This window comes from Mesobacillus sp. S13 (assembly GCF_020422885.1).
GTDB classification, from domain to species: Bacteria; Bacillota; Bacilli; order Bacillales; family Cytobacillaceae; genus Mesobacillus; species Mesobacillus selenatarsenatis_A.
Genome location: NZ_CP084622.1, coordinates 520,341 through 577,619, shown reverse-complemented (window position 1 = coordinate 577,619; position 57,279 = coordinate 520,341). Strand labels below are relative to the sequence as shown.

At 39.9% G+C, this 57,279-nt stretch carries 65 protein-coding genes (1 of these 65 cut by a window edge); 28 read left to right on the top strand and 37 right to left on the bottom strand.

All coding sequences use genetic code 11. From position 1 onward, the window contains the following. The 4 genes from LGO15_RS02985 to LGO15_RS02970 form a co-directional block, all read right to left on the bottom strand. Positions 1-368, bottom strand: the start of a protein-coding gene (locus LGO15_RS02985; protein WP_226086681.1) for an acyl-ACP desaturase. It extends 523 nt beyond the left edge of the window; 368 of the gene's 891 nt are visible here — the first part of the coding sequence; its start codon is at positions 366-368; its stop codon lies beyond the left edge, outside the window. A gap of 400 nt (positions 369-768) precedes the next feature. Then, positions 769-2,169 carry a nucleoside recognition domain-containing protein gene (locus tag LGO15_RS02980; protein WP_413231368.1) on the bottom strand — a complete coding sequence of 467 codons (1,401 nt, stop codon included), beginning with the start codon at positions 2,167-2,169 and terminating at the stop codon, positions 769-771. Next, complete coding sequence (locus LGO15_RS02975; RefSeq protein WP_167834033.1) at positions 2,169-2,864, bottom strand: FeoB small GTPase domain-containing protein; 696 nt, start codon at positions 2,862-2,864, stop codon at positions 2,169-2,171. The genes LGO15_RS02980 and LGO15_RS02975 overlap by 1 nt, the downstream gene beginning before the upstream one ends. Then, positions 2,857-3,108 carry a FeoA family protein gene (locus tag LGO15_RS02970; RefSeq protein WP_226086680.1) on the bottom strand — a complete coding sequence of 84 codons (252 nt, stop codon included), beginning with the start codon at positions 3,106-3,108 and terminating at the stop codon, positions 2,857-2,859. Before LGO15_RS02970 ends, LGO15_RS02975 begins: the two co-directional genes overlap by 8 nt. A 229-nt stretch (positions 3,109-3,337) precedes the next feature. On the opposite strand from LGO15_RS02970, the gene LGO15_RS02965 reads away from it, so the two are divergent. Continuing rightward, positions 3,338-3,850, top strand: coding sequence for a GNAT family N-acetyltransferase (locus LGO15_RS02965; protein ID WP_226086679.1), 513 nt, complete (start codon positions 3,338-3,340; stop codon positions 3,848-3,850). Between the two features lie 132 nt (positions 3,851-3,982). On the opposite strand, the gene LGO15_RS02960 is transcribed toward LGO15_RS02965, so the two are convergent. The 7 genes from LGO15_RS02960 to LGO15_RS02930 form a co-directional block, all read right to left on the bottom strand. Next, positions 3,983-4,768: a CPBP family intramembrane glutamic endopeptidase gene (locus LGO15_RS02960; protein ID WP_167834036.1), complete on the bottom strand. Its 786-nt coding sequence runs from the start codon at positions 4,766-4,768 to the stop codon at positions 3,983-3,985. 502 nt (positions 4,769-5,270) lie between these two features. Next, on the bottom strand, positions 5,271-6,248 hold the full coding sequence (locus LGO15_RS02955) for a carbohydrate kinase family protein (protein WP_226086677.1): 978 nt from the start codon (positions 6,246-6,248) through the stop codon (positions 5,271-5,273). Continuing rightward, the gene (locus LGO15_RS02950; RefSeq protein WP_226086675.1) at positions 6,223-7,743 is read right to left on the bottom strand and encodes a glycoside hydrolase family 32 protein; all 1,521 of its coding nucleotides are present in this window, start codon (positions 7,741-7,743) and stop codon (positions 6,223-6,225) included. Before LGO15_RS02950 ends, LGO15_RS02955 begins: the two co-directional genes overlap by 26 nt. 140 nt (positions 7,744-7,883) lie before the next feature. Beyond that, on the bottom strand, positions 7,884-9,335 hold the full coding sequence (locus LGO15_RS02945; RefSeq protein WP_226086673.1) for a sucrose-specific PTS transporter subunit IIBC: 1,452 nt from the start codon (positions 9,333-9,335) through the stop codon (positions 7,884-7,886). A gap of 118 nt (positions 9,336-9,453) precedes the next feature. After that, positions 9,454-10,437 carry a LacI family DNA-binding transcriptional regulator gene (locus LGO15_RS02940; RefSeq protein ID WP_226087802.1) on the bottom strand — a complete coding sequence of 328 codons (984 nt, stop codon included), beginning with the start codon at positions 10,435-10,437 and terminating at the stop codon, positions 9,454-9,456. Positions 10,438-10,677: 240 nt separating this feature from the next. Beyond that, positions 10,678-11,865: a molybdopterin-dependent oxidoreductase gene (locus LGO15_RS02935; protein ID WP_226086671.1), complete on the bottom strand. Its 1,188-nt coding sequence runs from the start codon at positions 11,863-11,865 to the stop codon at positions 10,678-10,680. A gap of 301 nt (positions 11,866-12,166) precedes the next feature. Further along, positions 12,167-12,997 carry an MBL fold metallo-hydrolase gene (locus LGO15_RS02930; protein ID WP_226086669.1) on the bottom strand — a complete coding sequence of 277 codons (831 nt, stop codon included), beginning with the start codon at positions 12,995-12,997 and terminating at the stop codon, positions 12,167-12,169. A gap of 208 nt (positions 12,998-13,205) precedes the next feature. Here LGO15_RS02930 and LGO15_RS02925 point away from each other — a divergent pair, with 208 nt between their 5' ends. The 3 genes from LGO15_RS02925 to LGO15_RS02915 all read left to right on the top strand — a co-directional run bounded on the left by LGO15_RS02925 (position 13,206) and on the right by LGO15_RS02915 (position 15,380). Further along, positions 13,206-13,847: a pyridoxamine 5'-phosphate oxidase family protein gene (locus LGO15_RS02925; RefSeq protein ID WP_226086667.1), complete on the top strand. Its 642-nt coding sequence runs from the start codon at positions 13,206-13,208 to the stop codon at positions 13,845-13,847. 239 nt (positions 13,848-14,086) lie between these two features. Beyond that, on the top strand, positions 14,087-14,230 hold the full coding sequence (locus LGO15_RS02920) for a hypothetical protein (protein ID WP_167834043.1): 144 nt from the start codon (positions 14,087-14,089) through the stop codon (positions 14,228-14,230). 268 nt (positions 14,231-14,498) lie between these two features. After that, a complete protein-coding gene (locus tag LGO15_RS02915; protein WP_226086665.1) occupies positions 14,499-15,380 on the top strand; it encodes a GAF domain-containing protein in 882 nt (293 codons plus the stop codon). Between the two features lie 92 nt (positions 15,381-15,472). Here LGO15_RS02915 and LGO15_RS02910 read toward each other — a convergent pair whose 3' ends face one another. Together LGO15_RS02910 and LGO15_RS02905 are read right to left on the bottom strand one after the other, a co-directional pair. Then, complete coding sequence (locus LGO15_RS02910; RefSeq protein WP_226086663.1) at positions 15,473-15,637, bottom strand: hypothetical protein; 165 nt, start codon at positions 15,635-15,637, stop codon at positions 15,473-15,475. Between the two features lie 164 nt (positions 15,638-15,801). Further along, complete coding sequence (locus LGO15_RS02905) at positions 15,802-16,500, bottom strand: Na-translocating system protein MpsC family protein (RefSeq protein WP_226086662.1); 699 nt, start codon at positions 16,498-16,500, stop codon at positions 15,802-15,804. Between the two features lie 304 nt (positions 16,501-16,804). Between LGO15_RS02905 and LGO15_RS02900 the strand changes: the two genes are divergently transcribed. From LGO15_RS02900 to LGO15_RS02890, 3 genes are all read left to right on the top strand, one after another. Continuing rightward, positions 16,805-17,494 (top strand): Na-translocating system protein MpsC family protein, encoded by a 690-nt coding sequence (locus LGO15_RS02900; RefSeq protein ID WP_226086661.1) that lies wholly within the window; start codon positions 16,805-16,807, stop codon positions 17,492-17,494. Between the two features lie 165 nt (positions 17,495-17,659). Further along, positions 17,660-18,070, top strand: a complete 411-nt coding sequence (locus tag LGO15_RS02895) for an anti-sigma regulatory factor (protein WP_318999821.1) — start codon at positions 17,660-17,662, stop codon at positions 18,068-18,070. Positions 18,071-18,152: 82 nt separating this feature from the next. Then, positions 18,153-19,433, top strand: a complete 1,281-nt coding sequence (locus tag LGO15_RS02890; protein WP_226086660.1) for an MFS transporter — start codon at positions 18,153-18,155, stop codon at positions 19,431-19,433. 42 nt (positions 19,434-19,475) lie between these two features. Here LGO15_RS02890 and LGO15_RS02885 read toward each other — a convergent pair whose 3' ends face one another. Further along, positions 19,476-20,423 carry a hypothetical protein gene (locus LGO15_RS02885; protein WP_226086659.1) on the bottom strand — a complete coding sequence of 316 codons (948 nt, stop codon included), beginning with the start codon at positions 20,421-20,423 and terminating at the stop codon, positions 19,476-19,478. Positions 20,424-20,781: 358 nt separating this feature from the next. Between LGO15_RS02885 and LGO15_RS02880 the strand changes: the two genes are divergently transcribed. Continuing rightward, positions 20,782-21,603 (top strand): STAS domain-containing protein, encoded by an 822-nt coding sequence (locus tag LGO15_RS02880; RefSeq protein ID WP_226086657.1) that lies wholly within the window; start codon positions 20,782-20,784, stop codon positions 21,601-21,603. Between the two features lie 236 nt (positions 21,604-21,839). Here the strand turns inward: LGO15_RS02880 and LGO15_RS02875 are convergent, their stop codons facing one another. From LGO15_RS02875 to LGO15_RS02840, 8 genes are all read right to left on the bottom strand, one after another. Further along, positions 21,840-22,397, bottom strand: coding sequence for a thioredoxin family protein (locus tag LGO15_RS02875; RefSeq protein ID WP_226086656.1), 558 nt, complete (start codon positions 22,395-22,397; stop codon positions 21,840-21,842). Positions 22,398-22,516: 119 nt separating this feature from the next. Beyond that, positions 22,517-22,954 carry a GNAT family N-acetyltransferase gene (locus LGO15_RS02870; protein WP_226086655.1) on the bottom strand — a complete coding sequence of 146 codons (438 nt, stop codon included), beginning with the start codon at positions 22,952-22,954 and terminating at the stop codon, positions 22,517-22,519. A gap of 45 nt (positions 22,955-22,999) precedes the next feature. Next, positions 23,000-23,371 carry a hypothetical protein gene (locus LGO15_RS02865; RefSeq protein ID WP_167834052.1) on the bottom strand — a complete coding sequence of 124 codons (372 nt, stop codon included), beginning with the start codon at positions 23,369-23,371 and terminating at the stop codon, positions 23,000-23,002. A gap of 178 nt (positions 23,372-23,549) precedes the next feature. Further along, positions 23,550-24,032, bottom strand: a complete 483-nt coding sequence (locus LGO15_RS02860) for an NUDIX hydrolase (protein ID WP_226086653.1) — start codon at positions 24,030-24,032, stop codon at positions 23,550-23,552. Positions 24,033-24,121: 89 nt separating this feature from the next. Continuing rightward, positions 24,122-24,604: an AraC family transcriptional regulator gene (locus LGO15_RS02855; RefSeq protein ID WP_226086651.1), complete on the bottom strand. Its 483-nt coding sequence runs from the start codon at positions 24,602-24,604 to the stop codon at positions 24,122-24,124. Positions 24,605-24,670: 66 nt separating this feature from the next. Next, positions 24,671-25,459, bottom strand: coding sequence for a nitroreductase family protein (locus LGO15_RS02850; RefSeq protein WP_226086650.1), 789 nt, complete (start codon positions 25,457-25,459; stop codon positions 24,671-24,673). A gap of 64 nt (positions 25,460-25,523) precedes the next feature. Beyond that, a complete protein-coding gene (locus LGO15_RS02845; protein ID WP_226086648.1) occupies positions 25,524-26,177 on the bottom strand; it encodes an NAD(P)H-dependent oxidoreductase in 654 nt (217 codons plus the stop codon). A gap of 101 nt (positions 26,178-26,278) precedes the next feature. Further along, complete coding sequence (locus LGO15_RS02840; protein ID WP_226086646.1) at positions 26,279-26,704, bottom strand: acyl-CoA thioesterase; 426 nt, start codon at positions 26,702-26,704, stop codon at positions 26,279-26,281. Between the two features lie 254 nt (positions 26,705-26,958). Here LGO15_RS02840 and LGO15_RS02835 point away from each other — a divergent pair, with 254 nt between their 5' ends. From LGO15_RS02835 to LGO15_RS02825, 3 genes are all read left to right on the top strand, one after another. Further along, positions 26,959-27,276: a PadR family transcriptional regulator gene (locus LGO15_RS02835; RefSeq protein ID WP_226086645.1), complete on the top strand. Its 318-nt coding sequence runs from the start codon at positions 26,959-26,961 to the stop codon at positions 27,274-27,276. Further along, on the top strand, positions 27,263-27,832 hold the full coding sequence (locus LGO15_RS02830) for a DUF2812 domain-containing protein (protein ID WP_226086643.1): 570 nt from the start codon (positions 27,263-27,265) through the stop codon (positions 27,830-27,832). The genes LGO15_RS02835 and LGO15_RS02830 overlap by 14 nt, the downstream gene beginning before the upstream one ends. An 858-nt stretch (positions 27,833-28,690) precedes the next feature. Continuing rightward, positions 28,691-29,035, top strand: coding sequence for a short-chain dehydrogenase (locus LGO15_RS02825; RefSeq protein WP_413231367.1), 345 nt, complete (start codon positions 28,691-28,693; stop codon positions 29,033-29,035). A 332-nt stretch (positions 29,036-29,367) separates the two neighbouring features. Here LGO15_RS02825 and LGO15_RS02820 read toward each other — a convergent pair whose 3' ends face one another. Beyond that, on the bottom strand, positions 29,368-30,084 hold the full coding sequence (locus LGO15_RS02820) for a lactonase family protein (RefSeq protein WP_226086641.1): 717 nt from the start codon (positions 30,082-30,084) through the stop codon (positions 29,368-29,370). A 1,374-nt stretch (positions 30,085-31,458) separates the two neighbouring features. Here LGO15_RS02820 and LGO15_RS02815 point away from each other — a divergent pair. From LGO15_RS02815 to LGO15_RS02785, 7 genes are all read left to right on the top strand, one after another. Beyond that, positions 31,459-32,139, top strand: coding sequence for an NAD(P)-dependent alcohol dehydrogenase (locus LGO15_RS02815; protein ID WP_226086639.1), 681 nt, complete (start codon positions 31,459-31,461; stop codon positions 32,137-32,139). Further along, entirely contained in the window at positions 32,088-32,411 is a 324-nt protein-coding gene (locus LGO15_RS24320) for a zinc-binding dehydrogenase (protein ID WP_226087799.1), read from the top strand. Before LGO15_RS02815 ends, LGO15_RS24320 begins: the two co-directional genes overlap by 52 nt. Positions 32,412-32,654: 243 nt before the next feature. After that, positions 32,655-33,017: a ribonuclease E inhibitor RraB gene (locus LGO15_RS02805; protein WP_226086637.1), complete on the top strand. Its 363-nt coding sequence runs from the start codon at positions 32,655-32,657 to the stop codon at positions 33,015-33,017. A gap of 141 nt (positions 33,018-33,158) precedes the next feature. Beyond that, the gene (locus tag LGO15_RS02800) at positions 33,159-33,842 is read left to right on the top strand and encodes a hypothetical protein (protein ID WP_226086635.1); all 684 of its coding nucleotides are present in this window, start codon (positions 33,159-33,161) and stop codon (positions 33,840-33,842) included. 118 nt (positions 33,843-33,960) lie between these two features. Then, a complete protein-coding gene (locus LGO15_RS02795) occupies positions 33,961-34,470 on the top strand; it encodes a hypothetical protein (protein WP_226086633.1) in 510 nt (169 codons plus the stop codon). Positions 34,471-35,037: 567 nt separating this feature from the next. Then, complete coding sequence (locus tag LGO15_RS02790) at positions 35,038-35,526, top strand: RNA polymerase sigma factor (RefSeq protein ID WP_226086632.1); 489 nt, start codon at positions 35,038-35,040, stop codon at positions 35,524-35,526. After that, the gene (locus LGO15_RS02785; RefSeq protein ID WP_226086630.1) at positions 35,523-36,428 is read left to right on the top strand and encodes a zf-HC2 domain-containing protein; all 906 of its coding nucleotides are present in this window, start codon (positions 35,523-35,525) and stop codon (positions 36,426-36,428) included. The genes LGO15_RS02790 and LGO15_RS02785 overlap by 4 nt, the downstream gene beginning before the upstream one ends. 540 nt (positions 36,429-36,968) lie before the next feature. Here LGO15_RS02785 and LGO15_RS02780 read toward each other — a convergent pair. Continuing rightward, the gene (locus LGO15_RS02780; RefSeq protein ID WP_226087798.1) at positions 36,969-37,943 is read right to left on the bottom strand and encodes an aromatic ring-hydroxylating dioxygenase subunit alpha; all 975 of its coding nucleotides are present in this window, start codon (positions 37,941-37,943) and stop codon (positions 36,969-36,971) included. A gap of 192 nt (positions 37,944-38,135) precedes the next feature. Here LGO15_RS02780 and LGO15_RS02775 point away from each other — a divergent pair, with 192 nt between their 5' ends. After that, positions 38,136-39,488 carry a uracil-xanthine permease family protein gene (locus LGO15_RS02775; protein WP_226086628.1) on the top strand — a complete coding sequence of 451 codons (1,353 nt, stop codon included), beginning with the start codon at positions 38,136-38,138 and terminating at the stop codon, positions 39,486-39,488. A 179-nt stretch (positions 39,489-39,667) separates the two neighbouring features. Here LGO15_RS02775 and LGO15_RS02770 read toward each other — a convergent pair whose 3' ends face one another. Next, positions 39,668-40,390 (bottom strand): MOSC domain-containing protein, encoded by a 723-nt coding sequence (locus LGO15_RS02770; RefSeq protein WP_226086621.1) that lies wholly within the window; start codon positions 40,388-40,390, stop codon positions 39,668-39,670. A gap of 245 nt (positions 40,391-40,635) precedes the next feature. Here LGO15_RS02770 and LGO15_RS02765 point away from each other — a divergent pair, with 245 nt between their 5' ends. Beyond that, positions 40,636-41,433 (top strand): hypothetical protein, encoded by a 798-nt coding sequence (locus LGO15_RS02765; RefSeq protein ID WP_226086619.1) that lies wholly within the window; start codon positions 40,636-40,638, stop codon positions 41,431-41,433. Between the two features lie 114 nt (positions 41,434-41,547). Beyond that, on the top strand, positions 41,548-42,444 hold the full coding sequence (locus LGO15_RS02760; RefSeq protein ID WP_226086617.1) for a carbohydrate kinase family protein: 897 nt from the start codon (positions 41,548-41,550) through the stop codon (positions 42,442-42,444). Between the two features lie 345 nt (positions 42,445-42,789). On the opposite strand, the gene LGO15_RS02755 is transcribed toward LGO15_RS02760, so the two are convergent. The 8 genes from LGO15_RS02755 to LGO15_RS02720 all read right to left on the bottom strand — a co-directional run bounded on the left by LGO15_RS02755 (position 42,790) and on the right by LGO15_RS02720 (position 47,840). After that, the gene (locus LGO15_RS02755; RefSeq protein WP_226086615.1) at positions 42,790-43,395 is read right to left on the bottom strand and encodes an alpha/beta hydrolase; all 606 of its coding nucleotides are present in this window, start codon (positions 43,393-43,395) and stop codon (positions 42,790-42,792) included. 3 nt (positions 43,396-43,398) lie between these two features. Then, a complete protein-coding gene (locus LGO15_RS02750) occupies positions 43,399-44,340 on the bottom strand; it encodes a ring-cleaving dioxygenase (RefSeq protein ID WP_226086614.1) in 942 nt (313 codons plus the stop codon). Between the two features lie 27 nt (positions 44,341-44,367). After that, positions 44,368-44,976, bottom strand: a complete 609-nt coding sequence (locus LGO15_RS02745) for a flavin reductase family protein (protein WP_167832233.1) — start codon at positions 44,974-44,976, stop codon at positions 44,368-44,370. A gap of 24 nt (positions 44,977-45,000) precedes the next feature. Then, a complete protein-coding gene (locus LGO15_RS02740) occupies positions 45,001-45,939 on the bottom strand; it encodes a ring-cleaving dioxygenase (RefSeq protein ID WP_226086613.1) in 939 nt (312 codons plus the stop codon). Positions 45,940-45,981: 42 nt separating this feature from the next. Further along, positions 45,982-46,377 carry a DoxX family protein gene (locus LGO15_RS02735; RefSeq protein ID WP_167832235.1) on the bottom strand — a complete coding sequence of 132 codons (396 nt, stop codon included), beginning with the start codon at positions 46,375-46,377 and terminating at the stop codon, positions 45,982-45,984. 59 nt (positions 46,378-46,436) lie between these two features. After that, a complete protein-coding gene (locus LGO15_RS02730; RefSeq protein ID WP_167832236.1) occupies positions 46,437-46,871 on the bottom strand; it encodes a MarR family winged helix-turn-helix transcriptional regulator in 435 nt (144 codons plus the stop codon). 71 nt (positions 46,872-46,942) lie between these two features. Further along, positions 46,943-47,470 (bottom strand): YceI family protein, encoded by a 528-nt coding sequence (locus LGO15_RS02725; protein ID WP_167832237.1) that lies wholly within the window; start codon positions 47,468-47,470, stop codon positions 46,943-46,945. A 127-nt stretch (positions 47,471-47,597) separates the two neighbouring features. Continuing rightward, positions 47,598-47,840 carry a DUF896 domain-containing protein gene (locus tag LGO15_RS02720; protein ID WP_167832238.1) on the bottom strand — a complete coding sequence of 81 codons (243 nt, stop codon included), beginning with the start codon at positions 47,838-47,840 and terminating at the stop codon, positions 47,598-47,600. A 330-nt stretch (positions 47,841-48,170) separates the two neighbouring features. On the opposite strand from LGO15_RS02720, the gene LGO15_RS02715 reads away from it, so the two are divergent. From LGO15_RS02715 to LGO15_RS02700, 4 genes are all read left to right on the top strand, one after another. Then, positions 48,171-49,397: an IS4 family transposase gene (locus tag LGO15_RS02715; RefSeq protein WP_226086611.1), complete on the top strand. Its 1,227-nt coding sequence runs from the start codon at positions 48,171-48,173 to the stop codon at positions 49,395-49,397. An 820-nt stretch (positions 49,398-50,217) separates the two neighbouring features. Next, positions 50,218-50,517, top strand: coding sequence for a DUF2089 family protein (locus tag LGO15_RS02710; RefSeq protein WP_226086609.1), 300 nt, complete (start codon positions 50,218-50,220; stop codon positions 50,515-50,517). Further along, positions 50,517-50,801 carry a hypothetical protein gene (locus LGO15_RS02705; RefSeq protein WP_167832240.1) on the top strand — a complete coding sequence of 95 codons (285 nt, stop codon included), beginning with the start codon at positions 50,517-50,519 and terminating at the stop codon, positions 50,799-50,801. The genes LGO15_RS02710 and LGO15_RS02705 overlap by 1 nt, the downstream gene beginning before the upstream one ends. A 15-nt stretch (positions 50,802-50,816) precedes the next feature. Further along, a complete protein-coding gene (locus tag LGO15_RS02700) occupies positions 50,817-51,464 on the top strand; it encodes a stage II sporulation protein M (protein WP_226086607.1) in 648 nt (215 codons plus the stop codon). A 78-nt stretch (positions 51,465-51,542) separates the two neighbouring features. Here the strand turns inward: LGO15_RS02700 and LGO15_RS02695 are convergent, their stop codons facing one another. Beyond that, on the bottom strand, positions 51,543-52,559 hold the full coding sequence (locus LGO15_RS02695; RefSeq protein ID WP_226086605.1) for a DUF3231 family protein: 1,017 nt from the start codon (positions 52,557-52,559) through the stop codon (positions 51,543-51,545). A 203-nt stretch (positions 52,560-52,762) separates the two neighbouring features. On the opposite strand from LGO15_RS02695, the gene LGO15_RS02690 reads away from it, so the two are divergent. Further along, the gene (locus LGO15_RS02690) at positions 52,763-53,272 is read left to right on the top strand and encodes a ferritin (RefSeq protein WP_226086603.1); all 510 of its coding nucleotides are present in this window, start codon (positions 52,763-52,765) and stop codon (positions 53,270-53,272) included. A 257-nt stretch (positions 53,273-53,529) separates the two neighbouring features. Further along, positions 53,530-54,162, top strand: coding sequence for a flavodoxin family protein (locus LGO15_RS02685; protein WP_318999820.1), 633 nt, complete (start codon positions 53,530-53,532; stop codon positions 54,160-54,162). A 248-nt stretch (positions 54,163-54,410) separates the two neighbouring features. Here the strand turns inward: LGO15_RS02685 and LGO15_RS02680 are convergent, their stop codons facing one another. Next, entirely contained in the window at positions 54,411-54,737 is a 327-nt protein-coding gene (locus LGO15_RS02680; RefSeq protein ID WP_226086602.1) for a hypothetical protein, read from the bottom strand. A 66-nt stretch (positions 54,738-54,803) separates the two neighbouring features. Further along, positions 54,804-55,262 (bottom strand): hypothetical protein, encoded by a 459-nt coding sequence (locus LGO15_RS02675; RefSeq protein WP_226086601.1) that lies wholly within the window; start codon positions 55,260-55,262, stop codon positions 54,804-54,806. 176 nt (positions 55,263-55,438) lie between these two features. On the opposite strand from LGO15_RS02675, the gene LGO15_RS02670 reads away from it, so the two are divergent. After that, positions 55,439-55,987: a CBO0543 family protein gene (locus LGO15_RS02670; RefSeq protein ID WP_167832247.1), complete on the top strand. Its 549-nt coding sequence runs from the start codon at positions 55,439-55,441 to the stop codon at positions 55,985-55,987. Between the two features lie 514 nt (positions 55,988-56,501). Here the strand turns inward: LGO15_RS02670 and LGO15_RS02665 are convergent. Then, the gene (locus tag LGO15_RS02665) at positions 56,502-57,161 is read right to left on the bottom strand and encodes an SDR family oxidoreductase (RefSeq protein WP_226086600.1); all 660 of its coding nucleotides are present in this window, start codon (positions 57,159-57,161) and stop codon (positions 56,502-56,504) included. Between the last annotated feature and the right edge of the window lie 118 nt (positions 57,162-57,279).

Sequence of the window (57,279 nt, the reverse complement as noted above, 5' to 3'; positions counted from 1 at the left end):
TTCGGATTGACATTCCGTGTGATTAATAAATACGTTTCAAGCAGGTTTGAATGCTGATCCTCTTCTGCTGTCCAGGTATGGACAAAATCCTTGATGACCGTTAAAGATCCTTTGAAGGTCTGATCCAGATAAGAGGTAAACCACGGCAGATTCACTTCGGTTAAGAGCGCTGTTTCAACAGCAGTGATAACGGATTGAGGCAGGGTCACCTGGCTTTCGTCCCATGGAACACGCCTGAAATCCTGCGCCTTGTCCCATGGCAGGAATTCATGATAGCCCCAGTCAATTTTCTCAGCCCTCTTTTTATGTTCTTCGTACAATTCCCTGACCTTTGGTTCGAGTCTGAAATCTAAATGGTTAGTTAGCAAAGCATACCCTCCATGACGAATAAAGTTTGTTTAATAAAACGAAATCCAATCCTGAAAACCTTTTTTACAACTAACTTATAGTACCTGTTACTAATTTCACTATATCATATTAACACTATAGAAAACTAAGATATAAATCCCTCTATGTAATTTTGAGTCTTTTAACCTCTTTTTTATAGGGGGTTTCAGGGACAGTGGTCACGTTCCATTGGGGGAAGCGAAACAATGGAACACGGGTATAAAAAAGAAACACAGCTGCCATTAGCTGTGTTTCCTTCCTATTAGAATTTAATCTTTTCTGCCTTATTGTTTTCTGCGCCACCCTGGTTTAAGGGAAGCATAGCGACGGTAAAACATGCAATCTACTGAAACAAAAGAACCGTCCCCTCGTTTCCTCACTTTACACCCATCCAAAATAAAGGGCAGTCTGGGCAATGACGAAAGTGACTCCAAGTCCAATCACCGTCGGTATGATGAAAGCCATAAATGTCCATTTCTTGCTTTTCGTTTCTTTGTAAATATTAATCAGCGTTGTTCCGCATGGGTAGTGTAATAAGGAAAATAACATCATGTTCAATGCGGTAAGCCACGTCCAATTATGCTCAAGAAAAATCTGTTTAATATTTTCGATTCCGCCAGCGTCCACCAACTCGCCTGTTGAAAGATACCCCATTAACAAAACTGGCAGCACGATTTCGTTTGCTGGCAAACCGATGATAAAGGCCATCAGGATATACCCATCCAACCCAAGCATTTGTCCTAATGGATCGAGGAATTGGACGACATGTAATAATACGCTGATTCCATTTATATCGATGTTCGCCAATACCCAGGTCAAGATCCCTGCAGGTGCCGCGACCTTCACAGCTCGATTAAGTACGGCAAGAGAATTGTTTAATGAGGATCGAATCACCGTATCAAAGATTTTCGGCTTTCTATATGGCGGCAATTCTAACGTATAGTGAGTTGGAACACCTTTCAGGAGGGTTTTTGATAGAATCCAAGATACAGAGAACGTGACAATGATCCCGAATAAGACAATCCCCACAATGACGGATGTGGTAACAAGCAATTTGAATCCACCAGTAAAACTGGCGGCCATAAATAGTGATGCTAGAAGGATGAGTGTGCCCCATCGTCCATTACAAGGGACAAAATTATTGGTCAGGATGGCTAGCATTCTTTCACGTGGCGATTCAATGATTCTAGTTGACATCATAGCTGCCGCATTACATCCAAACCCCATCGCCATCGTCAATGATTGTTTCCCGTGAGCTCCAACGGTTTTAAACAAGCGGTCCATATTAAAAGCCACTCTTGGCAAATAGCCGTAATTCTCTAAAAGAGCAAAGGTGGGGAAAAATATGGCCATTGGAGGGAGCATCACGCTGACAACCCAGGTAGTCCCTCGGTAAAACCCGAGTACCAAAACCCCATGAAGCCACTCTGGAGCATTTAGAAAATGGAAGGCCATTGTAATATACCCTTCCACCCAGCCAAAAAATTCAGCTAGCATGGCGGATGGTATATTTGCCCCGGCAATCGTTAAATAAAACACCGCGCCTAACATCAGCAGCATGATCGGGAATCCCCAAATCGGAGATGTTAATACAGCATCCATTTTTTCTGTTCGCTGATCATGCCTTGTTTTTGAATAGATCACACTTGCATTGATTGTTTCTCTGCTAGTCTCGTATAGCGCCTCAACAATTTTGTCCCTTGTTTGTGATGAGGTGTATTTTTCTGCTTGGCTAAAAAGGTCACTTAACATTTGTTGTTTTTCTAATGCTGAATACTCCATTAGCTTAAGGCCTCCTTCGTTCCATTCCTAATCTTCAATTCTTCCAAAAGGGTTTTATCACCGTCCAGCAATCTTAATGAAAGCCACCTGGCTGGAACGGTATCTCCAAATACCTTTTGAACCATTGGCACAAGTGAATCTATTTTTTGTTCTGTTTCCTCATCATAGGTGATTTTGATTGGGGAACAAGGAATCACACCGCTTATGACTCTTTCAATGGTGTCCAAAAGCATTGGAAGGCCCGTTTTATTTCTGGCCGAGATCTTGATGACAGGAACTCCTAGCCGTCTCATCATCATTTTTTCATTGATCTTAATCCCCATTTTTTCAGCCTCATCCATTAGATTGATGCAAACAATTACTTTTTCCGTCAGTTCCAAGACTTGAAGAGCCAAATTCATATTCCGCTCTAGAGCTGTTCCATCTAATACAACGATCGTTAGATCCGGTTTCTCAAAAACAATATAGTTTCGCGCTGTTTCTTCATCAAGGGAGTTGGAAAAGAGGGAGTACGTACCGGGTAAGTCAATCATTGAGTAGGACTTATCTTTATATAAAAACATGCCTTCCTTCATTTCGACCGTCTTACCTGCCCAATTTCCAGTATGCTGCTTCAATCCTGTCAGAGTGTTGAACAATGTACTTTTTCCTGTGTTAGGGTTTCCTGCTAATGCAATCCTGTACCGATTATCCATGGTTGATCAGCTCCCCTTCAATACGAATACTTTCTTCTTTCCTTAAAGCAATCGAAGTACTAGAGACACGAAAAGCAATGGGGTCACCTAATGGACTTTTTCTAAGAACCTCCACGATTGCTCCGGGTACAAACCCTAAATCGAGCAATCTTCTCCGCATGATTCCTTCCAGTCTCAGAGTAGAAATTTTAATTAAATCGCCTTTCGCCCCATCAAAGAGCGTCAGTTTATTAGTCCTAGCCATCTTTTTTTCCTCCGTCTCATTAATTTTCCCTAATGCAACTTTTTATTTGTTCTAAGTATATGCACATATATTCATATTGTCAAAATTTTTCTGAAAAAGTATGTGGGGACGTGGGAATGTCCCTGGTTCGCATTTGTGAACCAAAAAAATGAAAAAAACCCTCGAAAACTTTCCTATAATGATAAGATGATGCTACACTGAACTTTTTTTTAGAAATGAGGTAGGACTTGTGCTTGTATTTGAAACGGAGCGTTTGAAAATCCGCTGGCTAGAGGTCAGTGACCAGGAGTTCATTTTTACATTGCTGAATGAACCAGGATGGCTGAATTATATTGGAGATAAAGGCATTCGCTCGCTTGAGGATGCTAAAAATTATATTTTGACCGGGCCAAGAAAGATGTACGAAAAATTTGGGTTCGGCCTTTTTGTGGTTGAACTGAAAGAGAGCAAGCTGCCGGTTGGTTTATGCGGTTTGATTAAACGGGATGGGCTGGAGGATGTCGATATTGGATATGCCTTTCTTGCAGAACATCAATCAAAAGGATATGCCTTTGAATCTGCCAAAGGGACATTGGAATATGCCCGAAAACTAGGTTTGGATCGGATCGTTGCCATTACAACCAAAGATAATGCTTCCTCTTCCAAACTCCTTGAAAAGCTTGGTATGACTTTCGAAGGATACGTGACTCTTCCTCAAGACGATGAGGAGCTTAAGCTCTATGCTATTAACATAGCAAAATAATTTTAGATGCATACGGACGTTTTGCTTTCGGGGAAACACAGGGACGGTTCTGGCGTTTCGTAAATTGCTAAAATATGCATTTTACTGAAACAAACGAACCGTCCCCATGTCCAAATTTATCAAATCTATTCTTTAGGCTTTGCCTCTTATTTCATTATTGTTTCTGGAGTAAAACTTTATTGTTATTAATACGACAATGAACATTAAGAATGCGATCAGTGTTGAAATCCATCCAATCCAGCTTGCTATGGATTGATTTTGTGTAACCACGAATATTCCATCACCGGCTTTACCTGTTACTCCATAAAACAATCCATATACGGTGTTTAAACCAAAGTGAATCCCTGTATTAGCCCATATTGAGTTAGTCTTATAAAAAGCATATGTAAGGCTAAGACCTAAAACAAGTGAAAAAATAGTATTTTGTATAGTAAATCCAGCGTACCAAATGTCATCAAAAGCATAAAACACAAGTGTTAGTGAAAATAAAACTAAAATAGGAACACGGTTCTTAAAATGGTAAAATACTAGACCTCTTACAATCATATCATTGATTATTGAGCCTGTACCAAACGCAAAGAGAATGACAACCAAAGATAACATACTGTCATTAATGCCTTTAATACCTTGAAACTCAAGTTTTCCAAAATAAAGGTACATGCTAAATAAAACTGCCCATGCAACAAATCCCGTTAAATATCCTAGTAATAAGTTTTTTCGCCATCCCTTAAATCTAACCAGTCCGTACATATCTAATCCACGTAAATGAAATTGTTTGGCAAGTAAGTAAGCTAGCGGAAAAAACAAGAGTATATGAACCATGCGAATGACATCACTCATACTAAAAATAATGGGGAGAAGATTAAAATATATACTTAGCAAAAAAAATAAAGATAGGAATGCAAGTAGGTTTTTCATGTTTTCTCCTCTAAAGCAATTTAATTACCACAATATTAGTTTATCAAATTTTACCACTAGTGTTGCACTAATTTAGAGACATAGGAGACACAGGGACGGTTCTCACGTCTCATTCGGGAACCGAAATAATTAAGAGAGACCCGAAGCAAGGGACGCACCTTTTGCTCCCAAAAACAATTCACAAAAAAAGGAGCAAAAGGTCCGTCACCCTTTGCTCCCATTGAACGCCTGGTTTTATCAACCTGACTTTATTTCCGATTAATTGTTCATATTAACAAACTTTCCTTCCAAAGCCTCAATAATACCTCTTAGCGGATTTTTGAACAAACTGATTGGCATCTTAACAACCCATGTCAGATTTATTAAAAACAAAACGATTATAGAAGTAAACAATGTCATCTGGAAAGCCGGCAAAAACCTCAGTCAGTTTTATAGAATAAGCCCCTGAGAAACTAGTTGCTATCTTTACAGTATGGCAATTAAAATGAACTTTTTCACACCGCTAAAGCCGGCCGTCGCTTAGTCCCTTCTCAATCTCATCCCTGGTTGGCAATGCGGAAATAGCCCCTCTCCTGGTGGTCGTCAGTGCTCCGCTTGCATTGGCAAACCGCAGAATGTCTGCGTGTTGGTCATGCAATAACTCGAGCAGGCTTTCTGATGTCGCTCCGAGTTCAAGCAGTTTATACAGGAATCCCCCTATGAAGGCGTCTCCTGCGCCTGTGGTGTCTTCTACTTTAACCGTAAATCCGTTTGATCCATATTTTTCTTTTCCGACATACAGGTCTGCTCCGTTGGCTCCTTTGGTGAAAACGACCGCCTGGACATCGCCCTGGAATAAGGATTGGATTGCTTCTTGCTCATCATGGATGCCTGTTATGAACTCGAGCTCTTCATCGGAAATCTTCACGATATTGGCACTTGGAAGGAACTCAAGAATCGCACTGCGGCAATCTTCTGCGCTGTCCCAAAGCGGCAGCCTTACATTTGGATCAAAGCTGATGATTCCGCCCTGCTCTTTCATACGGTTAATGGCTTTCCGGTGCGTTTGCTTCATCGGGCTCTCGACGAGATCGACTGAGCAAAAATGGAGGATATCGCCTCTTCCAAATGAAGAGGCATCGAGTTCTGTTTCTTCTAGCATCAAGTCTGCAGATGGCTTGCGGTAAAAGGAGAAATCGCGTTCGCCATCTTCTCTAAGGGAAACGAAGGCCAGACCGGTATTGGCTTGCTTCGTCCTGACGATCATGTCCGTCCTGACGCCAGCCTCTTCCAATTGTTCGATCAAGTAGTCGCCAAAACCATCTTCACCTAGCTTCGTGATCATCGAAGCGGCCTGGCCATACCTGGCTACCGCTGCCGACACATTCGCCGGTGCACCTCCAGGCATCCGCTCAAAGGTCACGACATCCTTCAGTGCCTTTCCTTTTTGCTGCGGTATGAAATCTATCAAAACCTCACCGATTGAATACAGCATGCCCACTGGCTTCACTTCCTTTTCCCATCTTAGCTTGATAATTCCATTTTACCGCTTCGAAACGGGCACTTCCGTCTTTTGCGAAAAAGCGGATCCCGTCGCTGCCCTCTCCCGGAAAAATGCGGCAGGTGAAAACTTCTTCGCCATCATTCACAAACAGCTCGACAGAGGAGACATCCACAAAAAGATGGAACTTGATCTTCCCTGGCTCCACCTTGCATTGGCGAGTCGTACCATACTTCTCGGCAAAAGCTTCACCAGACTCACTTCGATCCACCACCACTTTTTGCGCTGCGGCATCATAGGAAATCACTGTTCTCTCCGTCTCACTCATCCTGATTTCCACCCCAAACTCAGAAGCATCGACATTATCAAACTCACTAATCATTTCGTACGCAACTCCACTAAATCCTTCAAACGTCCTTGCCTCATCCCTCAGGATACCCGCTGCCTTTTCTTCCTTCTCACGCAAAATCGCAAGCTCTTTAGCCGGCAGCTGAATCAGTTTATTTCCTTTGACTGTCAGCTCGCGCGGAATCGTCAAGCAATGAGCCCAGCCATGTGCATCCGTAGGATACTCAATCTCCGGCAAACCCATCCAGCCGACGAGAATCCTTCTGCCTGATGGATCTTGCATCGTTTGAGGGGCATAAAAATCAAAGCCGCAATCAAGTTCATTAAATTCTTTATGCTCGAAAAGTCGATCTTCCAGATTCAATGGCTTACCCAGGAGATAGCCTGATTGATAAATATTTTGATAGGAATCACCCTGCGGTTCAATTCCTTGCGGGGAAAAAATAAGCACTCCGCTTCCATCCTGCTCAAAATAATCCGGGCATTCCCACATATACCCGAACGATTCCAGATTCGTTTTTAACTCTCCTTCAAACTGCCAATTGATGAAATCGGCTGAACTGTATAAAACAACACAGCCTGTTTCCTCTGTCCTTTGCGCCCCGATGACTGACCAGAAGCGGCCGTCTTCCTTCCAGACCTTCGGATCACGGAAATGATCGGTATATCCTTCGGGAACTTCGTTAATGGCTGGGTTGATCTTACTAATAGCCCCATCCTTGCCCATCACGGCCAGGCACTGATATGGATGGCGAATCCAGTTTTCATCGCGAGTGTTCCCTGTATACATTAAATACAGCTTTTCGTCATGTTCGATTGCACTGCCGGAGTAAGCTCCATGGCTGTCAAAATAGTCTCCAGGCGTGATGCCTACTCCGACATTCTCCCAATGGACAAGGTCCTCAGACTTTGTATGATACCAATACTTCAAGCCATGTACAGGACCGAGCGGAAACCATTGATAAAACAAATGATATTCCCCATTAAAATAAGAAAATCCATTAGGATCATTTAATAGCCCTGTTTCCGGCTGGATATGGAAGCTTTGACGCCACGGACTTGCATCCACTTTGTTTTTCAATATTTCAAGAGCTTCCTGGCTTACATCTTCCACCTTGGTATATCTGCTTTCTCTCGTCCATTCCATGCTGTCTTCCTCCTGAATGAAAACGATAAAGGAGAATCTTTTGATTCCCCCTCAACCGTTTTTTATACTGTAGCGTTTCAAATCGCCGTTGGTCACCTTTTAAGTTCCAATGTTATTCGAAATGCCATTGTTTATATTTCTTATGCTGCAGCGACTTTCGCATCGCTGTTAGTCATCTTCTTTGCGTCCCTTTTGGCAAGCACGATCGTAACCAGGAATGCCACTGCAAACGCAATTCCCATGCCAATGATATAAGGAACGATTGAGCCTGGGCTGATGGAAATGATCCCTGGCAAACCAGCTGCACCTAGAGCGACCGCTTTTACCTTGAACAAGGTGACAAATGCTGACCCGACAGCAGCTCCTGTGATCGCCCCGATAAATGGATATCTTAGCTTCAGGTTAATACCGAACATCGCAGGTTCCGTAATTCCGAGTAAAGCAGAAATTCCTGCTGCAGAAGCTGTTCCTTTAAGCTTTTTATCGCGTGTAACAGTTAGAACGCCCAAAGTCGCAGCTCCCTGTGCCACATTGGACATGGCAGCGATGACAAATATGAACGAACCGCCTGTTTTAGCCATATCGGCCAATAATTGTGTCTCCACCGCAATGAAACTGTGGTGCATACCCGTAATAACGATTGGCGCATAAGCGAGGCCAAATAGTGCACCGCCGATGAAGCCCGTCGTATCATACAGCCAGATCATGCCGTCAGAAAGCAGATTCCCCGCTGCACGGGTAATCGGTCCAACCGTCGTGAATGTTAAAATGCCCGTGATAAAAATGGTCAATAATGGTGTTAACAGATTATCCAGAGCAGATGGTACCACTCTTCGCAAGAAATTCTCTGTTTTTGCCAGGATAAAAGAGGCAACTAATACAGGAAGAACGGTCCCTTGATAGCCTATTTTTTCAATCTCAAATCCAAAAATCTTCCACACCGGTATCTCGCCATTGACTAGTGCGCCACCATAGCCCCAGCCATTCAATAGATCAGGATGGACCATCAGCATTCCCAGTGCCGCTCCAAGATAAGCATTTCCCCCGAAGCGCTGTGCTGCCGAGAAACCAATCAAAACGGGCAGGAACACGAATGCCGCATTTGCAAATGTATTGATCAGGGCCGCCAGATCGGCCATTTCCGGGTAAGCCTCAATAAGCGACATTCCTGAGATGAATAGGTCTTTCGCTGTCAGTAGATTATTTATTCCCATCAGCAAACCGCCGGCCACGATCGCCGGAATGATTGGCACGAAAATATCGGATAACATCTTCACAAAACGCTGAATTGGATTGAGTTTCTTCGCGCTCGCATCCTTCACATCCTTAGTGGACATTTCCGATAATCCAGTCAGCTCCGTTAGTTCTTTATATACCTTATTCACAATCCCTGAACCGAGGATGATCTGAAATTGGCCCCCAGTCGAAAAAGTTCCTTTAACCGCTTCCATTTCATCGAGTTTTTTCTGGTCCACGATCGACTCATCATTCAATACCAGGCGCAAGCGGGTTGCACAATGTGCTGCCGCTGACACATTTTCTTTTCCACCTAGGGCAGTCAGTATTTCTTTGGCTACTTCATGGTAGTTCATTGTAATTCCTCCTTTGTTTGGTATTACCGGTTTGTTTGGAACCGGTTCCAAACTGCGGTAAAGTAAAACCGGTTCGATTTCGGAACCGGTTCCATTAATTTAATTTTATTATAGCAAGCTAACTCAAAATGTCAACGCTTTCTCGCTCAATAATTTTAAAATCGGAAACACTCAACATCTGAATTTCTTCCTCATTCACGAGTTGGACGATTTTATCTGCAGCCATTCCCCCGGCTTCCTTGTAAAAGAATTGTACCGTGGTAAGTCCAGGATTCAGCATCTCCGTGATCTCATACCCGCCAAATCCAGTTATCGAGAGATCCTCTGGAACCTTCAGTCCCTTCGAATAGGCAGCTTTCAAGGCGCCAATCGCTATATTATCAGTTGCACAAACAATTGCCGTTGGACGAAATTCCTCTAAAATAGAAGGCACTTTTTCTAACGCGTCACCGATTTTAAAGCTCGTCTCATAATAACGAACCTTCATCTCTTCAGCCTCTTTTATCGCACCGGCAAAGCCTTGCTTCCTTTTGACCCCTACCGCAATATCTTCTTCCGAGACACCCAGATAAGCGATCCGCTTATGCCCTTTTTGTGCCATGAACCTGCCAATTGCCTTCCCCGCCTCAAAATCATCGTGGATCAGGCTGTAGATCTGTTCATGCTGCTGCCCGACAAGCAGAACAGGAATGCCGATTTCCTGAATCGTTTCCAGGTGCCGCTCGGTCACCTTTGTCGCGAGCAAAATGATTCCCGCAACTTTCTGCTTCGCCAAACTGTACAGACTCTCAATTTCCCGGTCCAAATCCTGGCTTGTATTGGATACAAGCATTTGATAATTCAGTTCCCGCAACTTCTCATCAATCCCAATCAGGGTCTTTGAAGTAGCATAAGAATCAAGACGAGGAACGACCGTACCAATGATATTCGTCTTCTTCGCCTTTAGACTCTGAGCAAAAGTATTCGGAGAATAACCCGTCTCCCCAATCACTCGCTCAATTCTCCTCATCGTCTGCTCACCGACAGAACCCCCATTCAAATATCGGGAAACCGTACTCTTGGCAACACCTGCCAAACGAGCAATATCCGCAATCGTCGTCATCCTTACATCCACTCCAAAAAGCCCGGCCCCACTTGTCCAGACAATGTTTTTTTCATTATAACATGGAGATGCTACTTTAAGAGACACAGGGACGGTTCTCGCGTCTCATTCGGGAACCGAAATAGTTAGGAAGCAAAGGGACGTACCTTTTGCTTCCAAAAACAATGACGAAAAAAGGAGCAAAAGGTCCGTCACCCTTTGCTCCCTGTTTGCTCTCTTATTTATTCACACTCTATTTTTCTAAGTTGTCCCTGATGTTCCTACCCATGCATCGGTATCATATCCCCTCACTTGCCAGTAGCCTTCGTGCACATGATCGATGGCTTCGATTCTGACGAGCCACTTCACTGATTTATAGGCATACATTTTGGGGACAATCAGCCGGACGGGACCTCCATAGTCTGACGGGATCAGCTCTCCATCCATGAGCACAGCGACCATGACATCATCCAAGGATGCCTGTTCAAGGGATAATGAGTCAGTATAGACTCCGTCGCCCGAGTAAAATTTCAGATGGGAGGCGTTCTCTTTCAGCTTAACCTTCTTCATGAGATCTTTCAGCAGGATGCCTTCATACGTGACATGAAGCACGGACCATCCCGTAACGCAGTGAAAGTCACTGACCTGGACTGTCCTCTTCAATTTGACGAATTCTTCCCATGACAACGACACTGGCTCATCAACCAGGCCATCAATCGTAAAATTCCAATTTTCATTCGTGAAGGCCGGTATCTCCGTTACTGTATAAACACGAAATTTGCCATCATACCCTCCACCAATGGGAGGGGACGATTGCGTGGCGGGAATCGGCAGCGGCGAGAGCTCATTTGTGCTGTTCAGCGCCACCTCCTGCAGTGTCGATCCGCCATCATCCATCACTTGTTTCAGCCATTTATAAATAGATGGCCCCAAAAAGATCGCAAGCAAAGTGACAATGCCGTATTTGAAAAATCCTCTGCGACTGAAGGCATATAGTTCTTTCTTTTTTTCTTGCAGTTGATCTGATCTTTTCCGAAACCATCCTGACCTAGTCACGGAGTGGAAAAGGAGGACCGGCAGACCAATCCAGGTGAATACATCATGTACGATCAATGAAGCTTGAACGAGTTCTTCAGGAAGACTCCTTTGAAACGTCAGAACCGTACCGCTAATGATCCAGCCAATGATCAATCCAATGACCATCGCAAGATTCCGCTTCTTCCCAGGTTGTTTTTTTATCACTTTGTAATGGAAAGCAAAATAGCGGACATACAGCAGCAGGAAGGCAACAGTGGCAAAACCGATCCAAATATGGACATCCTTCAACATGACACGGTATGAAGCCAATGGCCCCCTTAATGAAGGAATGAAAAGCAAGATCCCACTTATGAATAAAAATAAGGTAGCATATCCATTCAAATGGTGAAGTCTTTTTAATCTTTTCCACATTTCACAGCATCCACCTCTCGCTTATTCATTAGCCTGAACCTGAAGCGTCTTCCTGGTCCGACAATACTTTTTTGCAAACAAGACGGGCATGATAAATAAATCGCACCAACATCATCATGATTCATGTTCCAATAATCTATAATTATAGACTACTAGCAATAGTATATTCTAATTTCAATGGGCTAGAATGGTACGATGGAAGACATATGGACAATTCGAGATTGGTGTAAAACAAAATAAAGGCCTTCCTTGCCAAAGGACAAGGTAAGCCTTCTTTTTTCTATATGATAAGTGAATGGATTTAGTGGTTTATATGAACGAACTTCCCCTCCAATGCCTCAATATACCTCTTAGCGGATTTTTGAACAGATTGATGGGCATTTTCCTTAATGACACGATGGAATGCATTATATAGTCTGTTAAAATCCAGAACGCTGACTTTGACTGCCATCTCCTGAACCTTGGTAGCTGGCAACGGGATAAGGTTTGGATAACTGTACATGAAACTCACCCATTGTCGGTCGGCGACCACTTGAATAATATCACCAGTAAGAAGTACTCCTTGCTTGTTCACATCATTTTCCCAGTGTAAAACACTTCCCCCATGAAAATGGCCACCCAAACGATGCAATGTTACGCCACCATCAAGCTCCAAAGAATCCCCAGACCAGAAGATGATCCTGTCACTGTGCCTAGTGACCCACTGGCGATCGTTTTCGTGGATATAAATGCTTGCTCCGAATACTTCAGCCCATTCCACCTGTGTCGAATAGTAATGCGGATGGGACAATGCGATGGCATCGATTCCTCCTAGAGAATGGATTTCCTTTTCTGTCTCTTCGTCCAGATAGGTGATGCAGTCCCATAGCAAGTTGAACCCATCATTCTGAACTAAATAGGCTGTCTGCCCAATTGCAAACGAAGGAGTAGTGGTAACGCTGTACAGTCCTTCCTCTTCTTGGACAATGGTATTTTTATAGTTCCCTGAATCTACAAGCTGTTGAAGCGTTGTCCATGACTGTCCATCCGGGTGAATGTACTGTCTTTCGTCAGCACAAATCGGGCAGGATTCAGGAGCATGAGCAGAATGGGGATATTGGACACCGCATGTATTACAGATAAAATGGTTCATTTTGAACACCTTCCTATGACTTTTTCTTACCTTTATTATAAAAAAAACATTAAGCGTTCTCGTCGGAAGGATGGTGTAATCTATCTACAACTTTTGGATGAGATTTCCTGTTAGGTCTTCATTGATCTTCAAATGACCCTGCAAGTAATGAATTATAACTTAATAAATGGTAACATTGTTACAAATACCCAATTTGAAAGGTGACCTCATGATATCAAACTATAAAGATATAATCTCAACACAGGAAGAATTTGAAGAATTTCGTTCATCGATCGGAAATCCAAGCGCGAGGGCAGCGAATAAAGTCATTTCTTTTATTGACGACCATTGTAAAAACTTTATATCAAAGTCTCCCTTTTTAACTATGTCCACTTCTAACGCTGACGGCCAGTGTGATGTTTCACCACGCGGCGATTCTCCGGGGTTTGTGGCCGTTCTTGATGATCAGCATCTTTTTATCCCAGAACGGCCTGGAAATCGAAGAATGGATTCTGTTCACAACATCATTGCGAATCCTCATATCGGCCTGCTCTTTCTCATACCTGGACTGGGTGAGACTTTAAGAATCAATGGGAAAGCCTATATCTGCCGTGATTCTGACCTTCTTGAAAAAACAGCCGTCAATGGCAAGACTCCATTGTTTGGTATTTTAGTAGAAGTCGAGGAATGTTACGCTCATTGTGCCAAAGCTTTTATCCGATCAAACTTATGGCAGCCGGACTCATGGCTGCAGAAAGAAGCCCTTCCTTCTGTCCCCAGCATGCTGGTTGCACACGCAAAGCTGCCAAACACGACCCCTGAACAAGTGGCAAAAGAATTAAAGGAAGGATATACAAACAGGCTTTATTGATCAGACGAAGCATAGGGACATTGCCTTTTGCCTCCAAAATAATTCCTTCCCCTTGCTCCAATTGAGCGCCTGGTTGATCAACCAGGCGTTCTTTGCTGTCTGCCCATCGCAAACGAAGGAGCAGTGGGTCCTTCCTCTTCTCAAGCAATGGCGATATGTCTCACAATATTGATTTAAGTTTACAGCACGCAATTTTTAGGTATAAGTAACTAAAACTTTTTTCACCGGAGGCGACTTGTTTGGCGAATGAGGAAAAAGTCATTTATCAAGGGAAAGAACATATTATTGTGCATCAATATGAATCTGGCTATGTTGAAATCAGAAATCCAGCAAACAGGAATATTGAACTCGTACACCAGTCAGAAATAGAATCGCGCAAATGATTCACATCCCTGTAGAAATGTATTGTTCGTCTAATAAGCTATGGATCATCTGCTGTTAAGTTTGGAATGGAATCCCCTACCTTATTTGTTCCTTTAACCGAGATCAATGAATAAGCACCGGGAACAAAGGACCATCAAGTATCCTTAAACACGCATTCATGTTTGTTTAAGTAAAGTTATGTGTATATACTATTGAGAAACTTTGTATGGGAGTTAAAGATATTGTTTATCTTAATAGAAGAAATCAATTTGCAGGGGTAGGGTAAAAATGTCAGCTAACAGCATGATCAAGGAACTAAAATCATTTAAGAATTTTGAAGAAGCCGCAAATGATATTCTTCAAATCATGAGTAAATTCATCGATATCAATACACTGTTCATAGCTAGAAATGATCAGCGAATAAATGAAATTGTCAATGTATTCAATAAGGACGAGGTTTTATTAGAACAAGGTGATACTTTGCCTTTCGGAGAAACCTTTTGTAAATTGAGTGTGGATCACGGAAGAGAAAGCCTCTTTATCCCGGACCTTCATAAAAACGAGCTTACGGCGGCTCTTAATGTGACCAAAAACTTAGGGGGCGGCTGCTTTATCGGCATCCCCATCTATTATGGCAATGGTGAGAATTATGGCACCATTTGTGGTCTGGATAAAAAGCCAATTGAATTAAGCCAGGAACATATAGAGATGTTTGAAACGATGGCATCTTTACTTACCTATGTGCTCGATTTGGATTATGCGAACAAACAGATCCAAAATTTATCGGCACCGTTCGTCCCCATAACAAATGGAGTGGCCATTTTGCCTGTTATAGGCTTGATGAACGAAGAACGTGTAGAGCATATCATTTATGCTGCTCTTACTAAGAGTAAGGAGCTGTCCCTTCAATACTTGATCATTGATCTATCAGGAATTATCCAGATTGATGCCGTCGTTACTTCCTCCTTGCTGAGAATCGCAAGCATCTTGAAATTGGTCGGGGTAACACCGATTTTAACAGGAATAAGGCCCGATTTAGCATTAAAAGCAATAGAATATAATAATAACCTTAAAGGAATTACGATTGAAGCAAGCCTTGAAAGAGCATTAAACAGAATTGGATTTTCTGTAGAAAAAAGTGAACTAAATAAAAATCACACAGCTATATAGTTCCTTTTTAATGTACAAAAACACCCTCCCCCTTCCGTTTTACAAACAAATACGGAAGGGAGAATGAGGGATGTCCCACACCCCTAATTCCATTACACCTTGGATTTTGCCTCGCTTACTCTCATATTGATCGCGTGCTCGATCAGCACGATGTCCTCCATGATATACTCCTTAAGCCGTTCATCCTCACATTTTTGATAATCCGCTTGCAGCCGCTGTAGTTCATTTTTCAGTAATGCCATTTCGATGTCGTTCATCTGTAAAATCCCTTTCGTAGTAAGGTTGATTTCTGACGTATGTGCTGCAACAAAAGGAGCCTAGGTATGCTTAACTGTTAAAAAAAGAAAAAGCCGAAAAGAACAGGGGTTTAACCTGCTCTTCTCGGCTTAGGTCTGGCACAATGTGTCCAGATCACCACTGCCTATGCTTTATTTGGTTTTAGGATTATAGTGATGACACTCTTATCAAGATGAAAATCCCAGTCAACAAAGATATCCTGGATTTTCGAATCAAGTATTTCAGAAAACTGGGTGCTTCCAGTCAGCATACCGCCTTCAAGCTGTCTTTTTGCTACGCGTAATGTCTCATGAAATCCAAGGGAAACCAACTGCTTTTCGATTGGCACTAATATTCCCTCCCGGATGACAATCAATGACCGGGAGCTGAGCATGTAAGAGTAAACACTGTCAGGTGCTTTTTCTGCTTGCTCGCTTATATGGATGATTTCCTTGTGGACCTCATCTCTGCCTTCATAATCAGCCCTGGAGTCTGCTCCCTCTTCCGGGCTATCCGGACTGATGGCAACAAAAACTCCGGAAAGGTTCTGCAAATTCCAATCATAATACATATGCTGTATTTCCATATCAGTTAAAGCTTTAATTTGCCCGCAAATTTCAGGGTCCAATGATTTCATCAAATACTCCCGTGTCGTCAGGACGGTAAGTTCCTGTCCCTGTTCCAGAAGCGCCTGCTCCATTGGTGAAATAAACCCGCTTATATACACCAATACATACGGCCGGGATATTGTAACATGAATCACTTCTGGCCCTTTGCCAAATTTATCACGCAGCAGCTTGCCAAAATTATTTGCCAATTTTGTTTGCTGTGCTTTAATATCCATTTTAGGGTCCACCCTTTTTAAAGAAAGAAGCATCATATCCTCTTTCCTTTTTTTATTTTATCATCAATTTCAAACAACATAAAACTGTGAATATGCTTTTTACCAATTTTCCCCCATTTTTTCAGATAAAAACACAAAATTCAAAGGGATTCGCTTGATCAATGTAGAAAGGAATGTAGAAAGAAAATATGTAAGTAAAAATGGATGATAAAATCGCTGGTTTTTTCAATAGCATTTTTTACATTTCGTCAAAAAAATAAATGGACTAGGGATATCATGCCTGAATCTGAGAAGGATGACGAGAATGGATTTAAGGAATAAGGAAAAAGATCTGGGGAGTTACATAGGAAGAATTCTACGGGAACATTTCGGCAAAGGTCCTGGTTCTGTATTCGCTACTATTGCCCATCCCTATATCACCGTGTATATCAAAGACTTTCTGTCTCCGATGGAAGATAAATTAATGACAAACGAACAAAGCAAATATGTGGAGAAAATCAGGGATATGCTGATGCAGACCCTGACTGAGGAAATCAAAGCTTTCCTAAAAATGAATCTTGATATTAACCTGAATGAATTTCATTATGACTGGAATCTTGACAGCCATACCGGCATGTTCATTGGCGTTATGGAAAGTCAGATGGATGAACAGGAATACTTCTACAATAACCAGGATGAGGTCCATGACGAAATCATTAAGGTGAGCATAAAAGCGGAAAAACCACCCGGCAGCATTACTTCCTGTATGCTGAACCCAAGAACATTGGTCATCATTAGGAATGAGATCTTGATCAGTGTAGAAAAAGAAATGATCAATTTGGGCTTTACCGAGGCCCTCACCATTGCCAAGCGTAACCTTGAAAAGAGGCTGTTGAACGAGCATACACCACAGCTGGAGACGTATCTCGAAGCCAAAGTGGAAAACGCTTTTGTGTCATGGAATTTCGATATCGATAAGAGCTTGGTCGTATTAATATTAAAACCGAATAGCTGACGGCAGCAATGAGCTGGGCGATAGAACCAGACATAAGCCAAAAGAAGGGATTAACCACCCTTCTTTTGGCTTTTTTCTTTTTTAGGAAATCTTTCGGCAAATTCACAAGGGAACCTCCAATAGATAGCTTTATTGATAGACACAGCAAAAGGTGGTGGCAAAGGAATGGTAGAGATTATTCATAATAAGGCCCTAGTTCCCATCCAATTTGAACAGGACATTTTCACAGCCCGCGCAATGGGCAGGACTTTTTCTAAAGACCTCTGTTTTGATTCTATTAACCAGGCGAGGATCGTCACCGCAATATCAGAGCTTGCAAGAAATATATACAAATATGCCGGAACAGGACAGATCTGCTTTGAGCAGATTGAAAAAGGAAATAGACATGGTTTGAAAATTACAGCCAGTGACCAGGGACCTGGAATCAGGGAAATCAGCAAAGCCATGGAACCAGGATATTCAACATCAGGCAGCCTCGGAGTCGGTATTCCTGGGATAAAAAACATGATGGATGAATTTTATATTACTTCCTCGCCAGGCAGTGGAACGAAGGTGACTGTCTTTAAGTGGCAATAGAAAAGGCGGGACATAGTAAGTTATCATGACCGCTGCTGGATTCCCATATATATAGTGTAAAAGCTAACGGGAGTAGAAATCATTGGACAAACAAAATAGCAGGTTTAGGTGGGTTGTGTTTGTTTCCGTATTGTTCACTTACTTATTAATGTCAAGCCAGCGAACAGCTCCGGGATTGATTACAGAGCAAGTGATGAGGGATTTTCAAGTAACAGCAACAACGATTGGGTTACTGACGAGTATGCAATTCTTTGTTTATACGAGTTTGCAAATTCCAATGGGGATTCTGGCTGATCGGTTCGGGCCCAATTTTTTTCTGATTATCGGTGCCATCATTACTGGGTTAGGCACGATCCTTTATAGTCTTGGGACACATGAGTTTGTCCTGTTTTTTGCCAGAATCCTTACGGGAATTGGAGATGCGACTATTTGGGTCAACTTGGTATTGATATTAAGCCAGTGGTTTAAAGTGAAGGAATTCGTCCGATTGATCGGTTTCGCGGGAATGACAGGAAGTCTTGGTTTCCTTCTGGCAACCGTTCCTTTCTCCGCTTGGATTGACTTACTTGGCTGGAGAGCAGCCTTTTTTTCTGCGGGCATAGCCTTATGTTTATCCGGAATTCTTCTATATATTGTACTGGTAAAGAAACCAAGACAACTCTTTCATCATGAATCAGTAGCTGTAAAAGAGGAACTTCAGCGTCAAAACATTTTGTTGTTACTGAAAAGAATCGTTATGAATCGGCAGGCATGGGCATTATTCTTCTGTCACTTTGGGGTGGTTGGCGGCTATGTAGGCTTTATTAGCTCATGGGCAGTGCCCTATGGGATGAATATGTATGATCTGACTCGTTCAGATGCTAGTCAACTGATTATGGTTGGTCTTGTTGGAGCACTTATAGGAGCTCCACTGACCAGTTGGATTTCAAGTCGGCTTGAAACAATCAAGCGTCCTTATGTCATGGTTCATTTTATTGTTTTCACAAGCTGGTCAGCTTTCCTTTTCTTCAAAGGGAATCCTCCATTTTTCATGCTCGTTACGCTTTTCTTTATCATCGGCTTTGGATTCGGGGCAAGTGCCTTAACCTTTGCTGTCGTTCGTCAATCCTTTCCTATGAGGGAATCCGGCCTTGTATCTGGATTTGCGAATACAGGGGGCTTTCTAAGTGCTGTTCTGCTGCCAGTCATTTTCGGAAAAGTATTGGATCATTTTCAGGCTGTTTCAGGAAATATGACGGAAGGCTATTTTTATGGCTTCATCATTCCCGTCATCTTTTCTCTCATTGGCTTGTTTGGAGTGAGTTCGATTAAGGAGATGCGTCAGACTGAATCGGCAAAACCAGAATCCTCCCGTCTAAACTAGGTCACCTTCACCTTAAATGAAAAAAAGAGGGTGATCCCCTCTTCACTCACTACTGATCAATTCTGCTATCTTGATAGTCTGTAACTCTTTTTGAACAAGGCTTATGGACGTTATACTACTCTTGGAGCGTTGAGTTAATTCACTAGGCAGCTTTTCAATTCTATCTATAGAAGCCACTAATTCTTTTTCCATACTTTCTGCCTCCATTTCAGAACCGCCTTCATCTTCTTTCCAAAACTGGATTGCATCTATCGCAGATTTACCCATTTCCTGTATTGAACTAAAAAGGGATCTAGTTTTATTGACTGTAGTCAAAACACTTGAAGATAGTTCAAGAACTTTGTGAGCTTCTACTGTAGAACTTCTTAAGTCCTCAATTTGATAAATCAAGTTTGAGTCTAACTCTTTTTCAATTTGAAATAACAGTTCAATATCCTTTTCCTTTTGATACTCTTCGAATAAAGAATTTAACTTTCGATGAGAATCACTGATTTCTTGTTGAATAAGTGTTAAGTTCTCCAAACGAAATAGTAAGCTATCGATTTCATCAAGCTGAATCTGCAGAAAAGCTAAATCAGTACTGATCTTACTAACAGATGGAAGGCCCACAAGAGTGTTGACCCCTCTAACGACTGTAATGGCTGTGCCAAATTTGCCTATCGCATCCCTTATAGGGGCTAAATTCCCTTTTAGCCACTCCACATTATTAACTAATAAATTTATATCCTGATTGTATTGATCCAGATCGCTAATTATTTTTGGCAGTTCGGTTTCAATTACTTTTAACGATTGATCTCTAGCTTCATTTACTTGTTTTTTCATAGAAATGATCTCTGTTGAGTCACCAACACTATTGTTGACAGCTATTTGACTAGTTAAATATCCGGTGGATCCTGAAATTAAAATTGAGGAAATAATGGTAATCGGAAACAAATACTTTTGAAGCATCGGTTTTTGGTTGGCTTCAACCCTGCTCTTCTCCACTTCCATATGGGCCCCTCCCCTCCACTACGGGAGTTTTTTAATGACGTCCAATGTTGTCCTGCACCCAAATTTTTCAATAAAACATACTCTAAATGTCGAATGATCTACCTTATAAATGTATTATACGACGTTTTCCTCAACTATTTAGGCTATATAGGAATATAAAATGTTCTTTCATGTTTCTTCATTATCTATCAGACTGGCAATTCACGAGACGCCGGAACCGTCCCCTTGTAGCACATTTTTCCTGGCTTTTGATAATTCTCCAAAAACTTATTCGGAAATTTTGGGTAAATAGGTTTATAAATCGTCTGCCAGGGTATACGTAATTTGTTTTAAAGTTATTTTTTCGGGGGTAAGACAATTGAATAACATAAATGAATTAAGAGAAGAAATCAAAATCTACTTTAACGATCATGGTAAGAGATTCGAAGAGAATTTACTCTCTCAAGCCGTTAATGTTTCGGGGAAAATCACTGAGATTTTAGAAAAAGGAAACATCGACCTATTAAAAAATGCCAGGAAATTAATTTTCTACATAATCGATCAAAATGATAAAGATTTAATCACTTTTGCAGAGGAGGAAGGTATTGCCTGGGCAGGTCATTCATTGACTCTGTCATTAAAATTAGAATGGGTTCAAGCGATCAGAAGAACTTTGTGGAAGATTATTGGTCAAATTGATGAAGACAAGAACCTGACTGATGGAAAAAATGATTTTTATGATATGGAGGAAGTCATAAACGAACAAATAGACCAATTCCTTAATAGTTTCTTTCTCAGCTACTCAAAATATAAAGATCAAATGCTCCATAAGCAAAGGGAAATGGTCGAACATTTATCTGTCCCAATCATTCCAGTAAGTGAGACTGTTTCTGTTCTACCTTTAATTGGGACAATCGACTCCTTTAGAATTAGGATCATTGAAGAGAAAGTTTTAAACGAAATAGCCATCACAAGATTCCAAAACTTAGTGATCGACCTATCAGGTGTAGCCATGATGGATAAGGACGTGATCGACTACTTTCAAAAGATCCTGACTGGTGTCGCCATGATGGGCTGCAAAGCCATCCTGACCGGACTCCGACCAGACCTTGTAAGAAAAATGATACATGGCGGAATACTTTTTGAAAAAGATACAGAAACAAGAGGGACACTTAAAGAGACATTGAAGAATTATCTTTAATGGCTGGAAAAGACCACCCGGTTTCATTCAAATCTTTCCAAAGTTCCATTGGGATCCCCCTTGTATAAAAGGTGGTGTCTTGTAACTTCCGCTTAACTTATTAGAAAATCGCAAAAAATATTTTTTCCACAAAACTGCACATTCAATAGAAAATGTCACCACTGATTGGTGACATTTTCTACATTCATGATATTCTCTTTTTAATTGGCATCAATAAATCATCACTGCAGCAAACCCTACTTCAAAATGGTTAATACTGTTTCCTTAAAATGATTATAAACCTCTTCCCAAAGAGCTTGGTCCTCTGTATATCTTTTTCTTAAAGAACCAAAGGCTTCTTTTTGTTTCTCTGCAAAGGTAGGATCATCTTTTGGTGGCAATGCAGCACGAACTTCATCTACTATTTGCTGAGCTTTTGGAGCACGCGGTCCCCACTTTCCAAGTAAATGCCCTTGATTATTGAAGACTAAAATCATGGGAATAGCACGTCCACCATTTGTTAAGTGACGATCAATCAAATCTGTATCTGCATCTCGTAATGCGACGCGCATTTCAGTATCTGCAGCTTCAGCTAATTTGCGAATGACGGGATTAATCATCATAGCATCGCCACACCAATCTTCGGTAATCGTTAGGAAATGCAGTTCATTTTGTTTTAACTGTTCAGCAAATCCATCTGCTGGGAGTTGAAATTGTTCATAAACAGCAAAACTTTCCTCTTTTAACATGCCCATTTCATCCATATACGTTTGAATCGATTTTCCCTCTTCAAAATACTGTTGTTCTGTTTTCATTAACTTTTCTCCTCTTTCTATGTAAAATCCGTTTGCTAATGTATCGAAGGCATCCAGACCGCCATCTGTGCTTTCAACTTATACCATATTATCTTCCTAGTCGAACCATTAGCCCTATTTTATAACGTTTTCCTAAATGAATAGCACCATTTATCATAATCTAATTTCTCTTCATAAAAACGGTGAGCTTTGTCTCGCTGAATACCTGATTCTAATGCCACGTATTCAGCTCCATTTTCTTTTGCCCAGTTATGTATATAACTTAATAATTTCTCTCCGTAGCCGGATGAACGGTAAGCAGGATCTGTTACCAGATCATAGATAAAAACGTGACGCTTATTATAGAAGTTGACTCTCCAGCTTAAACCGGCTAAGGATACAATCCGATTATCTATAGATAAAGCATACAAAGAATACCCATCTTTCCTCATTTCTTCTAGTAACTCCAAGTATGTCTTTGGAGTCAAATCCGTACGTAACTGATTCATAATGGGAAAGGCTTCTAACCATTGTTCTTTATCCGTTAATTCTTGTATTGTTTCTGTCGCTGAATTCACATTTGCACCCCTGAAAATTTTTATATAATCAAATTCTTCCTAGCATTAATTCGGGCTGTTCTCTCTTAAAAACTCTATCAATTCTTTTTCACTATAAGTTTTATAAACAATATCTTTAGTATCGAATACAACGAATGCTGGGGATTTTTTTAATTCCAGAAATTTATATTCTTCATTTGTGTCTTCTAGAGAGGTTCTTCCATTGATCACTTTGACATTCAATATCTTATGCTTATCTAGTAATTTACGATAATAGTCAGCACTTTTTTCATCAACCACTAATAAAGCATACTTATCTTTCTCTGCGGAAAACAAGGTGCGGCCGGATGCTGGCTCTACATTTGATACATTAGAGCAGCCAATTAAAAATGTCCCCATCACGATAAACAATATAGATATATTTTTGATCCTTGCCAATTTTTATCTCCCCTCCGCAATCCAAAATGCCTTCTTTAGTTTAATGTATGTGAATAATATTGATTCATTAAAGAAATAACGATCTTTCTTTAATAAGTATTGATCTCACTGTGTTTGAGAAATAAATAAACACGGCTATCCCTTCATGAATCGTCCCATCAGTATGATTATAATGAAACTACCTTACTACCGATAAAACTGTATGTTCAATCTGGCTGCTGTCCTTTAACTTTCGTAACTGAGGAACAACGAATTCGGGTACTATTTTGTACTGATCAAGTTCATCGATCTCAATCCATCTGTGAACATATCCATCTTCCAATCCTGTGAACTCACCTTGATGGTGAACTAATGGATGGTCCTCAGGAATGTCCACAAGGTAATGCATCCCTAATTCCTGGATTTTTTTATTCTCTGTCTCTAAAAAATACTCCACTACCCAACAGAGCTTCAGGTGGTTTACTTCCAAATTGAACTCTTCCATTAACTCTCTTTTTAATGTCTCTTCTGTCGATTCAAAGTGCTCCACTCGTCCTCCTGGCAAAAACCAATTTTCACTATCAACCGGCCTTTGAAATAGGACCCTGCCTTTATGTTGGATAATAGCGGCTGATCTTAAATGAAAGCTTCTGTCCTTATCGATTGAAAACTTGATCATCATTTTGGTTCCACCCTTATTTTTAACTTTGCCACAATCCCGCACCTTCAAAACAATAACAAAATGTCACCGTTGACTGGTGACATTTTGCCCTAAGCTTTTCTCTTTTTAACGGGTATGTATAAATCAACTCTGCATTTTCCTTCAGGATCTTCGGATGGGTTATTCATGTTGTATTCGAGGTTATCTCTCTCATAATCGGCTGTATAATCACTATTTGGAAGCCATTCGCCAAACATGTATTGATAAGCAGAATGGAGCTTTTCAGGTTTTTCGTAAAAATTATACAGGGCGTACTGCCCTCCATCCAACTTCCTGAATTCCATATCTTTATGGTTTTCTTTTTCAAATCCCTCTGGCAATGTAACGCAGGCATCGTGACGGCAATCCTTGCTTTCCACTTGATTTGGATTATCTAACGATATACCGATAAACGACTGCTGTGGAGGGTACAGACCATTGCCAATCGCCCAATCGATCAGCCTTCCCCAGTGTTCTTGGGGCTCAAAATAACTCCCCGTCCGTCTAATATACGCTATCTCTTTTTCAGGTAAGTTCTTAATTAAGATATTCATTTTCAGATCCCTCTTTGAAAAAATTTCATCAAACTGCGAGACAAAGCGGAGGTTTTTCTGCCCCTCCTATTCATTATTCATGAAGTTTTGTCTCTCTAAGTACTTCAGCACGGTTTGTGAAAATTCCTGATGCGATTGCTTCGTATACTTGGCGATCGTATAAATTTGGGCAAGATTCTTCAATCCCAATTCTTCCGTCATTTCTTTAAGTTTTGGGACGGCCATGTAACGGTTCCATCCTTTTTCATTTCGATCTTGATAAATTTCCTGAATGTTTTCATCCGAATAATCCTGATACTGATCATAGTGAACAAGTCCATGCATTGGCAGACGGTCACGCGGGGCAGGATTTTCTGCTGGATACCCTAATGAATAGCCAACAACGGGTACGACATTTGGCGGCAAGTTCAACAGTTCACCAATTTGATCACAATTCGCAAGCGTAGAGCCCATATAGCAAATGCCCAGTCCTTCATTTTCAGCTGCTAAAGCACAGTTTTGTGAAACCAATGCTGCATCAATGGCCCCAATCATAAAGCTCATGTAATTATCAAAGTGTACAGGGGCATCGTTCAGTGTAAGCCATTTCCTCATTCGATTAAAATCCGCACAAAATGTTAAAAGGATCGGCGCATCCACCACCATCGATTGCTCCATATGAGCAGAATATAATTTTTTCTTCAGTTCTTTATCTTTCGTGACAATGATCGAATACGTTTGCATATTTCCGCTTGATGAGGCACGAATACCTGCCTCTAAAATCCGGTCTAGCAGCTCTTGGCTGACTTCCCTATCTTCATATTCACGAATCGACCGGTGCCAGTGGATTACATCATTCAATTCCAAAACAATCACTCCTAAGTGTCGGTTTAAAACAAAGGGACGGCTTTCGATTTCTCACTTTTTCATCGAGACCTAATTATATATCTACCAATATTTCGTCCTTTAAGCCCGCCAGCCGTTCCTCCCAAGCTTGTATATGTTGCAGTCTCGTCTCCTCATCTGCACCTGCCGGGAATAGGAACGGTTCTAAGACGGTCATCCCACAATAGTAAAGCTTCTCGTGCTGAATATTGAACAAGCGCTCTTCGACTTTGCCTTTTATTCCATTTTCTCCATACTCCGATAGATCCTCTGCGCCATGGGTCACAGATACAATGGCCGCTTTCCCCTTTAAGTTCCCTTCTTCATAACGTCCTGGACCGTAGGCAAAGCTGTACGAGAACACTCGATCAAACCATCCCTTCAATATGGCAGGGGCATCTGTCCACCACATCGGATATTGAAAAATGATTAAGTCCGCCCAGCTTACTAACCTTTGCTCTTCGACAATGTCAGCTGCAAAGGTATTATTTTTCAGTGCATGATATTGTTCAGAAATATAATTGAAACGGTTTGGATTTTTAAGGACAAGGAAATCATCTTGATCTGCAATTGCTTTAAATTTCTTTTTATAAAGGTCCGATACTTCTACCTTATGGCCATTCTGTTCCAGGATTCCAACCGTTCTGTCTTTCAGTGCCCCATTCAATGATTGTCCGTCCGGATGGGCGAATACGATGAGAACATTCATTTTCTGATCCCCTTACTAATTTTCTTTTTTGATTTACAGGAACCCCCTGTTCCGCTGTCTAGAACACTGACACCGTCCTCACGTTTCGATCATTGATTCCTTTATTGAATTTCAAGTAAATATTGTTTTAATCGCTCTTTTGTTTCAGAGGAAAGCGGCGCCGATTTCCTAGTGTCCTCATCCATTTGCACGATGACGGTTTCTGCCACTGCAGCAAGCTTGCCATTTTGATAGATTCCTTGAAATAAAGAAAAGGAACTGTTTCCGACTCTTGTAATGGCACTGCCAATTTCCACTGTCCCAGGCCATCGTATTTCAGAAAGCAAGTCCAGCTTCAGACTCGCTATGACAAACGACGCATTTTCAGCATGCAGCGGCTCCTTTGCATAGAGAAGCTCCGTTCTTCCCGTTTCCAGAAAGGTTGAAAACAGTGCGTTATTTACATGTCCCTGACGATCCGTATCTGCATATCTGATTTTGTCATATGCCTTTAATGGAAAATCTTCATATTCCGGTTTCATTTGCATCACCATCATTCCTCCTGCCTCTTTGCTTCTAGAGTCATTTCCTATTGATACATTCTTCAACATCTCGAGTGATAAATCCTTCTTTAACAAACCTTTACTCTATTTCTTAAACCGCTCAGATCTGAGGTGGATAATGGAATTCTCCCTTTAAGCTTCTATAACTAATTTCACCTACATTGTTGACTATTCAGTTGAACTGTATTATATTTTTATTAAGTTGAACTATATAGTCGAACTGAATAGAGGTTGAGGTTATGAAACACAAATTATTACCGTTGTCTGAAACCATGCATTATATTTTATTGGCTCTGCGTGAACCGCTCCACGGCTATGCCGTCATGCAAAAAATCGAAAAGATTAGTAACGGCACTGTTGCTTTAGCAGCTGGTACATTATACGGTGCAATTGAAAACTTGAATAAGCACGGTTGGATTGAATCTGTCGGAGAGTCAGGCCGGAGGAAGGTTTATATGATCACTGCGGAAGGAAATGCGATTTTAAAAATGGAACAAGACAGGTTGCTGCATATTTTATCCCTGTACGAAGGAAGTGAAGGCAATGAAGAAGTTTAAGATGTTTGTTGATATTGAAAAAGAGGAGCAATGGCTGAACGAGCAATTACAAAAAGGCTATCGCTGCATAAATATTAGCGGATTAGGAATCTACACTTTCGAAAAGACTGACAAGAGATATGTAATGCGACTGGATTATCAAGAATATTTATCAAAGGAAAAACTAAATGAATATAAAGGGATCTATGAAGACTTCGGTTGGAATCATTTAAAAGGAACCTGGCTTGGGGGAATTCAATATTGGCAAAAGGAAGATGACGGACAAACTGAAATCTTCTCCGATCGCCAATCGAGGAATAATTACTATAAAAGATTGATGGGTTATTCATCTAGTTTAGCGATCGTGTTTTTACTTTTCTCTTATACGATTTACAAAGATTCAGGATTATATTTAACCGAAGGCCTTTGGAGCATGAAAGGGTCATTATTTTGGAAAGCATTCCTATTTGAAACTCCATTTGCCCTTTTAAGGTCATTCCCCGCCTTAATGGTTGCTTTTTATACTATCAGTTACTATAAAGCTTACCGAAAGTATTCTATGTTAAAAGAAAAGTAATGCCAGGGGTTAAAAAAGTATTGTGAAGTAAAGTACTTAAACTATTGACTATGGATTGTAAATTTAACAAAGGGGGTAGCTGCAGCGCCTCCTTTTCTTATTGAACAAACTGTGAGGTTAGTTTAGCAAGCATCTTAAAACAGGGGAATTTTGTATTTATATAGAATATCTTAATTGGATAAATGAAATGGACAAAATTAAACATAAAGGAAGGTGTCTTGTATTATATTTTCTATTTTTTGGGGAATGCTTTCAGTCTATTTAAGTGTCGCAATTGGTCTGTTAGCTTTTAAAAAGGCAATAAAACACAAAACAGTGATTGGCTTTTTTGCCACTCTTATTCTATCCGTTTTGTTGATTTCTTTAGTTCTTCTTTCAAGGGGAGAGATCGTTATCATCCTTAGTGTCGTTATTTATTTTGTTTTCGTTTATAGAGGCAAAAACAATAAAGTTACCTAGAAAGGTAGACCTTCCTTATAGTAGGATGGTCTTTTTTATTTTGATTGGCATCCTCCTTTCGCCCCTCCTATAAACTGGTGATTTTTGGTACAAGCTAACTCTATCACTAGTACTAGATACATAACTAGGACTATTGCTTTGTCCTTATTTGGGAAATTAATTAGTTCGATTACCTGTTTATGAGAGATTTTAAGGATCTTAAGCCTGTGAATACTGATAAATAGAACAAGTAAGTTGTCACAACTTAGGAAAATTTTGAAAAGAGTATAATATAATTAAGAATAGCTATTCCATTGCCAATAGTTTCTACATACGAGTGCAAAAGTGATAGATAAGCTGCTATTAAGGCAGATTATTCGACTAACGAAGCAGGTTAGCTCAACAAGGAGGCTGATAATTATGCCTGTTCATGAATTTGGGATAATTGATAATATCGAAGACGTTAAAAGTCAATTTGATTATGAACCTCTAAAATACAAGTGTACTTCTGTTGATGATGAGATAATTGATACCTTAAATGATCAATTATCTATCGTAAAAACCTACTTTCATTCGCTTGATCGTCCAGAGTATGGTTTAGCTTATTGGGGAATTACAATAATCCCACTTGAATCCTTATCCTTATTCTATGACGTGGTTACATCCTCACCATCGTATAAAAAGTCTGATGAACTTGTTGAATTGGTTGCAAAGATAATACAGGCCAAGGAAGAAAAGAAATACATGATACATTTTGGTGTATAATTCTTTTTGTTTTTATTCCTTGTTGAACAAACGGTGCAGGATTGTTTAATAAGAAATCGGAAAATACTTGGGGAGAAATGAGGATTTGGGCTCAGTAACGCTCGCTCATTTATCTTTTCATATTGTTTTAATAACTAATAGATGCTTATAGATACGAGCTTCTTAGGCCCATGACGTTTTCTAGGTTGTATTAATAAAATGCTTATTGAGTTCTAATACTGAACATTTATAATATTATAATTAAAAAAGGAGACCACAGAGATACACTTGGTCTCCTTTTTCTAATAACTGATTTGTTTGAGAATTCTATTCTCTAAACAATTAAAAATGCGCTAATACCCTGAATTACACGGATCAATAGGTTGAACTACTATTCCAGTACTACGTAAAAGACCAGTATAGTTACTAACACGATAAAAATATGTGGAATTCGCTCTTTTACATGTAGTATAGGTTGCATAAGCATCAACGTAGTTATACCTCTTGTACCATATTTGTGTTACTTCAGCGGACCATAATGTATTTACTACGCCAATAACTATTTGTGACCAAGCAGGTAGCATTAAAGCAGCAGCAACAAAAGTTACCATTAATGATTGATGAGTTAATTTTTCACTATTGCTTCCATAAGATGTTGAAAGGTATTTCCATTTAGAACCACCACCTCCAGGGTCTACAGAAGCATAAGTAGGACCTGAATCTTCAGTGGATGTTAGAGATAATTTTCCGTCAGCCACTTTTCCGTCAATATAAATTTTTTCTTCATCCTTCACATATTCTACTTTATTTAGTACTTCACCTTCACTTGAAACAACAACATTTGTATAAACATCATCTTCAACCACTGTTTTTACAAACTCTACCTTACCAGTATCTAAATATTTTAGTTGAAGCAAATTATCTCCATTTTCATCTTGGACAACTGTATATTCTACGTTGTCTATGATAGTTTCTTCATTATCTTTCTTTTTAGCAGCAACCGTATCAAATCCAAAATTTGAAAAAATTAAACTCAATATTAATAAAGTAAAAGTTATTCGCTTTCTCATGGCATTCTCTCCTAATTTATAAAACTATTTTTTTGTTCTTGCTTTTTTTTTTACAAAATAATTAGTAACTATTAAGAAAAGGCTGGTAAACACGCATAAGTTGAGAATAATGCCATTTCCCACGTAGTAATAAGTAGCAACTGCTAGTAACGCTACAGTTAGGGATATAAGAGCAAATGGATTTCTATCGCTCAAGAAAACACCGGCTATGCCTAGTAAAATAGAAATGGAAATAAGTAATGGCAGGGTGCTTTGATCTACCGGATACCGACTGGCTGCTAACATTAATGTAGAAAAAGCAAATAAAACACCAATCCACTGAAGAATTTTGGCTGCAGTTTTGATTTTAATGAAACCTCCTTCTGTAATAATTCAGCTATTACAAAAAATTTAACAAGCAGTAAGTAGAGGGCATAATAACTTGAGGGATTGTTTTGGCATACTGACCTCCTTTTGAAAAAAATGTAAATTTATTCTTACTAAACTAATACTACTAAAGTATTAGGTGTATAAAAATTGGGAAAATTTAATATATCAAATTAAGACTTTTAAATTTTTTTTTGCATAATTATTTGCTTTAGAGATTTACTCTTATATTTGTAAACTACTATTGTTTATTGATATTGGGAAATTTATCAATTTAGGTGATGGGATAAAATATCATCTCTAATTTAATCTATAATTTTAAGTAGATTAAATTAGTGCTGCGTCGCTTGCTTATTATCCTTGGGCTCCTTAATTAAAAGTACTATATACAATGCAATTGTAAAAAAAATTGTATTTGTGAAAGTAAAATGAATGATAATTCGCTTAATAAGTAATACCTGGTGAAGTGGTTAGTCAAACTTGAGCTATGAGGTTGACTGTAAATAGAACAATCCATGTTATAAAAGCGGATAGGTTAGTCCAAAAGAATTACCCCCCGTTTTTTGAAAGTCTACTTGAACAAACGAGGCAGCATTCCTGTAATAAGTTTGCGAATAAATGTTCTTAAACATAAGGGTGCGTTGATCCAAGAAGGATTGGCGGCCTTTTTTGTTGAATTCTTTATTGAACAAACGAAGCAGGTTAGTGGAAGAAGGATTTAGTAAGAATTAAATCAATGTGCCGTAAAGAATTATATCTTGCGTTAGCGATCAATTCTGTCTGCAGCATTAATCTTTGAAAATAAAGACTCTAAGAGGAATTATTTGGGTCAATGTATATTTTCTTTTTCTGATGGTTGTTCCGTACGTTAGCCATCTTGAACTAATGGAGTAGGTTCAAAAAAAATTTCTTAATTAGTCCAAATATTTAGAAATAAAACATATAATAAGTGGAAAGAGTTTCTATTAAATAAACGCCTTAAAATAGAATTATTATGGAGGTATTCAGGTGAGAGCAGCAATTTATAGTAACTACGGTTCCCCTGAAGTTTTGGGTATAAAGGATATTGAAAAGCCATCCATCAAAGAACAAGACAGGGTGTTGATTCGTGTTCACAGTGCATCTGTCAATACTATGGACTATTTGTACCGAAAGGGTTATTTACCAACAAGATTGGATAATGGACTAACAAAACCCAAAAATTCCATACTGGGCATAGATGTTGCGGGTACTATTGAGGTTGTCGGTGAAAATGTTCGCAAATTTAAGGTGGGTGACCCGGTGTTCGGGAGTTGCTTCGGGTCCCATTCTGAATATGTCTCTCCACGTGAAAATTTCCTATGTCATATGCCGAAAAATATAACTTTTGAAGAAGCGGCTGCTATACCGTGTGCTGCTCAAACTGCGTTACAAGCATTGAGAGATGTAGCACAGGTAAAGCAAGGACAAAGAATCTTAATATATGGAGCATCTGGAGGAGTAGGGCATTTTGCTGTTCAACTTGCAAATTACTATGGGGCTGAAGTAACTGCCGTTTGTAGCACCTCCAATTTAGACTGGGTTAAGGACCTTGGGGCTCATTATGTCTTGATTATACTAAGGAAGATTTCACTGATCATACAAATAAATACGATGTTATTCTGGATGCTGTTGGTAAGCGAACCTTTTTCAGTTGCTTACGTTCTTTAACCGAGAAAGGTGTTTATATTACTGAACACTTATTTTTCCCTAAATATCATCCGTTTCAAGTGATGATAGGATCATTCTTAGGTAAAAAAAAGGCAAAGATTCATTTTACAAAACCCAATGATGGAGACTTGGCTTTTTTATGTAGTCTTGTGGAACAAGAAAAGTTAAAACCTGTTATTGAAAAATGTTATCCCTTGGAACAGATTGTAGAGGCTCACCAGCACATGGAAAGTGGGCGTACAAAGGGAAAGATTGTTCTAAGAATCACATAGGAAATATACATAATAGGTGAATTGATGGAGTGAATTCCATTTAAACAAACAGGACATTTTTATTGATTGGTGAAAAAATGAACTTAAACTATCGGGTGCATTGATCCAGGAAGGATTAAGCACCATTTTTGTTGAATTCCTTATTGAACTATAGGTGCAGTTTAGTTGAAGAAAGGATTGGCTAAATATAAAATATTGCCAAAATAGAAAAATCTTGATTAAAGTCGAAAGTAGGTGAAGATTATGAGTGAAACAATAGAAGAGTTGAGACAAAGAGAGTCTCTAGACCTTGAAACAATTAATGCATTAAAGAAGGAAGGCTCAAATTTCGAAAAAGAACATTATTTGGAACACTATTTTTTCTTGAAAACTGAGTCCTCAATTGAGGAAATTGCCAGAAGGCTAAATGATAAGGGTTATGATTTGTATGAACCAAATTTGGTTGAAGAGGATCAACAAGAACTGTTTATGTTTAAAGTAGCAAAAAAATGTTTTATAGAGCCTGATAAGATATTCGAAACAACTAAGTATCTTACAGAGTTAGCAATTCAATTTGGAGGAAGTGCCTCCTGTTATGACGGCTGGGAGACACAAGTAATAAAATAAATCATTTGTTCTCAAGGGTGCGTTGATCTAGGAAGGATTAACGGCCTTTTTTGTTGAATTCCTTCTTAAACAAACGGAGCAGTTTAGCTTAAGAAGCATATCAATTATAGCGACATTTCCCCGGATTTAGGAGGATTCATAATGGATTGGTCACAATGGTTGCAAGGCGGACCTTTTCTTGAAGTTAGCTTCCTATTGGAACTTAAAGAAATGGAAGCGAAATCGAAAGCAATACAGGATATTATAAATAAGTTGCCAAAGCTAACGAATAAGGTTGAAATAATTGACGAAAATGTTGATGAAATTATTGATTTTTTTGATAGAGGCTGTCCCTATGATGAGGAAGATCCAGAAACAAATTTTATACATTCATTAAGATTAAGAGTATTCGTTCACTTACCAAGGAAACGAAAAGCGACTCTACAAATTGAAATGGTTTCTTCAAATTCAATTATGGTAAATTTCTGGTTTTATGGGTCTATCTTCGATACCTTTGAATGGGACCAAATTGGAATAAAAAAAGAGGAAATAAAAGACTTTACTAATTTCCTTATCGAGTTGTATTCCCTTTATGAGTTTAGGATTGGTGCAATTGCAATCGAAGAAGATGTTCTGGAGTTATTCGGATGCGGGGAAACATATCCTAACGAATGTTATTGTTACGAGAATTTGAATCCGGACTGTTTCCTTCAAGAAGCATCTCGGTTTATAAATATAATATGGAATGAAAAGTGTGAGGAATTAAGCCGAATTCCACATAATCATAAAAGGCTTCATAAAGAAGGGATCCTTATTGAAACGGGGAGTTTTAACTTAGAATCTTAAATACCCAGATGAAATAGGCACCTTTGTTGAAATCCTTATTAAGCTATAGGTGCAGAATACTTTAATAAGGGATGTGGGTTTTTATGGTAAAATCATCTTGGGTAAAGGGGGAATAAAATTGAGTAAAAAAAAGAAGCTACTATTTAGATTTTCAATAGGTTTGAATATACTACTCGTCGCAATTGTAGCTTGGGGAATTATAAAGGTTAACTTCGTAAAGGAGCAAGTTCTTGTTACAGAAGTCCAAAATAATTTAGTAGAATTGGAAGGCTTGATTGCTAACCAGATGGATAATAATTGGCCTGAACCTAACCTGGTTACAACTGAATTAGGGGATGTAACTAACGGAATTTGGCTTGGAATGACTACTGGAAAGCAGTTAGGAACGCTTTCTAAAAGTGACAAGGAAATCCTTGAAAACTTGTATTCCAAATTAAATCAATATCCTAATGATAAATTATATAGTTTTGTTGATTTAACTGAAGAGGATAAACAGAACTTTGAAGACTTACGGAAAACACTTCGTGAAGTTGGATTAGGATTAAATATTACTATAAGTGCCAATATGGATTCTTTTATGAGCCAAGCAGAGGAATTAAATGAAAAGATTGAATCCCCATTAAATTAATATATATTTGATATTGTGCTAACGGGTGCAACGGAAAAATGATTAAAACATATGCTGAGTTAAAAGGGAGTTTCCCTATGGTAATAGGTTTCCCAATAGGATTTGTGGAGCTGACAGTAGTTAACATTGATCCGCCTTTACCTTATTTTTATGGAATAAGATGTTGTGGAACAGTATGGCATCAAGATAAGTTCTTACTTTCAGTTTTAATAGTATTCATCTTTTTATGTCTATTATATCTGGTTGCTTATTTTGTAATTTCAAGAGTAAAAAAGAATAGTTCTACTTCCAACTAAAAGGGCAGCATTCCTGTAACTACGCTCCTATGTGAAGAACTGCACTTAAACTATAGGGTGCTTTAGTTAAATAACATAACACAAAAAGGCTTAGAGTAGAAAATAACTCTGAGCCTTTTTGCCCGTGAAATATACTGCTATTGGCCGTGCGTTTAGCACTGTGATTTAACGTTTTGCACCTCACAAGTAAACCCGTTAGTATTTTGTACGGTTTTTCTTATATTATTGTAAGATATTTGAGTTTATCGCGTCTTATATGTAAGGAGGTGAGATGGTGACACAGCTTGAGGATATTTATAATACATACTTTAAAGATGTATTTTTATATGTGTATAGTTTATCTGGCGATAAGCATATCGCTGAAGATATCACTTCGGAAACTTTTATGAAGGCATTAACATCTCTAGACAGTTTCAGAGGGAATAGTGATATCCGTGTTTGGTTATGCCAAATTGCCAAAAACAGTTATTACTCTTATTTGCGTAAGAATAAAAGCTTGGTGGATCTTGAGTCGGTTCCAGAATCAGCTAGTGGAGACAATGTAGAACAAGAAATAGCCATTTCAGAAGCGTCTATGAAGGTACATGAAGTTATCAAGAATTTGAAAGAGCCATACAAAAAGGTCTTTACTCTCCGTGCATTTGGAGAACTGTCATTTAAGCAAATTGGCAAATTGTTTGGAAAAAGTGAAAACTGGGCTTGTGTTACTTATCACCGTGCTAGAGAAAAAATTAAAGCGCGATCGGAGGATTATCAATGAGAATTAGCTGTAATATGATTAGGGATATACTGCCGTTATATGTCGAGGATATGGCAAGTCAAGATACTAGAGATCTAGTTGAAGAACATATAGCTTCTTGTGAAAACTGTAAAAAACGACTTGAAGAAATGAGGACTTTTGAAGAACCGCCAGTAGATACCGATATAGCTCCCTTAAGAAACATACAAAATACATTGCGAAAGAAAAAGCTGCAAACGATTATTCTTTCAGTCATGGTAACATTGGTTTTTGCAGTGGTTACAATCGCTTATCTGACAACCCCAGCATACATCTCTTATAATGAAAATGCGGTTTCAATTATTGAAAAGGATGATGGAACTGTACTTTTGAATTTTAGTGAAGAAGTCTCTGGATATAATGTAAATCAATATCCAGCAGCAGACAATTCAGGTTATGTCTATGATATAACTACATGGGAAACGATTTGGCAACAGAAAATATACAAAAACAACCTGGACAATACGGTCTTAAACCCGAATGGGGAAACGGTCGCTTCGATCTACTATTACAATACCGATGGAATTGAAAATACTTTAATTTATGGAGATCCAATAACGGATGGTTCTGTCATGACGTTACCTCGGCTTGTTTTAAGCTACTATGTGTTGTTTGCTATAGGATTTTTACTTATTTGTGGAATTGGATTGGTCATATTCCGTAAGAACGAAAAAATAAGAAATGGACTAGAAAAAATGATTCTATTGCCTATCTCGTACCTGTTTGCTCACTTACTTATAAAAGGTCTTCACTCTGCCACTTACCTTGCTGGACGAGACCTTTATGTAATATTACTTGTAACAATTCCTTTATATTTCGCGTTGTTAGCTGGAAGGAACATATTAAAAAATATATCAATCAAGAAGCCGAAAAGCGCTTTATAATAGTTGTTGCTTTTACCGGTACCAATCAACAATTTTTTTTTTAATTACAGTTCTATTTCACTTGATCGGAAAGGTTTCCTGATGGATCCAGATTTCTAAAACATGGACAAAAAGTATCCTTTGAATTGGTTGAAAACCCAAATTCTACTGCCCAGGGGCAAGTTGCAGAAGATGGACTCATTATTTCTGATTAATGAGTCCATCTTCAACAAACGGGTGCTTATGTAAAATAAGAACCATCATATCTTGGAACCGATCATACAATAAATCAGAAAAATGGCGTGTTAAAACTAATGATAGTTTACACGCCATTTTCATTGTCAGTTAAAGGATATGCACCCTACTAAAAAAATTTCTTGTGTTAGGCTTTCTAATGGTCTGGTGGTGTACCTAAATGTCCATTAAACAGGGAAGAACCTCGCCCTATCCCTATGGGAGATATCATATTTGCTCACACTGGAAGCAAAAAAATTGTTCCCATGCTCAGGAAACGGTTCTTCCGCTATATCACAAGCCTAAGAATATTTCTCTAGTAATCTCTTACGCCGTACCCAAGCTTACCCCAAGCTCTTTTAAATACTGTCTGTATGCAATGCTCATACGGTCACACACTAGTGAAAGCTCGACTTGCAGATCAAGCGGCAGCTCTTCCGGTTTTTGGTTTTCAACTACCGGTTTATCCTGTGCGAAAATCTCATTTTGGAATTCGATGATTTCGGCATCGGAAAGGCCTGTCTCATAGTTAAAGGAGAGCATTCCATAGGCTACTGATGTGTTTTCACTTTCAGGACGTACTGTTAAAAGAATGGTCATTTCCGTGTTATTTTCACGATCCCTTTTCGTAAATTTAACCATCAAAGGACGAACGATTTCATAGGTGTAATAGACATATTTCGGCTTTCCTGATCCATCAGGGTCTGGTTGATAGATTGGTATTTCGTCTGAAAAAATCCGATTATCGGTCCTATTCACTGCATAGTCTTCGATGATTCGATGACTATCGGTTCCTAAGAAGCCCTCATGGACCACCGCCAGATGGCCTACATCCAGGAAGTTCTCAATGATGCGCGGCGGCTTTGCCTCAACGGATTGTGGTCCCCAGATGACATTATGCCAGCTGTCCCCTTCCATTTCTTCATATCTGAAAAACTCTGGCAGATTATTGGCTAGATTCACCCAAATGAATCCATACTTCTCGATACATGAATAGGAAGTGGCTTTTGCCTTTTTAGGGATTGCACGCCCTTCAGGCAGCTGCGGAATGTTCACACATTCTCCGTCCTGGTTATATTCCCAGGCATGATAAGGGCATACCAGGCAATCATTTTTAACTTCTCCTAAAGACAAAGCTGCTCCTCTATGTATGCATAAATCCTTGAATGCATGTACACCTTCACTATTCCTGAATATCGCTAACCGTTCCCCCATAATGATGACCTGGACAGGCTTTTCCTTTAAGTCTTCAGCTCTGCAGGCAACAATCCAGTCTTCGCGCAATACATGATCTTGCTGCATTTCCTTCTCCTCCGTATCCACTTTTATGACTTCATTGTAATGGGTATTCATTCACCGGTCAACCAAAAATACGAACATTAAAATATATTAAAATAAAATTATTCGTTTTTTTGTATACAACTTTTATTTATTTTTGTATAATCCAGTTGAAAAGTAAACAAAACACGAATTCACTCAAGGAGGAAGACTCAATTGGAGAGGAAACAGGATAGTAACATTATCATTGGTGTCGATGATAAAATCAGCTACAGCAAAGCATTTGTTTTAGGCTTACAGCATGTACTGGCAATGGATTTATACATAGCACCAATCATTATTGCAGGGCTTTTAGCATTGAGCACCGAAAACACCTCTTTTTTCATACAGATGTGCTTCTTAGCCACTGGGATTGCTACACTGATCCAAACTGGCGCGGGGATTAAATTACCTGTTGTACAAGGACCGTCTTATGTTCCAATCGGAGCCATCGCGGCCATTGGAGGAAAGCTTGGCCTCGGCGCCATAGCAGGAAGTCTGATACCAGGCGCGATTATCATTGCTCTTCTAGGCTACCCATTAAAGTGGTTCGCAAAAGCAGTCCGTAAGATCATCCCTCCACTTGTAGGCGGAACGGTGATCATCATTGTCGGGATTGCATTAATGCCAATCGGCCTTAATAATATTTATCATTCTCCTGGTAACATAGGCGATAACATTCTTGTGGCTGCAATCTCTGCAGGAGTCCTCGTCATTTGTATGTTGCTTGGCCGCAAAAGACATGGGCTCGGAACATTTTTCCGTCTCGTTTCCGTCATTATTGCGATTATTGCCGGAACAGTTGCAGCGAGCTTCTTTGGCGGAGTTGATTTCTCGCCAGTTAAAAGTGCAAGCTGGTTCTCCTTGCCAACATTATTTCCATTCGGAAAACCTATTTTTGATGTAAGTGCCATCATTACCATCGTGTTTGTATACTTAATTATCTTGATTGAAACTACAGGTACATGGTTCGTCGTTTCTACAGTTACAGGAAAAGAGCTTGATGAAAAGCGCCTGAACCGCGCTTCTGTCGGTGAAGGACTTGGGTGCTTTGTCGGCGCACTGTTCGGAAGCACTCCGATGACAGGCTACTCCTCTAACGCAGGATTGCTTGCAATCACTGGTGTAGCCAGCAGATTGGCCATTATGGCGAGCGGTGTAATCCTTGTCTGTTTGGGGCTTATTCCTAAGCTTTCAACTGCAATCACCTGCATACCTGAGCCTGTTATCAACGGAATTTTTGGCATCGTCTGTGTGGCGATCGTGACAAACGGCATGAAAGTGATCCAGCCGCTCCATATTGACGACCGCAACATGATGGTCATCGGCCTTCCAATCCTGTTGACCATTGCCGCTACCCTTTTGCCAAAAGAAGTCCTTTACAGCATGCCTGACTGGGCGAACTATATCTTATCTTCCGGAATTACTGTCGGTGCACTGGCAGCCGTGCTGCTGAATTTGGTCATCCCAGCAGAGAAACCAACTACACAAGCATTAGAAACAAGCAAAGAAGAAGCATATAACGTCTAATACTTAAGGATACAAAAAGAAGCAAAGGACGCTGAAACAGCACCCTTTGCTTCTTTTTTCATCCATTCTTCACTATTCCTGCTTTCAGGATTGCTCGTCATGCATTTCATATTTATCACTGGAAATGGCCGCTTAAGGATCTTTTTCTTGAACCATCCAGGCATGTCCCTGCTATCCAACTATTCAAGATGGACTTCATCTCCAACATGGATTTCACCTGTTGTTATGACAGCAGCATACACGCCGAAATGATTATTTCTTTCTTTCGCAACCGCTTCAAGCAATGATGAATCCCTTTTTGCATTTTCGGGATCAACGGTAATGATCATGCATCTTTCACAATGCCTTTTCACTTCCAGTGCCACTTCATTTCCTATTGTCATCCGTCTCCCAAACCATTCCTCTTCAATAAAAGGTTTGGGATCTTTTAATGCAATGAATAAATTGGGGCGAAAACGCCTAGAATCAATCTCTTTGTCCCAAATTTGTTCCAAACCCTGTAGTGAAGCGTCCGTAACCAGTTGAATATGCTCTTCTTCAATGGCGCCTTGAGGAACGTATGAAGGTCTGTATGAAGCAAAAGCAATTTCCCGTCCGGATTTTGCTTGTATTTCTTTCTCCAATTCCTTATTGCCCCATTCAAGAACTTCCCCCTCAGGTGTCACGATTTCGACTTTAGGGTACTCTTCTATCTCTTCTTCTCCTATAAACCTTGCCTTGTAACGAGCCATCTCTGGGAACTGCGTAATCGTTAAAAATTTCCCTAGCCTTGTTTGGTCAAGGATCGTATGACTGCGGTCTCCGTACAATCCATATTCCATAACCTTTGTCTTCTCGACGCTTTCTCCATAAAAGGATTTAACAGGGTGCCGGACTATTTCTCTGATATGACCAATTAGCACTGCATTGCCTCCTAGTTTTATCCCTATTTTATCCCCTGTGCTGATAAAATCACAACTCCTGACAGCCTCACTGGAGACAAAGGGTAAGTCGCCACTCTTCTTTTTCAAAAAGAAAGGATATCATGCCTTACTTAGCGAACAGTTATTAACCTAGAGAAGGATAAAAATCAAAAATCGATGATGTGAATTTGGGCGAAAAAAACTTCGGTTTGTCCCGTTCACAGATCAACAAGAAGGAATGAATCTTGATGAAACTATTAATGCGGTTCCATATTGTTTATCATATCAGTCTATTACTCTTCATCCTGTTAATCCCCAGCCACTCGACTGATGCCAATATCGGGAAAGTGATTTTATTTCTGACGACAATTGCAGGGCTGATTTTCCTCGTTACTTTTTACGTGGTGATCTCGTTCAACAAGAACATTCAGGCTGCCAAAAAGTTTTCCTATGGAAATGTTGCGTTGATGGCGGCAGAGGTCATTTTCTTCCTGACACTCGGTCATACCTTATATGATCATGGGTTTTCGATACGGATTTTCGTCTTCATTTTCATTAGTTTTTTCATTTTGTCTCAGCTGTTAAACTTCAGAATTATGAGCATTACTGCAAAATCTTCATTTGAATTAATGGAAGAAGTTAAATTGTTTATGCAGGTCGGAAAGGCCATTGAAGAAACACCATTAAGCGGGGCCATTTCGAAGCTGGATTATCTGTTCTATGCCTTCTGTATGGCCGTGTTTATTGCAGAGGATATTTATATTTTTGCTGGAGCGGTCATCGTTATTCTGATTTTATCGATGAAGTCCCTTAAGATCATCAAACAGGAATTTACCAGCCATGAACTGATTTCAGCAAACGAAATGCATCTCGCCATCCTCGCCTATCACGGTTCCTATCTCGCGGCGATCCTCTGGGCGGTGATGATGCCGAATCTTTCTGTTCTATTAATTGGCAGTCTATCAATCTTACCGTTAAAAATATACGTCCGGCGAATTGCCGAAAAAGTATATGAAGAGAAGAGAATGAGTATGAATAGCTAGACACAAGGAACGGTTCTCCTGTCCCACCTGTCTAACACGCTTCCCAAGCAGCTTCATTAGCTGTTAAACTATACATAAATTTTGAGACTTTTTATGGACGGAAGGTGCACCATATTGAAAAAGCATGGGATTATATCACTGGGCGAAGTAATCGTTGATTTGATTGCCACGGATCCCTCCAACACAACGTTTCATCGATTATTAGGGGGAGCCACTGTTAATGTGGCAGTCGGGGTTAGCAGGCATAGCATTCCATCGTATTATTTATGCAAATTGGGAAGGGATGAAACCAGTAAATTTGTTGAGGGTAAATTAACGGAGGAAAAGGTTGATCTTTCTTTTTGTTCTTATACTTCCAATAAAAAAATCTGCTCGGTTTATATCCACTTAGATGAGCTGGGAGAACGGTATTTCCATTCCTATGTAAACGAAACACCTGATGAGTGGATCACAGCGGAGGAACTTGATCGGGGCCTGTTTCTAAAAAGTAAGATGTTTTACTTTGGATCTGGTACTCTTTTTCACCCCATTGCAAGGAAAACAACGGAACAGGCTATCCACTTTGCCAGAGAAGAGAATGTGGAAATAGCATTCGATACCAATATCCGGCTGAAACGTTGGGAAAGTGAGAACCACTGCAGAGAAACGATCCTAGCCTTTGTTCAGAAGGCCGATATCGTAAAAATGACGGAAGATGAATTGAAATTTCTAACAGAAACCTCCACCCTTGAAGCTGGTTTAGAGCACATTGCCAAATTGCAGATCCCTTTCCTGTTTGTCACGAAAGGAAAAGAAGGAGCATACGCCATACATAAAGATAGCGTCGTGCATGTCCCTGGGATTTCGGTTGAGGCGATTGACACAACCGGTGCCGGTGACGCGTTCATGGCGGCCCTTCTATCCCGTTTCCATGATAAAAGAAGCCCTCAAAACGAAGCGGTATTAAGGGAGTATACGGAGTTTGCCAATAAAGCTGGCGCGCTATCTGCCACTAAATTGGGCTCTTTATAAAAGAGTAAAGGGACGGTCCCCATCAAGAACCGTCCCCACTTCTTATCATTTAAATTTCTCATGATCTTCCAGCCGTTAGACTCGTTGACACGGGTTCTCACGTCTCATCCAGGAACCGAATTAGTTAAGAAAAGAGACATTATTATTATTCAAGTCCTTAACAGCACTAAACGATTATCATCATAAGCACTTTCTTGACAGCTTTGGGTCCTGCAACCTGAAACCTGTCACAATAACCACGTTTTCTTAACAGCTTTGAGCATCTTCCCATTTTCGCACCTATAATGTCTCTATTCCTAACAAAGGGACGGTCCCCATCAAGAACCGTCCCCACCCTGCTTATGATTAAAATCTCTCACGATACCACTTAGCCGCCGCTTCGACTTCCTCACGGGACAACTGATGTCCTCTATTCTCCCAATGAAGTTCAACATCCGCATTTGCTTTTTCCAGTAAAGATTTTAGCTCTTCGGATTCCTGTGGCGAGCAGATTGGATCGTTTGTTCCAGCAGCTATGAATACCGAAGTTCCTGTCAATTCTGGCAGGTCAATGCCTCTTCTCGGAACCATTGGGTGATGAAGCATGGCACCTTTCAATGCATCTTGATAGTGGAAAAGCAGGCTTGCTGCGATATTTGCTCCATTTGAATAGCCAACAGCAATTACATTGTCGCGGTCAAAGCCGTACTTTCCTGCTGCTTCATCCAGGAATTCATTCAATTCCTTTGTACGGAAAATCAGATCCTGTTCATCGAAAACACCTTCCGCCAATCTGCGGAAGAATCGTGGCATCCCGTTTTCCAATACATTACCGCGGACACTTAATACAGATGCTTCATCATCGATCATTCCGGCAAGAGGCAGCAGATCCAGTTCATTTCCTCCTGTGCCGTGAAGCAATAACAATGTTGGTTTTGTCGGGACCTTTCCCTTATTGAATATATGTTTCATTTTTTAATTCCCCTCCAAAATACGAACTTCTACCTTTGGCAGCATTTCCTCAAATTCTTCCCGTCTTGATTCCAGCCACGATGGCAGCATCAATTTTTCACCTAGCGCATCCATTGGTTCATCCACTGTAAAACCCGGTGGATCAGTCGCTATTTCAAACAGAATCCCTCCGCCTTCCTGAAAATAAAGAGCTTTGAAGTAATTCCGGTCAAGAATCTCTGTTGGATAATAACCTTTCTCCACGAGAAGATCTCTCCACCTTTTATGCTCCTCTTCATCCTTCGCTCTCCAGGCAATATGGTGGACCGTTCCTGCTCCCATCAATCCACGGACGGACGGAGTGAGCTTGATATCGATGGTATTGCCAATCTCAGCTTCTGATTTGAACCTTAGGAAACTTTCTTCCTGGCCAATGTTCTCTAGTCCGAGGATCTCCTCCAGGACTTCTGCCGTTTTATGAGGCTGGGCCGAAATCAATGTGGCTCCGCCAAACCCTTTGATCGCAACATCAGGAGTAACTCCTCCGAAGCTCCAGGTATTTACGGGACCGTTATTTCGTTCGACCAGTTCAAGTTCAAGTCCGTCCGGATCCTGGAATTGCAAATAGTCTTCGCCATACCGTACATTATGGATGAATCTGACGCCAAATCGCTTCAACCTCTCCTTCCAAAATGGAAGAGAACCAGTTGGAATAACATAGCTTGTCACTCCGACCTGTCCCGTGCCGATTCGGCCTTTCAGCTGGTTAGCCCATGGAAAAAAGGTGATGACAGTTCCAGGATCCCCGCTTTCATTGGCAAAATAAAGATGGTACACTTCAGGTCGGTCATAGTTGATTGTTTTCTTCACAAGTCTTAACCCAAGTACGCCTGCATAAAAATCAATATTCCTTTGCGCATCGTTTACCATCGCCGTAATATGGTGGATACCTGATGTTTTCTGCATTCCTCACTCACCCTTTCCTCTATGGATTTACTTCGGCCGCTCGATTTCAAAAATCTCTCCGATTTTCGCGTAATGGTTACCAGCCAGCCGGCTGACAGCAGCCAGCCCAGCCGGGTCAATTCTTCCATTCTCATATAAGTTTTCCTTAATATGAAACTGAACGACTTTTCCAATGATAAAATCACAGCCTGGTGATTCGCCGCCACCTAATTCCAACGCCTGTTCCAGCACGCATTCCATCCTGATCTTCGCTTCCTTCACACCAGGCACAGAAACTTTCACACTGTCTGCCGGGGTTAACTTGGCCAACTGCACCTCGCTCTGCTCAGAAGGCAGGCTTGCGGCAGTCTGGTTTATTTTTTCAACATTATGCTCGTCAACAATATGAACCACAAACTCTCCTGATTCAAGGATGTTCCTTGCTGTATCCTTCTGGTTCCCGCCTGACCGCTGTATGGATAAAGAAATCAATGGCGGATTGGATGATACAATATTGAAGTAGCTGAATGGCGCTCCATTCAATACCGCATCCTTGGACATGGTCGTAACGAAGGCAATCGGTCTGGGAATGATGCTTCCAATCAGGAATTTATAATTATCCCTCTCGGAAAGCTCGGCAGGGTCAATTGTAAGCATAGCCACCATCCTTTCTGGTTCGTCTCAATCCAACTCTCTAACTTCAATCGGAATTAGCCCTCTCTCAATCTGGCTTCGATATTGTTCATATTGCTCCGGCAGCATCAATTTTTCACCCATTGTTTCCTGATCTTCATCATGCGCAAATCCTGGAGGATCCGTTGCAATTTCAAACAGGATCTCCCCATGCTCCCTGAAATAAATCGCGTTGAAGTAATTTCTGTCCTGTACAGGAGTGACACCATATCCATTGGCTGCCACGTATTTCTGCCAATCCAGCTGGTCTTCGTCATCAACCGCTCTCCAGGCAATATGATGAACCGTTCCTACACCCATCACACCGCGTCCAATCGGCGTCAACTTCAGGTCGATAACATTACCGATGTCTGCTGAAGAACGGAAGCGGATGAAATCTCCTTCTCTGCTAACAAGCTCAAGGCCCATTACGTTTTCCAGCAGTTCAGCGGTTTTTTCCGGCTTGGTGGATAATAGAGTGGCTCCCCCAAATCCTTTAATCGCCACTTCAGACGTAACTTCACCAAAGCTCCAATCATTGAGTTCTCCTTCTTCTCGCTCAACAATCTCCAGATGAAGACCATGTGGATCATCAAATTCGAGATATTGCTCGCCAAAGCGTTCCATCGTTGTGTATGCAATATTGAATTTTTCCAGACGCTTTTTCCAAAAATCCATCGTACCCTTTGGTACCACATAGGAAGTCACTCCTACCTGGCCGTCACCAATGACTCCCTGGCTTGCTCCTGCCCATGGAAAGAAAGTGATGATGGTTCCCGGCTTTCCGCCTTCGTTCCCGAAATAAAGATGGTACGTTTGCGGATCATCAAAATTGACTGTTTGCTTGACCATGCGCAAACCCAAAACACCAGCATAAAAGTCGACGTTTTCCTGAGGATGGCCAACAATTGCGGTAATATGGTGAATTCCCATTGTCTTTTTGCTCATTAGATTCACTCCTTTTTAAAATCTCGATTCCAAGATAAAGTATTATAAAATTGCATCAATGGCGTATTTACCAGGTCCAATAAGCGCAAGTCCAATAGCTACAGAAATTAACGTTAAGTTATATTCATATCCATTCGCAGTCGACCACAAACCGTTAGGTGCATGCACCTTAACAATCGCCATCAGCATTGTTCCTGCAATCATCAAGGCTGCAAGCGGTGTTAAAAATCCTGCACCTAGTAATATTCCCCCGATCAGTTCGGCTAATCCCGCGAAAAGCGCCATCGTCACACCTGGCCTCATGCCAATCGATTCAAACCAGCCACCGGTTCCTTTCAATCCATACCCTCCGAACCAGCCAAACAACTTTTGTGCGCCATGTCCAATAAACAAAATACCAATAACCAATCTTATTATTAACAATCCTAAATCCATCATTATTATTTTCCTCCTGATTTTATCTCGAATTCGAGATATTTAGTTAAAAAAATTTATATTCAACAGTTCTTCGCCCGATAACCGATTCTTTTCAACAGTGAAATGGTCTGATTAACTTCGCCGGCATCCAGGTCCGCAAAAACCTCGGTTATTTCCATTACATGCTGCGGGAAAATATCATCCATCAATGCTTTTCCCTCAGTTGTTATTACCGCATAGGTCACACGCCTGTCCTCCGGGCATCCCCTGCGTTTCACATAGTTTTTCTGCTCCAATTTATCGACTACATAAGTAATGCTGCCGCTTGAGATCAGAACCTTTTTTCCAATCGCCTGAATAGGCTGTTCGCCTCTATGGTACAAAAGCTCCAACACAGAGAATTCCGTTGGATTCAAGCCGAATTTCGCTGCATCTTTCCGAATCACTTCCTGGATGGCCTGAGCGGCACGAATGATCACTGTAACAGCTTTCAACTCTTTTTTTTGCAGTTCCATTTCCATTCTCCTTGCCAATGGTCCTGCTGGATCCATACGAATCCAGCAAAACCACTAAGGTTTGAAGTCATTTATGCTGATGGGTTCACTTCTAATTCCACTTTGATTTTGATATCTTTTCCTACTAGGACACCGCCAGTTTCTAATGCCGCATTCCAAGTAAGACCGAATTCTTCACGGTTGATTTTCGTTTCCGCTTCGAAACCGTAAACTTCTACACCCCATGGGTTCGTACCTTTACCGCCATACTCAACATCAAAAGTTACTGGCTTCGTTACATCCTTGATTGTTAAATCACCAGTTACTTTATAGTCATCACCGTCTTTCGTGATGTTTGTGGATTTGAATTCGATCGTCGGGTTATTCTCGACATCGAAGAAGTCTGCTGATTTCAAGTGATTATCGCGGTCTTCATTGCGTGTGTCAATGCTAGCCACATCAATTTTAAATGCGATTGAAGCTGTTGTTAAATCTGTTAGGTCTGCTGCTTCAACATCTGCTGTGTATGATTCGAATTCACCTTTCACCTTCGATACCATCATGTGTTTCACTTCAAATCCGATTGCTGAGTGTGATTGGTCCACTGTCCATTTTGCCATTTTAAAACTCCTCCTTGTTTTTTATCTCGAATTCGAGATATTAGTATAAAAAAATATGTCTTGAAATAATTTATTTTTAATTCGAGATAAATTTAACATGAAATCCATTTGTGTGTCAATAACTATTTTAAGAAGACCAGATTGCTTTCTTCCTATTCCTGGCTTGTTCGGTCCGCAATTTTTTGGGCGTTACATCTGCTCCTTCAGGATCGACCACCGTAGTATTCAACAGCAGCTCCTGCATCGATCCGCGAAAAATATCCAGGTACTTTTGTCGTAACTCATTCATTTCACCCACTTCGCTCTCTGTTAATCCCTCATTCTTTTTCTTTTGAGCCAGTTCATTGATCCTCTTTAAAATATCCTTCATTCTATCCCTCCTCTGCACCGAGAAAATATCTTGAATTAAAATATCTTGAATTAAGAATAACTATTTTTATCATTTTTGTCAATGCCCTGTTATCCTGCATTTTGGTGAAGGTTCGCACTTTCATAAGCGGAGATTTTCCGGCTATTGTTCATAGAGGGTGCGTAAGAAGGACAAATAAGGGGAGATATTCCGGTTAACTGCCACTAGTCTTGCAAAGCTGTTCCAAATAATGGTATTTAACCAATAAAAGGTTTTAAACAGAAAAAATCCTCCTATGTAGAATGGTAACAACAAGTTGCTAAACACCTATTCTACAAGGGGAGGATTCCTATGAACTCAAAGAGTTCTATACCCAATCAAACTTTACCCGACTCAACTGTAGTTCAAAAGTGTTTGGCACTGTTAAATCTTGAGAATTATCGTGACCCCTTTATGGACCATAAAGCACACAAACTTTTTTCTGGCCATGTCATTACCATGACGGTAGAAGGAATGCTTATGAGACGTGAATCCCTATGGGATTTGAGTGAGAACCTTAAATCCAAGAAGGTGTTCAAGGAACTGCTGGAGCTTAAGAGTATACATGGATCTTCTATTAACAGAAAGCTTATGAAGCTGCCAACCGGTCTCCTGCAGGAGACTGCATTCCGAATCTTTAAGCAGATTGACCAACATCATAAACGCCTGCCTGGCTTTGAGAAGATAGGAAAGTTGGCCGCTGTAGACTCTTCTCAATTCTCGCTCCCTTCCAAGGCGGGTGAATGGGCTTATTCCACCAAGAAAAACAATGGAGTAAAGCTTCATCTCTGTTTGATTGTCGCGGATGAAAATACCTATTATCCTGGCAAATCGATTTTTTCTACTACCGGAGTAGATGACAAGGAAGTCGCGCTTGAACTGGTGGTCGACCAAGCTGTCACCTACATCTATGATCGAGGATACATCAGTTATGTTCTCTATTCAGATTTAATCCAAAAGAATCTAAAGTTTGTCGCCAGGGTAAAAATGAATTCAAAGCTGACAATCGTGAATAAGCATGACATTCATGGTGAACCTAACATTGTTTTAGACGCTGAGGTTCAGGTTAAGAAGCCCAAGACGGAAGAGATCATCTCATTGCGTCTTGTAGAATTCCTTGATGACGAAGGCAATAAATACAGGGTAGTCACGAACCGACGGGACATTACTGCAAGTGAAGTCGCAGAGATTTATCGCCAACGATGGAAAGTCGAGCTCTTTTTCAAATGGATCAAACAGCACCTTAAGTTGGTGAAGTTCTACAGCCATAAAAAGGAGGCTGTATGGAATCAGTTATGGCTCGCCATGATCGCTTATGGGCTTTGTGAATTGGTCAGGATTCAGACTTGTTCTAAAAAATCCACTTGGGAAATACTCAAGTACCTTCGTCAATACTGGTATGACTCATGGGATTATTTTATAGAAGCCTTATTCAGGGAGCCGAGCAGAAGATCCAAAGGAAGGCGAAAGAAAGGAAAACCCGGCCGGCCAAGAAAATATCCCAAGAAGTTGAAGACCGTCCAAATTGTCCAAAGATAAACGGATAATAAGATGCTAACTAACTTGCTTGGTAACTTGTTGTTTTAAACAGGTATGCCTTTTTTTGTTTCCAACGCTAACTAGCTAAGTAACTAAGTTTGAAAATAAACTAAAATTAACTAAATTTGGTGTCTCGTTGCAAAGCTAGTGGTTAACTGCGAAAAATAAGACAAAATTCAACGATTTGGATTAAATAAACGGAAAAACGACCCTTATTTTTAGAAAAAGAAAAGCCGTTTCCAATTTAAGCGGAATTTTCCCGTTTATATTTTTAGATGGAAGAGAAATTGCACGGTTCTTACGTCTCACTCTGAAACTGAAAGTCTCAAAAAATAAAGGGCCCTGATCCTCTCTAGAACACCAGACCCTCCCTTTTTTCACTATCACACAAGGACTGTATTAAGCATCAGCTGCTATTTCCCCAAGTTTTCTAAACTCCCCTAGGAAAACAAAAAATGCTCCTATAACCAGAATTGCCGTGCCAAACACAATGATACTTTGGGTAGAATAGCTCTCCATTCCGCACCTCCAAAAAGCATTCGCCCAATATCGTATTCTCTTTGTATTTAATGGTGCAGGTCTTCTCACGAGACAAAGGGTAAGGGCCTTGCACCCAACTTGTATAACTTTTTATTCAACGTCGAGTGACAGAATCGTGCTCAATCGAACTTAACTTTTCTGCATCATTTTCGATACAAAAGAGGCATAATGATCAATTGGTTTCCTTCCGTTCATCATATATTTTTTCGTTTTATTAAAAAAATATTGAATAATATTAAAGTTTCTTTTAATATTATTTATATAAAAGGAGGATGAAAAATTGAAACCCAATGAGATACCACAATGGATTCTTGCCTTGGATCAAGAATCACTCGAATTTATCAGGAAATTCGTTTTGAATTCCGGCTCGTTAAAAGAAATCTCTATTATTTACGGAGTTTCCTATCCAACAGTACGGACTAAGCTGGATAAGCTTATTAAGAAGATTGAGCTGAATAGTAAAAAAGAGGATCTTGAGTTTGTCAGTATGATTAAAAATCTGGTGCTGGATGAACAAATCAGTTTAGACGTGGCAAAGGTGATTATTGAAAAATATAAATTAGAAAGGGTTGATTCTTAATGCCTGCTATCTACGGGTGGTTGATTGCGTTTGCTGTGATTGGCGTTCAATTTTATTTATCAAGGAGAAGTCCTATACTTTTGGGAGCCATCTTACCTGTTATATATATAGCCTTTATATCGGTTTGGTTTTTCAAGAGATTTGGCGAAGAAGATACACTTTCCCTTATCTTAGCTGCTGTTGGCGGATTGGCCTTTTTGCTAAGTATCTGGATCGAAGGCAGAAATTTTCTGAAGAAGCAACGCCAAAAGGAGTTGAAAAAAATACAATTACAAGATATGTAACCCTGAAAGGAATAGATGATGACAATTATCGATTATGTAATAACAACAAGCAATAAAAATTGGAAAAACGCATGGCTTCATGTAAAAACATCTTTTTGGAAGTATTGGTTCTTCTACTTTATCATCGTTGTCATGGCTTACCTGATTACCTCATCCATAAATCCGGATATGAAAGAGCTCCTTTCAGGCTTAGACGTAAATTTTAAAGAAGATGCCCCCGGAAAGGGATATTGGGAAACTACCCTTTTTCTTTTCAAGAATAATTGGCTCGTTTGCCTGCAAATCTTGGTCCTTGCTTTCATCCCCATTCGGTACCTATACATACTGCCGCTCATTTCAACATGCGCTATGATCGGTATGACTTTGTATCTTGTACAGCAGGTTGATTTAAATGTCGTCCACACATTCGGATTCGGTTTTCTGCCGCATGCGATTCTGGAACTGACTACCTTTATGCTTGCCGCCATTTATGGAAACAAGTTGAACAAAACGATTGTGACCAAACTGACCAATGCCTTTCGTAAAGTTAAAAAGAGCACAATATCATTCCGTCTCCACCTCAAAGAAGCTTTTTCCACCTTCATTCTCATTATCACACCTTGCATTTTCATCGCTGCTTTTATCGAAGGATTTGTTTCTAAATTTTTATTAACGGCTTTTTAGAGACATTGCGCGTATCTTCCGCAAGTGAAACAGAAAAAGGGAAGTGCCTATAATCAGACGCTTCCCTGGTAAACAACCCTACTCTTCCCCTTTAATCAGCCTTTCCCGATCCACAAACATCGGAGGCTGCTCAAGCCAGCCTCTTTCAATGATCATCTGGGCTCCATCTTCGGAATAGGTTAATGCCCTTAGAATAAACCCGCTGTACAAAGCCCCAACATCCCTTCTCATACTCATGGACAATGCCATTCCGTAAGCAGCTATGCCCAATTGGGAAAGGATGCCTATCACAAAGAGCATCAGCTGGTCAGAGTATGGCGGATCGATCGAATCACTGACGGTCGAATCCCAAGTCATTGAATTGGGAACATTGCTTTCCATCAAAACATGATGGCTCTCCCTCAAGATTTTGCCGCACAGCTGGACACCCGAATAAAAATAAGTTTTCAAATCAGGATCCTGGGCGACCTGGGCAAAACCTAATAGTGTGGCTTTCCCAAGCTCATTATGAAGGGAAGTCAAATAGAGATGATTTACTTCATTCCCCAGAAGCGGCCGCTTTTTTCCGAACCAGCCTGTCAGGAAGTACTGTTGATCAACGAAATCCACTTTCTTTGGATAGTTCATGTATGGAGGGCGGATATAGACCCCCTTCTTCTTCATCAGTGTGGTTATCTCCCGGTTAATTTCCGTTGCCTGGCTGTGGAATTTTTCAAAAAGAGCGCGGATATCATCCCTGGATGAAGTGGCAATGGCACTGGAATGGCTCGTCAATCCAAACTTGCTCATATGCTGCATATACTCCATGTAAAAAATATCCGAAAAGAGCCGTGGAGCAGACAAATTCACATGCTTTTCGACCGGAAATCCTTCTGGCCTGGCAATGCCCTCCTGCTCATAAATCGTGCTAATGTCCTTCAAATGAGATTCCGCTACTTCTATTGTAAATTCAAGAAGCGGCTTTACTTCTGGATCTTCGACACTGTGAAGAAAGTGAGTCAATATACATATGACGACACTGTCGTTAATATAGGTATCCCATAAATTCGATATCTCCGCGCAAGTTAAATGAACCTTTTGATCGGATGCTTCCATACATACCCCTCCAGAAAAACAACATAATGTTATCAGTAGTTTTTCCTGTATCATCCAAATAATGTATATTAATTTTTGAAGCGTGGAATCGTCCCTTTGTAAAAAAACACCGAGGTTCGAATAAGAACGTGTAAACAAGTTTCACAAATTCCTATTTCCTATAAACTAAACTGAAGATTTATTGAAATTGGGGAGTGAGAAAAATGAATGATGAACTTCAAAGCTTGTTTAATGATTTGATTCAACTTGAGCATGTTTCTTCCACTTTATATCTCGCGATGTCTGCTTCGATGGCGAAACAGAATTATACAGGGATCGCACATTGGTTAAGGCTGCAATCGGAGGAAGAGCGAACCCATATGCTTACGTTATTAGACTTTGTCGTGGACCGGGATGGAACTGTCCAAATCAATAGCATCCCTGCGCAGCCAAATGACTTTGGCACTCCGTTAGAGACCTTTCAAAAAGTATTGAGCCATGAACAGTATGTCACAAATACTTATCGTCAAGCCTACAACTATGTGAATTCAATTGACCCTCAGGCTGCTTTGATCATCCAGGACTTTTTAAGGGAACAAATTGATGAAGAAGCACAGGCCAAAACCATTATCGATCGTCTCAAGCTAGCGGAAAATAATCCTTCGGCTCTTTTATTGATCGACCAGGAATTAGGTGCAAGAACAAATGCCGCAACCCCACCGGTAGCGGGTTGAACGTGGCACCGAGCGAAGAACAAACATAACGAAAAATTCGGTTACAATCTAAAGCAATGGGACGGTTTACATAAAGGATCGTCCTTTTTTTAGTTGAGGAAATAGCGAAGTTGACGCAAGAGCCATTAAGAGAGTAAAGCAGGTTAAAATTAACGGACTCAGTTAAGTGGTTATACAGCGGGCAAACCGTATCCCTGTTTTTTTAAACAACCTCAGGGTAAAGAAATACTATTAACCTGACATAAGGAGATGTAGTAATGAGCATTAAAGCGCTAGTTTTAAATTGCAGTTTGAAAGACAGCACCCAGCAATCCAATACACGTGCGCTAATCGACGAAATTGTAAATATATTTAATGAAAACAAAGCAGAGACGGAAGTGCTCAGGATGGCTGATTATGATATCGGTTATGGAATTACACATGAGGCAGTTAATGATAAGGATCAATGGCCTGAGATATTTGAGAAAGTAAAGCAGGCGGATATCCTTTTGCTCGGCTCACCGGTTTGGCTTGGCGAACAGAGCAGCCTGGCCACTTTGGTTGTAGAAAGGTTGTATGGCGGAAGCAGCATTACGAACGAAAAAGGCCAGTACATTTATTATAATAAAGTGGGCGGAGCGGTTGTGACCGGGAATGAAGACGGTGCGAAAAACGTCTCAAGCTACCTAATTTACGCATTGTCGCATATTGGGTTTACGATTCCTCCAAATGTGGATACCTATTGGGTAGGTGAAGCGGGCCCTGGTCCATCCTTTATTGAGGCAAACGGAAGAGAGAACGATTTTACGATGAAACACGCAAAAACAACTGCATACAATTTACTGCATTTTGCCCGGTTGCTGAAAGAGTATCCGATTCCTGCAGAAGGAAATGTGAATGATAATCAATAGTAAGCTGTCTCGAAAAGTTTGAATGTAAAACTCAAATAATATGCTAACTTGCAGTCCGCTTCCAATAGAAGTGGATTGCTTTTTTGAAACCCATTTAACATAAAAACGTATATATAAAATTCACTACATATATTCTAAATTAATCATAAGAAGTTCTTAAACTATCATGCTAGTTTGTTCAAACATAAATCCAACCAAAAAAGGCCGCTAATCCTCCCAGGATCAACGCCCTCATCTTAATAAAAATTTTATTGGTTGTCTTCTAACCAATCCTTTGCCTCTTCCATATCATATGTTTTTAATTCCAACTTTTTTAATTCGCCTCCGTTATTTTTAAATATCAAAATTGCCGGTGCTTTTTCTATATCGTATTTTGGATATTTTTCAAGTGCTGCCTTGAGACTAGTAATATGCTCATATTCAATTACATTATTGCCGATGTATTTTGTGAATTCCCCACTTAAATTCTCTTCATCAGAAACCAATATCATTGAATAGGTTTCCGGTTGCTCTTCAGAAGAACAAGCTGCCAAGAACATGACCAATACCAGAAAAACAACGTTTAGATACCTCATAAGTTTCTCCTTTATAGATAATAAGAAAAAAGAGTGCTACCTATTATTAATCGCACTGTAGTTACTTTAAGTATGTTTATTAATTGCATAACTTCTTCCCATTGAAGAAGGTGAAAACTTTATCTTGTATTTACCGCTGAACTGTAATTTCACTTGTTCTGTTAAATCTGCACCTTGCCTATTATGTTCTTCCTCTAACCCAACACCATTTTCAATTAACTGATCTGAATCCCAATCAATCCATTCCCCATACTTCAATGCCCACTCGCTCAATTCCCTTTTTAATTCTTTTGAGATTGGAAGATCATCTAAATCAAAATTACAGCCGCAATGATCACACCAGATTGGATCTGCTCCAATATCACCTTCGACCTTTAACTCGTATGTTTCTTGTTGTTCACAAAAACACTTCATTTTTGGCTCCTCCAATAACAATTTTTCTATTATTAGTACATATTCAAGGTGCTTGGTTGCCTTTTCTATTAAGTACATATTCAGGTTGCATGGTTGCTTATCCTTCTTCAACAAACCCCCCTCAATAAAGGAAAACCTCTATAGCAATCATGTCCTCTGAAGACTCCATAACAACAAGAAAAGTCATGGTTGTATAAAATGCAACTTAGAAATGAGGCATATTTTTAAACAATGTTTAATTCTTCCAATCAAAACCAATAATTTAAATACCATATAGAGGTGATAAAATGACTACAGTTGAACTAATGGATAAATACGCAAAAGAAACTCACGAGATCGTAAAACAAGTGATAGAGCTATGGCAACAGGAGGTAATTTTCTCCTGGAGATGGTGGTTCGGAGTTATTGTAACAATCATCACTTGGTTTCTATGGATTAAGTTTCATAAAAAAGAGAGTAGATATAGATTATTGACAGCCGGATTTTTTGTGATGACTATTTCTGTTGCACTAGATGCGATCGGCGTCCAAATGGGGTTATGGTCTTATCGTTACGAAGTCTTCCCTTTCATACCTGCTTATTTACCTTATGATTTAGCACTAATGCCTGTCATAATAATGAGTTTAATACAATATAAGCCCCACTTTTCACCAATAAAGAAAGCAGTAATCTTCGGTTTATTAACAGCATTCATTGGTGAACCACTAATAGTAGTAACAGATATATACAAACCCATCAATTGGAAATTCTACTATTCGATACCGATTTATATTGTAATTTATTTAGTTGCATATTGGCTTACAAAAAGAGAAAACTTTGAAAAACTAGATGATTAGCTCACCTAATTGGGTGGCTTTTCCTCTCACAGTTTGGGATCAAAAGCTTATTCCAAATTACTGTCAGTTCAATAAGAAATTCAACAAAAAGGCGCTCAATCCTTCTGGATCAACGCAACCGTTAATTCAATGTATGATTATAATAGACTAATCGATAAATTCTAGTTTCAGTTCTGCTTCTGCTTTTGAACGATAAACGATAACTTTATCATAGGGTTTCAAGTTGTCTTGCCATGAACCTATAGTACTCAGAAAATCTTCTCCGTTTTCAGAAATTATCAAGCACTCTAAATGCCTATTGATATAACAAATTGGTGCGTCACTTTTCAAATCACATTGTTGATCAACAGTTCCGATAAATCCAGAAGGTCCCCTCAGAAGTCTGAGCTTACTATATTTCATTCGAGCTTATTACTTAGATAATCCCCGAATGTGATTTCCCCCATTTTCCGCAAAGAATTTGTATTTTTACCCTCAGAGAAAGATTTGTACAGTTTTCCTGGAAAAGAAATACTTAAAACTTTATTTGATTCATTATTTTTTTGATTTTCAATTCAGCCATTTCTTTTAATGTCATAATATCTGGTCCGCAAAAATCCTCTGCTCTTCCTTGGGGATCTTTTCCCACTAAACCTATTAGATGACTGGCAAATTCACCAGCATCAACACTTTGGAATTTAAAGTTTCCAGGGACAATATATCTTTTACAGAGTGGTTTTGATATAAATAAATTTTCGACAAAGTTGTGGAACTGAGTTGCACGTACAATCGTATGAGGGATAGAACAATTTTTCAACAACTCTTCTGCTTCATATTTTTGCTTATAATATTTAAATGGTATTTCATCTACCCCAACAATCGACGGATAAATAAGATGTTTTATGTGTTTTATTTTACCTAAGAACTCCTTAAAACCTAAAACCTCGACCATTTTTGAATTTTTAATCGGACTTGTTGCTGCGTGTATAATTACATCTACATCTTTTACTGCTGCTTCTAATCCTTCACCAGACGATAAATCGCTATAAACCCACTCGAAATGTCCTATTCCTTCAGGTTTTCTTCTAGATGTTATTTTAACTTTATAATCAGAAGCTTTTAGTTGCTTAAATAAAATTGAACCTAGTTGTCCTGTTGAACCAGTAACCAATATCCTCAAACTAAACACACCCATTCCAATGGATTTCCTCTTTATTGTCTTATTCAGAAGTTGGGTTCTTAATTCAATTATCTTCCGTTTGTTCCATTAGGAATTCAACAAAAAAGCGTTCAATCCTTCTGGATCAACGCAC

Excerpts from the sequence above, each read along its gene's own strand:
- LGO15_RS02855 (WP_226086651.1), bottom strand. The coding sequence starts at position 24,604 with ATGAATATCTTAATTAAGAACTTACCTGAAAAAGAGATAGCGTATATT.
- LGO15_RS02735 (WP_167832235.1), bottom strand. The coding sequence starts at position 46,377 with ATGATGGATTTAGGATTGTTAATAATAAGATTGGTTATTGGTATTTTG.
- LGO15_RS02720 (WP_167832238.1), bottom strand. The coding sequence starts at position 47,840 with ATGAAGGATATTTTAAAGAGGATCAATGAACTGGCTCAAAAGAAAAAG.
- LGO15_RS02970 (WP_226086680.1), bottom strand. The coding sequence starts at position 3,108 with ATGGCTAGGACTAATAAACTGACGCTCTTTGATGGGGCGAAAGGCGAT.
- LGO15_RS02980 (WP_413231368.1), bottom strand. The coding sequence starts at position 2,169 with ATGGAGTATTCAGCATTAGAAAAACAACAAATGTTAAGTGACCTTTTT.
- LGO15_RS02705 (WP_167832240.1), top strand. The coding sequence starts at position 50,517 with ATGCCTGCTATCTACGGGTGGTTGATTGCGTTTGCTGTGATTGGCGTT.
- LGO15_RS02885 (WP_226086659.1), bottom strand. The coding sequence starts at position 20,423 with ATGGAAGTGGAGAAGAGCAGGGTTGAAGCCAACCAAAAACCGATGCTT.
- LGO15_RS02895 (WP_318999821.1), top strand. The coding sequence starts at position 17,660 with ATGGTAGAGATTATTCATAATAAGGCCCTAGTTCCCATCCAATTTGAA.
- LGO15_RS02825 (WP_413231367.1), top strand. The coding sequence starts at position 28,691 with ATGCCTGTTCATGAATTTGGGATAATTGATAATATCGAAGACGTTAAA.
- LGO15_RS02790 (WP_226086632.1), top strand. The coding sequence starts at position 35,038 with ATGGTGACACAGCTTGAGGATATTTATAATACATACTTTAAAGATGTA.
- LGO15_RS02845 (WP_226086648.1), bottom strand. The coding sequence starts at position 26,177 with ATGAATGTTCTCATCGTATTCGCCCATCCGGACGGACAATCATTGAAT.
- LGO15_RS02785 (WP_226086630.1), top strand. The coding sequence starts at position 35,523 with ATGAGAATTAGCTGTAATATGATTAGGGATATACTGCCGTTATATGTC.
- LGO15_RS02910 (WP_226086663.1), bottom strand. The coding sequence starts at position 15,637 with ATGAACGACATCGAAATGGCATTACTGAAAAATGAACTACAGCGGCTG.
- LGO15_RS02755 (WP_226086615.1), bottom strand. The coding sequence starts at position 43,395 with ATGAAACATATATTCAATAAGGGAAAGGTCCCGACAAAACCAACATTG.
- LGO15_RS02915 (WP_226086665.1), top strand. The coding sequence starts at position 14,499 with ATGTCAGCTAACAGCATGATCAAGGAACTAAAATCATTTAAGAATTTT.
- LGO15_RS02725 (WP_167832237.1), bottom strand. The coding sequence starts at position 47,470 with ATGGCAAAATGGACAGTGGACCAATCACACTCAGCAATCGGATTTGAA.
- LGO15_RS02670 (WP_167832247.1), top strand. The coding sequence starts at position 55,439 with ATGACTACAGTTGAACTAATGGATAAATACGCAAAAGAAACTCACGAG.
- LGO15_RS02685 (WP_318999820.1), top strand. The coding sequence starts at position 53,530 with ATGAGCATTAAAGCGCTAGTTTTAAATTGCAGTTTGAAAGACAGCACC.
- LGO15_RS02680 (WP_226086602.1), bottom strand. The coding sequence starts at position 54,737 with ATGAGGTATCTAAACGTTGTTTTTCTGGTATTGGTCATGTTCTTGGCA.
- LGO15_RS02805 (WP_226086637.1), top strand. The coding sequence starts at position 32,655 with ATGAGTGAAACAATAGAAGAGTTGAGACAAAGAGAGTCTCTAGACCTT.
- LGO15_RS02700 (WP_226086607.1), top strand. The coding sequence starts at position 50,817 with ATGATGACAATTATCGATTATGTAATAACAACAAGCAATAAAAATTGG.
- LGO15_RS02750 (WP_226086614.1), bottom strand. The coding sequence starts at position 44,340 with ATGCAGAAAACATCAGGTATCCACCATATTACGGCGATGGTAAACGAT.
- LGO15_RS02945 (WP_226086673.1), bottom strand. The coding sequence starts at position 9,335 with ATGAACTACCATGAAGTAGCCAAAGAAATACTGACTGCCCTAGGTGGA.
- LGO15_RS02835 (WP_226086645.1), top strand. The coding sequence starts at position 26,959 with ATGAAACACAAATTATTACCGTTGTCTGAAACCATGCATTATATTTTA.
- LGO15_RS02820 (WP_226086641.1), bottom strand. The coding sequence starts at position 30,084 with ATGAGAAAGCGAATAACTTTTACTTTATTAATATTGAGTTTAATTTTT.
- LGO15_RS02695 (WP_226086605.1), bottom strand. The coding sequence starts at position 52,559 with ATGGAAGCATCCGATCAAAAGGTTCATTTAACTTGCGCGGAGATATCG.
- LGO15_RS02975 (WP_167834033.1), bottom strand. The coding sequence starts at position 2,864 with ATGGATAATCGGTACAGGATTGCATTAGCAGGAAACCCTAACACAGGA.
- LGO15_RS02860 (WP_226086653.1), bottom strand. The coding sequence starts at position 24,032 with ATGATGATCAAGTTTTCAATCGATAAGGACAGAAGCTTTCATTTAAGA.
- LGO15_RS02800 (WP_226086635.1), top strand. The coding sequence starts at position 33,159 with ATGGATTGGTCACAATGGTTGCAAGGCGGACCTTTTCTTGAAGTTAGC.
- LGO15_RS02840 (WP_226086646.1), bottom strand. The coding sequence starts at position 26,704 with ATGCAAATGAAACCGGAATATGAAGATTTTCCATTAAAGGCATATGAC.
- LGO15_RS02745 (WP_167832233.1), bottom strand. The coding sequence starts at position 44,976 with ATGCTTACAATTGACCCTGCCGAGCTTTCCGAGAGGGATAATTATAAA.
- LGO15_RS02935 (WP_226086671.1), bottom strand. The coding sequence starts at position 11,865 with ATGTGGAAAAGATTAAAAAGACTTCACCATTTGAATGGATATGCTACC.
- LGO15_RS02740 (WP_226086613.1), bottom strand. The coding sequence starts at position 45,939 with ATGAGCAAAAAGACAATGGGAATTCACCATATTACCGCAATTGTTGGC.
- LGO15_RS02960 (WP_167834036.1), bottom strand. The coding sequence starts at position 4,768 with ATGAAAAACCTACTTGCATTCCTATCTTTATTTTTTTTGCTAAGTATA.
- LGO15_RS02690 (WP_226086603.1), top strand. The coding sequence starts at position 52,763 with ATGAATGATGAACTTCAAAGCTTGTTTAATGATTTGATTCAACTTGAG.
- LGO15_RS02905 (WP_226086662.1), bottom strand. The coding sequence starts at position 16,500 with ATGGATATTAAAGCACAGCAAACAAAATTGGCAAATAATTTTGGCAAG.
- LGO15_RS02950 (WP_226086675.1), bottom strand. The coding sequence starts at position 7,743 with ATGGAATGGACGAGAGAAAGCAGATATACCAAGGTGGAAGATGTAAGC.
- LGO15_RS02930 (WP_226086669.1), bottom strand. The coding sequence starts at position 12,997 with ATGAACCATTTTATCTGTAATACATGCGGTGTCCAATATCCCCATTCT.
- LGO15_RS02715 (WP_226086611.1), top strand. The coding sequence starts at position 48,171 with ATGAACTCAAAGAGTTCTATACCCAATCAAACTTTACCCGACTCAACT.
- LGO15_RS02730 (WP_167832236.1), bottom strand. The coding sequence starts at position 46,871 with ATGGAACTGCAAAAAAAAGAGTTGAAAGCTGTTACAGTGATCATTCGT.
- LGO15_RS02900 (WP_226086661.1), top strand. The coding sequence starts at position 16,805 with ATGGATTTAAGGAATAAGGAAAAAGATCTGGGGAGTTACATAGGAAGA.
- LGO15_RS02780 (WP_226087798.1), bottom strand. The coding sequence starts at position 37,943 with ATGCAGCAAGATCATGTATTGCGCGAAGACTGGATTGTTGCCTGCAGA.
- LGO15_RS02925 (WP_226086667.1), top strand. The coding sequence starts at position 13,206 with ATGATATCAAACTATAAAGATATAATCTCAACACAGGAAGAATTTGAA.
- LGO15_RS02665 (WP_226086600.1), bottom strand. The coding sequence starts at position 57,161 with ATGGGTGTGTTTAGTTTGAGGATATTGGTTACTGGTTCAACAGGACAA.
- LGO15_RS02830 (WP_226086643.1), top strand. The coding sequence starts at position 27,263 with ATGAAGAAGTTTAAGATGTTTGTTGATATTGAAAAAGAGGAGCAATGG.
- LGO15_RS02875 (WP_226086656.1), bottom strand. The coding sequence starts at position 22,397 with ATGAAAACAGAACAACAGTATTTTGAAGAGGGAAAATCGATTCAAACG.
- LGO15_RS02940 (WP_226087802.1), bottom strand. The coding sequence starts at position 10,437 with ATGACGACGATTGCGGATATTGCTCGTTTGGCAGGTGTTGCCAAGAGT.